Genomic DNA, 56567 nt, shown 5'->3' with positions numbered 1-56567 from the left:
CCGCTCCGCGCAGGCCCTGATGTCCGCCCCGGCACGCACCGTCCGCGCCGACGACTCCGTCGTCCGGGCCGCCCGCCTGATGTCCTCCTACGGCATCGAGCGGCTCCCCGTCGTGGACGAGGAAGCCCGCCTCGTCGGCATGCTCACCCGACGCGACGTCCTCCGGCTCTTCGCCCGCGCCGACGGGGAGATCCGCGACGAGGTGATCGACGAGATCGTCGTGCGGCTGATGTGGCTGACCCCGGAGAGCGTCGAGGTCTCCGTCCGTGACGGCGTGGTGACGCTGGCCGGCCGCCTGGACAGCAGCGGGCAGGTGGCCGCCGTGGTGTGGATGACCCGGCAGATCGACGGCGTCACCGCCGTCGTCAGCCGGCTCACCCACCGGTACGAGGGCGGGTACGCGGGACCCGAGGGGCCGGCGGACCCCGGCGGCCCGCGGCGCTGACCGCCGGCAGCCCGCGCGCGGTCACTGACGGTGGTGCCGGCCCGGTGCGTCGAGTTCCGCCCACTCCCGTTCCCACTGGGCGAACCGCCTGCGGTCCAAGAGGCTGACCGCTGCCCGGTCCGCGCCGAAGACCACCAGGCCGGCGCCGCACGCGGCCACGGTGCCGGTCGCGACGCCCATGGCGAGGGTGTCCGCCGCAGAGTTCGGATCCCGCACCAGAGCGCCGCTGCGGTCCAGCCACACCGGGGTCCGGTCGCCCACCCGCACGCCGGACGGCACGGCCGCCTCACCCGTGCGCACCCGGTCGTCCGGGGTCACCCACCGCACCGTCGCGTGCACCCGGCCACCGCCGGCGCTCCCGGTATCGAAACCGACCGTGCCGGGCGGCTGCCGGGTCACCACGGCGGTGACGCGGTGCCACTCGGCGCGCTGCTGCTGTGCCGCCTCGACGACCGCTTGGCCGGCCGCCACCCCCACGGTCGGCGCCCCCACGACCAGCAGCAGGCCGGTGACCAGCGTCAACCATGACTGCAGCACGTCCGTGCCCCGCCGCATGGGGCCGTGCCGCCACGGCGGGTGAGGCTTGTGCAGAGGCATCCCGCACCCCCTTCGGCTGCTGCTCCGAGCCTGCCATCCGGGGCCGCGGCGGAAGAGGGCCGAACGGTCCCGGACCGGGGGCCGGCCCGCCTCGGCGGTGCCGCGCCGGGACCGTTCGGCCCTGGCGCACCGCCCCGGGGGACGCCAGCATGGAGCAGGGAGCCGGTTCCACGGACGGAGGGCCTCATGGGCGAGACGGGCGCCTTCTCACCGCAGCGGCCGATCCGGGTGTTCCTGGTCGACGACCACGAGGTGGTGCGGCGCGGCGTGCAGGACCTGCTCGACGCGGAACCCGACATCGAGGTGGTGGGTGACGCCGGGACCGCGGGCCGTGCGTTGGCCCGGGGACCGGCGCTGCGGCCCGACGTGGCGGTGCTCGACGTCCGCCTGCCGGACGGCGACGGGATCTCCGTCTGCCGTGAGCTGCGCTCGCGGATGCCGGGGGTGGCCTGCCTGATCCTCACCTCGTTCGACGACGACGACGCGTTGCTCGACGCGATCATGTCCGGTGCCGCCGGATACGTCCTCAAGGAGATCAAGGGGGCGGACCTGGTCGCCGCGGTGCGCACCGTCGCGACGGGGCGCTCGATGCTCGACCCGGCGACCACCGCCCGGCTCATGCGCCGCCTGCGGGGCGACGAGGACGACGCCCAGCCGGAGGACGACGCCCTGTCCGGCCTGTCGGCACGGGAGCGGGAGATCCTCGGCCTGGTCGGCGAAGGACTGACGAACCGTCAAATCGGAGCGCGGCTCTACCTGTCGGAGAAGACCGTCAAGAACCACATCTCCCGCCTGCTGGCCAAGCTCGGCGTCGAGCGCCGCATCCAGGCAGCCGTCCTGGCCACGCGGCACGGCGCGGGGACCGGCACGTGAGGACCGGGCCACGGCGGGCGACGGCACCCCGAGAACCGTTGCCCGCCCCCCGGCGGGCGGCTCTCCCACCGACCGTCACGCGGGTAGCGGCACCGACCACACCAGGCGGGTGCCGCCGGTCGTCGGCGCCTCGACGGTCATCCCGCCGCCGGCGTTCTCGGCCCGCTTCGCGAGGTTCAGCAGGCCACTGCGCCGGCCGCCGTTCTCGGTGATGCCGACCCCGTCGTCCGCCACGGTCAGGGTGAGCCGGCCGGCACGGGCGATCAGGGACACGTCGGCCGAGCGGGCACGGGCGTGTCGGGCGACGTTGGTCAGGGCTTCCCCCAGCACCGCCAGCGCGTGCTCGGCGAGCCCGGCCGGCACGTCCGTGTCCAGCAGCCCCGCCATGTGCAGGGACGGCATGAACCCCAGTGCGCGCGACGCCTCCTCCAGCGTGGTGACCGTCCGGGCCCGGAGCCCCTGCCGCCCGCGGGCCACGTCGTGCGAGCGCAGTCCGAAGATGGTGGATCGGATGATCTTGATGGTCTCGTCCAGGTCGTCCACCGCACGCAGCAGGCGCTCGTGCGCCTCCGGGTGATCGACGAAGCGCACCGTGCTCTGCAACGTCATCCCGATGGCGAAGAGTCGTTGGATGGCCAGGTCGTGCAGGTCACGGGCGATCCGGTCGCGGTCCCTGAGCAGGGTCAACTGGTCGGCGGTGGAACGCTGTTCGGACAGTTCCATGGCGAGCGCGGCCTGACCGGCGAAGGTCAGCAGCGGGGCGGTCTCGGACTCCGTGAAGGGAGCGCGCCCGCGCAGCCGGGCGAGGATGAGGACGCCAAGGACCTTCTCACCGGCCGCCATGGGAACCGCCACGGCCGGCCCCAACCCCCACCAGCGGGGCGGCCCCGCCGTGATGCGGGGGTCGTGCTCCACGTCCGCGCTGATCAGCGGGCGTCCGGCGGACAGCGCCGCGCCCCCGAACGACCCCTGGCGAGGCAGCACCAGCCCGCGGTGGGCCTCGGCGTCCACGCCGGACGCCAACTCCATGCGCAGGCAGTCGCCCGCCGCGGGCAGTGCCAGGACCCCGAGGTCGGCGGCGAGGATGCGCACCGCGTGGTCGACGATCGTCGACAGCACGTCGTTGCCCTCCGCCCCCGGCAGCAACCCGGCCACGATCTCGTGGTTCGCCGCCAACCACTCCTGGCGGTAACGCGCCTGCTCGAACAGCCGGGCGTGTTCGACGGCCACACCCGCGGCCACCGCCAGCGTCGACAGCAGCGTCTCGTCACCCTCGGTGAACGGACCGCCACCGCGCTTCTCGGTCAGGTACAGATTGCCGAAGATGTCGTCCCCGACCCGGATCGGCACCCCCAGGAACGCGTGCATCGCCGGATGGTGCGGCGGGAAGCCGTAGGACGCGGGGTGCGCGCCCAACTCGTCCAGCCGTAGCGGCGCCGGGTGGCGGATCAGCTCGCCGAGGATCCCGTGGCCGGCCGGCAGGGGGCCGATGGCCTTGAACTGCTCGTCCGTCAGCCCGACCGGCAGGAACTGACTGAGGCCGCCGTCCGGGCCGATGACACCGAGGGCGCCGTACCGCGCGTCCGCGACGACGACGGCGGCCTCGACGATGTGGCGCAGCACCTGGGGCAACTCCAGCCCGGTGCCCACCGACAGCACGGCTTCGAGGAGCAGGTGCTGCGACGGTCCGCTCGCCCGCTCCACCGCGCGCAGCTGCTCCAACAGGTCGTCCGGCAACGCGTGCAGATGCGGACGCCCCCCGTCCGTCCGGCTGTAGCCCTCGCCCACGGCAGCCCTCCACAGCGGCCGGTGTCCGTGGCCCGGCCACACCACCCACGGTAGTGCCGGGGGCCCACGGACACCTCCCGTGCGATGGGCCCCGCCGCACGCCCTCGCCCCCACCGTCGAGAAAGGACGGGCCGCCGCGCGCGGGTCACCCCCTCGGAACGACCGCGACCGGGCAACGGGAATGGTGCAGGAGGGCCAGCACGACCGGTCCCAGAGGCATCGGCATGCGGTGCGTCCGGCGCCCGACGACCAGCAGCCCGGCGCGCGACGAGGCGCCCAGGAGCGCCGGCACGGCCCGGTCGCCGACCACCTCCTCGATCACCCGGACGTCCGGGTGCTTCCCGCACCACGGGGCGAGGCTCGCGGCGAGCACCTCCCGCTCGGCCGCCGTGGACGCGGCCTCGGCGTCGCCCGCGACCGCCGGGGCCCGGGCGCGTACGGCGTGCAGGTCGGCGCGGTGCACGGCGGCGGTCGTGAACGCGTAGGCGAGCACCGCGTCACCTTCCGTGCCCGTCTCCTGCACGCCGACGACGACTTCCGGGCCGGGCCCGACGGCCGACTCCTCCTCGCGGACGGTGACCACCGGACACTCCGCCCGCCCCAGAACGCGCAGGCTCACTGACCCCATCAGGAAGCCGGCGATGTCGTCGTGCCCGCGCGATCCGAGCACCAGCAGCGTGGACTCCCCACTGCGGTCCGCCAGCGCGTCCGCGGCTTCCTCCGCCACGTGCTCCACCTCCACCGCGATCCCCGGATGCAGTTCCCGGGCCACGGCCTCGGCCCGCCGGAGCACCTCGGCTCCGTACCGACGCCGGTCGGCGTCCTCAGGCACGAGGGAGACCGACCACGGCTGGGAGACCCAGGAGTGCAGGAGGCGGAGCGGCAGGTGGCGGACGGCCGCCTCCTCGGCGCCCCAGCGCACCGCGGGCTCACTGTTGCCGGTGCCGTCGAGCCCGACGAGGACCGAGCCGCCCATGTCACGCCCCCTCCCGAGCGGAGGTCCGCGCAGGGCCGCCGGCCACGGGGCGGCGGACGCGCCGGCCACGGGCATCGGCCCGCCCGGTGGTCACCGCGGCCGGCGAGCAGCCCGCGAGCCGCTCGCCCAGGTGTGCCTGCACCGCCCTCACCTCGCTCGTGCACGGGTGTCCAGTCCCGAACCTGCGCCACCGGACGCGTCAGGGGAAGGGGGCGAGTCGCCCGGCCAAAGGGTCGTTCGGCCCAAGGACCGAGGACCGACCGGAACTGTCCTGCGAAGCCTCCGGGGGCTTTCCCTGGAACGGACGGGGAGGACGGTCCGGAAGCGGAGGAGCGGAGCGGGGTCGCGCACCGCGCGATCAGGGTTCGCGAGGAGTGGACGGTCCTCCCGGTCGTGGACGCCGGCCGGCCCGCGCGGGCCGGCACGTTCCTGCCCCGTCCGCCGGCGGCCGGGCCAGGCGGCCCGCGGTGTTCCGGTGGCGCCGCCCGGCGGACGCGGTGGGTGACGAGGAGGACCGCCATGGGTACCACGCCGCTGCTCCAGGGACTTCCGCCCAACGGGCGGGAACGCCTGCTGGCCTTCGCCCACGAGGTGACCTTCCCGGAAGGCACCCGCCTCTTCGAGGAGGGTGGGACCGCCGACCAGTTCTGGATCATCCGTACCGGGTCGGTCAACCTCGACGTGCGGTTGGCGGGCCGGCGGCCGGCAGTCGTCGACGTGCTCGGCCCGGAGGACCTGCTGGGTTGGTCCTGGCTCGTCCCGCCGTACCGCTGGCGGATGGGCGCGGAGGCGTTCACCCTCGTCCGGGCCCACGAGTTCGACGCGACGGCGGTGCGCGCGCTGTGCGGAGCGGACCCGGTCCTGGGGCTGGCGGTGACCCGCCGGGTGCTCGACGTCGTCGCCCGCCGGTTGTCGGCCACCCGGCACCGGCTGGTCGACCTCGATGGCGCGGGAGCCAGGCGCCAACCCACCGCGCCCTGAACGGCGCCGGGAGGCCGGCGGCGCCGCGGCGCCGAAGCCCCGGCAGACCCGCAGGACCCGCCCGTCCGGCGCCCCGCACCGCGGGCCGGCTCACGCGTCCGCCGCCCGGGGTGCGCCACCGGTCGGCGGCGTCGGCGCCCCGGGAACCCTGATGCGTCGCCCGCTGAGGTGGTGGGGCCGGAGGGCGATCCACTGGTACCGCCCGCTGCCCACCCACGGCGCCGAGTACGCCTGCTCCTCGAACCTGCGGGACTCGTAGAAGCCGGTGACGACCTCGGCGGGCCCCACGGCCAGCACGCTCCACCCCTGACTGAACGCGTCGTCGATGTGGTCCACCTCCAGCGCCGCCTCGTGACCGGCCGCCGCCGCCGGGCCGGAGCCCGCCTGCGTGCGGTACGCGATCACGTCGTCCACGACGGTGTAGTTGACGGGGAAGACGGCGGGGGTGTCGTCGACCGTCACGGCCACCCGCCCGATGCCGTGCGTGGAGAGCAGCTCCCGGCATTCGGCGGGGCCGAGGGCCAACACCTCGGGATGCGCCCCGGCCTGGCCGAAACCGGTCGGGAGGTCGACCGTGCTGCCCGTCAGCTCGGCGACCGTGGTGTCGAGCGCCCCGGCGAGGCGCAGCAGGAACCCGATGCTCGGCTCGGCCGCGTGCTCCTCGACGTACGCGAGGTAGCCGGGGGACGCGGCGGCCCGGGCGGCGACCTCCGCACGGCTCAGCCCCAGCTGCTGCCGCCGCGCCGCGATGCGACGCCCCAGGTCACTGCGGCCCCGCCCCGGCTCGGTGCCGGACCCGCTCGCTCGGTCGGTCGTCATCGTGCACGCCTCCTCTCTGCCCGTGGCCGAAATCCCGTGGGTGCGGGGCGGCTACGCGTGCCGCACGATCGCCACGGGACAGGGCGCATGGTGGACGGCCGCGTGGACGACGTGGCCGATGCGCGGGACGACGTGGCCGAGGTGCCGACGGCCCACGACGAGCAACTGCGCTCCGGCCGCCCCGTGCAACAGGGCCGGCGCGGGACTCTCCATGACCACCTGCTCCTCGACCCGCACGTCCCGGAACTTCTCCCGCCACGGACGCAGCGCCTCGGACAGTTCCTCGCGGGCGAGCAGCTCCGCCCGTTCCACGGCGCCCCGCCCCACGGCACCGCCCAGGTCGTAGGCGAACGGCGGCGGGTTCCGGCCGTGCACGGCGCGCAGCGGCACGGCGCGCCGGGCGGCGGTCTCGAAGGCGAAGGCCAACAGCCCTTCGCACGGTGCGCGCAGGCTGACGCCGACCGCGATGCCGTTGGCGTCCTCCATCTGGGGACTGTCCTGCCGGGACCGCACCAGGACCACCGGGACCGCGACCCGCGACACCAGGTCCAGACCGGTTCCGCCCAGTGCGAAGCGCGCCACCGGCCCCAACCCCCGAGAGCCCAACGCCAGCAGATCCGCCTGCTCGGCGGCCTCGACCAGGGCCTCCAGCGGTGGTTCGCGCACCAGGGACACGTCCACGGGCAGGCCCGGCTGCGTCGACTCGACCGCCGCCCTGGCCTCCTCGACGATCCGGTCCGGCCAGTGCGGCACCTCCGGCGTCCACGGCGCGCCCCGCGGTTTCCCCGTCAGGGGCTGCCACGCGGTCAGCAGCCGCAACCGGGCTTGCCGCAGCCGCGCCTCGTGCGCCGCCCACCGGGCCGCCGCCAGCGCCTGCGGAGTGCCGTCCACACCGACGGCGATGACGTCCTTCATGCCGGCGACCGGCTTTCCCCCGCACGCTCCTCCGTCGCGGCCCCGGCCGCCCGGTCGCCGCCGGCCGGCGCCCGCCTCAGGTCCTCGGACACCGACACCACGCCGTCGACGCCCGTGCACATCCGCACCAGCACGGGCACCAGCAGCAGATCGCTCACCGTGCCGTGCAGCGCGACCTGACCGCGATTGACCTCGGCGGTCACCCCCGCCGCACCGAGGCGCGCCGTACGCCCGATCACTTCCCGGGCGATCTCCTCCCGGATCGCCTCGTCCTTGCGCAGGAAGACGCGCAGCAGGTCGCTCCGGCTGACGATGCCCAACAGCACGTCCGCCTCGTCGACCACGGGCAGGCGTTTGAGCTCCTGCACCTCCATCAGGCGGGCCGCCTCCACCACCGTCCAGTCCGGATGGGCGCACACCGCCGGAGCGGACATCAGCTCTCCGGCGGTGCACCCCTCCGCCCTGGCCTTCTGCCACGCCTCCAGATGGGGCAGCGGCGTCCTTCCGGACAGATCGGACCGGTCGGCCGCCTTCCGCAGCAGATCGGCCTCCGAAACGACGCCGGCCGGCCTGCCGAGGTTGTCGAGCACCGGCACGGCGCTCACCGCGTTGTCGGCGAGCGTCTGCGCTATCTCCTTGAAGGGGGTGTCGAGCTGCACGCTCACGACCTTCCGGGTCATCAGCTCACCCACCGTGCGGTGCTGCATCTCCCGCTCCTTCCGCCAGCGCGGCCAGCGGACCGGCCACACCCCCAGCGTGACCGGTCCGCTCGTCGCACCGGTATGAGCCACTCGGCCCCCGCAGGTGGCCGGCCGTCCCCGTCGGCCCGACCGGCCCGAGCCGGGGGCCCTATGGCCCCTGACCGTTCCGCGGCACCCCCGCCACGCTGGAGGCACCTGCCGATTCACCGCGCGCCGTGCCCGGGCGCCCGGTCCGATCCGCCCGGGAGGCCCCCGGTGCTCACCCACCCCACCCTCAAGGACACGGCCGTCAAGGCACTCGTGGCGGAAGCCACCACCGCGCCGTCGATGCACAACGCCCAGCCGTGGCACTTCGACTACGCGCGGGCCGCACACACCCTGCTGCTCTCCGCCGACCTGGATCGCGCCATGCCGCTGGCCGACCCCACCACGCGGGGACTCCACCTCGGCTGCGGGGCGGCCCTGCTGACCCTCCGGGCCGCCGCCGCGCACGCCGGCCACCGAACCGTCACCACGCTGCTGCCGGCACCCCACAGCCCCACGATCCTGGCCTCGGTGCGGCTCGACGTGCCGCACGAGCCGCTGGACGTGGGCCTCTCCGCCCTCCAGCCCGCCATCGCCGTCCGGCACACCAGCCGCTTCCCCTTCACCGAGCGGCGCATCCCGGACGTCCTGCGCGCCGCCCTCGTCGAGGCCGCGGCCCGCGAGGGGGCGCAGCTGGCCTTCTTGACTACACCGCACCGCGAGGCGGTACTCGACCTCGTCCTGCACGCCGAGGGCTACGACCGCATGGACGACGGCCGGGAAGTCGAACAACGCAGGTGGACCCGCGGCGCCTCCGCCGCCGACACCGCGGACGGCATCCCGGAAGACGCCTTCGGCCCGGCCAAACGCGGCGGCGCGGCCCCGATGCGGGACTTCGCCGGCCGGCGCACCGTCCCCGGACGCGCCTACGCCGAGTTCGAGCAGCGGCCGCAACTGGCCTCCCTCAGCACCACCCACGACGGTCCCGCGGACTGGCTCCGGGCGGGCCAGGCACTGCAACGCGTCCTCCTCCTCGCCACCCGCCAGGGACTCGTCAGCTCCTTCGCCACCCAGGCCCTCGAATGGCCCGACCTGCGCTGGCTGCTGCGCGACCCGCGCTCCGGCACCGGCTGCGTCCAGATGATCCTCCGCCTCGGCTACGGCCCCGACGGGCCGCGCACCCCGCGCCGTCCGGTAGACGAAGTCCTGACGATCACCCCTTGAGCGCCGCCCCTCGCGTGCGTGTGCCCGCGCGCGTCGGCACACCGCTCCGGGCCCCGCACGCGGTACCCGGCAACCGCGCACCGCCGCTGCCTTCACCGACCCGGCGGTGCGCGCTCCTCCCTCAACCGGCCGGCGCCGCCCGGCCGGTGGCCGCCGCATCGCCCCGCACGCGCTCCCGGCCCGGCCCGGCCCCGACGTGTTCCGGTCGATCCCCTATCGTCTGCGCGGACCGCAGGGCACCTGCTCGCGGACCCGGCCGCCACGGGCCGAGGCAGACAAGGAGCACCGACGTTGAGCAGGACACCCCCGCCCCCACCCGGGACACCCGGCGCGCTCCAGCGGCGCCTGGGGGTCATGGACGCCGTGACGATCGGCCTCGGGTCGATGATCGGCGCCGGGATCTTCGCCTCCCTCGCCCCGGCCGCCCGGGCAGCCGGCTCCGGCCTGCTCATCGGCCTCGCCTGCGCAGCCGTCGTCGCCTACTGCAACGCGAAGTCCTCCGCCGGGCTCGCCGCCCGTTACCCGGCTTCCGGCGGCACCTACGTCTACGCCCGCGAGCGGCTCGGCGAGTTCTGGGGATACCTGGCCGGATGGGCGTTCGTGGTGGGCAAGACCGCCTCCTGCGCAGCCATGGCCCTGACCGTCGGCGCCTACGTCTGGCCCGACCAGGCACACGCGGTCGCGGCCGCCGCAGTGGTGGCGCTGACCGCGGTCAACTACGTCGGCGTGCACAGGTCCGCCCTGCTCACCCGGGCGATCGTCACCGTGGTCCTGGCGGTCCTGGCAGCCGTGGTGGTCACCGCGCTCACCTCCGGTGCGATCCAGACCGCCCGGCTGGACGTCGGCCCGGACGCCACGGTCGTCGGCGTGCTCCAAGCCGCGGGGCTGCTGTTCTTCGCTTTCGCCGGCTATGCCCGCATCGCCACGCTCGGCGAGGAGGTCCGCGACCCCGCGCACACGATTCCGCGGGCGATCCCGGTCGCACTGGGCATCACGCTGGCCGTCTACGCCGTGGTCGCCGTCGCCGTGCTGCTCGTGCTGGGCCCCGACCGACTGGCCACGACCGCTGCGCCGTTGACCGAAGCCGTCCACGCGGCGGGAGCCGACGGACTCACGCCCGTCGTGCGGGTCGGCGCAGCCGTCGCCGCGCTGGGCTCGTTGCTCGCCCTGATCCTCGGCGTCTCCCGCACCACCCTCGCCATGGCCCGCGACCACCACCTGCCCCACCACCTCGCCGCGGTGCACCCGAAGTTCAAGTCGCCGCACCACGCCGAGATCGCCGTCGGCCTGGTGGTCGCCGCCGTGGCCGCGACCGCGGACCTCCGCGCCGCGATCGGCTTCTCCTCCTTCGGCGTCCTCGTCTACTACGCCCTCGCCAACGCCTCCGCCTGGACCCTCACCCCGGCCGAAGGCCGCCCCGCCAGGATCGTCCCCGCCGTCGGCCTGACCGGCTGCCTCGCCCTGGCCTTCGCCCTCCCTCCGACCTCCGTCGCCACCGGAGCCGCCGTCCTCGCCGTCGGAGCCGCGCTCTACGCCGTGCGCCGCAGGACCCCACGCGGGTGACCCACCGGACCGGCCCAGGGAAGCCGGGCGGGTCGGGCCGGGAAGTGCCGGGGGAGCGGCACCACGTGATGCCGCGTCAGCCACCCTCCGGTCCGCTGAGGCCGGGCCGGTCACGCCTGGGAGGATCTTCGACACGAGTTCACCATGAGGGGGTCCAGTGGAGATCGTCGAGCACGTGATCAGTGCGCACTGCGAGGGCGTGAGGGTGGAGCCCGTCGGGGGCAGCAGGGTGGGTGTGCTGGTGCTGGCCGGTTCGAGCGGCCGCATCGAAACCGACCGCTGCCGCCTGCTCGCGCGCACCGGAATGACTGCGCTGTCGATCCGATGGTTCGGCGGCGAAGGCCAACCCGCGGGAATCCGCGAGATTCCACTGGAGACCTTCAGCACCGCGATCGATCTGCTGCGGGCCGGGGGAGCGGAGAGAATCGGTGTGCTGGGGGTGTCCAAGGGCGCCGAAGCCGCCCTGCTCCTCGCCGTCCGCGATCCGCGTGTCGATGCGGTGGCCGCGTTGTCGCCCACCTCCGTCGCCTGGGCGAACGTCGGTCCCGGTACCGATGGGAAGACCTACCCCTACCGCTCGTCGTGGACGTGGAGGCAGGAGCCCGTCCCGTTCGTCCCCTACGACGACAGTTGGGTTCCCGAGGAAGCGGAAGGGGAGCCCACTGCCTACCGAACGCTCTACGAGCGCAGTAGGCAGACCTTTGACGAGGCGGCGAGGCAGGCCGTGATCCCGATCGAGCAGTCCGCCGCCGAGATTCTGCTCGTGGCGGGCGGTGACGATGAAATGTGGCCGTCGTTGCTGTTCGCGCAGGAGTTGGCGTCACGTCGTGCTTCGGTGGGCCGCACTGCCAAGGTCATCAGCACGGCCGACGCCGGGCATCGCCCGCGGTTGCCGGGGGAGGGGCCGGCCGCTTCGTCCCACCGGTTCCGCTACGGCGGTACCGCCGAGGCCGACGCCGACCTCGGTGCGCAGGCATGGCCTGACATCGTGAGCGTGCTCGCAGGACCTGTGGTCCTGGGGAGCTGATCAGGCTGGCCGGTGTCAGGCGACTGGTGGTGGCGAACAGATGCCGGACCCCGTGCGGTCGGGGATCGCCCGGTGGCGGTCCGCACGTGCAAGCGCACCTGCCCGTGCTGTGATCAGGGAAACGGGCCCTGGTGCGGGCGGTCGCGTGGTGCGCGCGGCACCGGCCCGGCCGGGCTCGGGACGGATCCCCGTCGCGGGCGCGCCCCGCCCCGCTCGTAGGATGGGGCGCGCTGACGCGTGCAACGGGTAGGGAGGCTGTCGGTGCTGGCTGCCGTTGCCGACTCGCCCGGCCGACTGGCGGACGTCCTGGCGATCCGCGACGTGGACGGGCCGGCGGCCCCCGGCGCGGGCGAGGTCGTGGTGCGCATGCTCGCGGCGACGGTCAACCCCTCCGACCAGGTCAGCGTCTCGGGTGCGTACGGGTCGCGGACGTCGTTCCCGATGGTCCCCGGGTTCGAGGGCGTCGGGGTGATCGAGGCGGTCGGGCCGGGGGTGCCAGGCAGGGCGCTGGGGCGGCGGGTGCTGCCGCTCGGATCGGCGGGGAACTGGCAGCGGTACAAGCGGCTCGGCCACTCCTGGTGCGTTCCGGTGCCGGACGACGTGCCCGACGAGGTCGCCTGCTTCGCCTACATCAACCCCCTCACCGCCACGCTGATGGTCGACCGGTTCTGCGGGCCGGGCGTGCGCGAGGTCGTGGTCACGGCGGCCGGGTCGGCCATCGGACGGCACCTCGCGGAACTCCTTACCGAACGCGGGATCACCCCGGTGGGGATCGTGCGGGGCACGCCGGGGCGGGGCGTGGCCGATGCGTCCCGGTGGCGGACCGTGGTCGCGACGAACGAGTCCGGTTGGCGCGACCGGCTGCGGGCGGCGGTCGGTCCGCGGGGCGCCGACGTCACCTTCGACTGCGTCGGTGGGGCCGTGGGCGGCGACGCGTTCGCGCTGACGGCGGGCGACGGCGTGTTCGTCCACTACGGCCTGCTGTCGGGGACACCGCTCCCGGCGGTGTGCTTCACCGGTGGCGGCGGTGCCCGCGTGGAGCTGTTCCGCCTGCGCGACACCGTCCAGAAGGACGGCGGGCGGCACCTGCCCGCACTGTTCGCGCCGGTCTTCGACGACCTGCGCCGCGGTCGCCTGCACACCGCGGTGGGGCCACGCATCGGCCTCAGCGAACTCGTCGATCACCTCAGGGGCCCGGCGACCGGCCGCCGGGCCGGGAAGATCCTCATCGATCCGCAGCGGTGAGGGCCGCACTTGTCCGTGCTCGCACGGGCGTGAGCCCTGGTCAGGAGCCCACGCTCGGAACCAGGCGGCTCCCCGTTCGGGTGCGGTCGCGTCCTCGGGGGAGCAGTCCCACTTATGCCTTGCGGGCGAGCAGTTGGACCTCCTGGAACTGCCGTCGGTCGGTGGGCTGAGGCTCGCGGACCATCCGGGCCACCTCGGTGAGCCCGGACGCGCGCAGCAGCGCGGCGAGGTGGTCCGGCGCCCACCGATAGGCCGGCGCGACGGCGTGATCGAACTCCTGCGTCGGGTGCGCCGCGTCGTCGGTGGCCGAAAAGCCGATCAGGAGGTGGCCGCCGGGCGCCAGTACCCGACCGAACTCCGCCACGATGGCGGGGAGTTCCGGCGGCGGGGTGTGGATGACGGACCAGCGGGAGAGGATGCCGGCCAGTTCGCCGTCGGCGACGTTCAGCGCGGTCATCGAGCCCACGTCGAAGCGCAGCTCCGGATGGGCGTCGCGGGCCAGTTCGATCATGGTGGGCGAGGCGTCGATGCCGAAGACCGCCAGCCCCAACTCCGCCAGGTGGGCGGTGACATGGCCGGGCCCGCACCCCAGGTCCGCGACCGGTCCGTCGCCGCTCGCGCCGACGACCTCGGCGAAGGCACCCAGGATCGCGCGGTCCAGGGGCCTGTCCCGCAGCTCGTCGCGGAACAGCTGCGCATAGGTGGGGGCGGCGGCGTCGTAGGCATCGCGGGTGGCGCTCAGGGCATCGTGTTCGACCATGCCCGCGACGATAGTTCGTGACGCCGGGACGAGCGGAGAGATTCACGCCCTCTGCTCACGCCGCCCGCCGGCCCTCGGGCTCACGTGACGAGGGGCTCGGTCCGCTCGTCACCGGTGAAGAAGTCGATCAGCTCCTGGGGCGTGGGTTGGTGGGGGGCTTTGGCGGCGGCCGCGGTGCTGCGGGGGAACAGCGCTCGCTCGTACGCGGTGAGGGCGGCCTCGACGTCGTCGGGGTGGGCGGCGAGTGCCTGGCCGAGTTCGGCGCCGTCCTGCATGGCGAGGTTGGCGCCTTCGCCGTCGGGCGGCGAGAGGTGGGCCGCGTCGCCGAGCAGGGTCACCCCGGGCACCCGGTCCCAGCGGTGCCCGATCGGCAGGGAGTGCAGGGGGCGCAGGACCGGTGCGTGCTCGCCGTCGGTGATCAGGGCGGTGAGTTCCGGTGCCCAGCCGTCGTACTCCACCGCGATCCGGGCGGCGGCCGCGGCGGCATCGGTGAAGTCGACGGTGGTGAACCAGTCCTGCGGCTTGGCGACGGTGACGTGGGCGTGGAGGGTCCCGCCCTTCTCCCGGTGCGCCACGAACCACTTCCCCGGCTCGTCCGGGTCGATGGCGACGAGCGTCCCGTCGCCGACCGCCTTCGCGGTGGCCGGGTGTCGGGTGTCGGCGTCGGGCAGCTGCGTCTCGACGAACGACCGGCCGATGTAGGCGGGGGTGGCGTCGGAGAGCAGCGGTCGGACGCGTGACCACGCGCCGTCCGCGCCGACCAACAGGCCCGTGACCGTGGTGCTGCCGTCGGCGAAGACCACCTCGTGGCGGCCCTCGGCGAGGGTGCGGACGCCGGTGGCCTTGTGGTCCCAACGGACGGTGCCGGCGGGGAGCGCGTCGAGCAGCAGTTGCCGCAGCTCACCGCGTTGCACCTCGGGGCTTGTGCCCGTGCCGTCGTCGGCCTTGTCGAACAGGACGGTCCCGTTGCGGTCGACGAGCCGTGTCGCTTGGCGGCCCTCCAGGACGATGCTGCGGAACTCGTTCGTCAAACCGGCTGCTTTGAGGGCGGGTTGGCCGTTGCGTGCGTGGATGTCGAGCATCCCGCCCTGCGGGCGCGCCGTCGCGGAGGGCTCCGCCTCGTAGACCGTGACCGGGACGCCGTGGACGTGCAGGACGCGGGCCAGTACGAGGCCGCCGAGGCCGGCGCCGATGATCGTGACAGGAGTGTGCATGGGTCTCCCCGGGTGTCGCGCACCTGCCGGGTGGGCCCCGGCAGGTGCCTTGCGGAACTGCGGTGTGGTGGATCGTCCGCCGGCGCGCGAGGCGGCTCAGACGACGATGATGCGGCGCCCGCGCGTGTGGCCGGCCTGACTGTCGCGGTGCGCCGACGCGGCCTCGGCGAGCGGGTACGTCGTGTCGACCGGGAGGTGGAGCTTCCCCCGTGAGATGAGGTCGACGGCCGTGGCGAGGGCGTCGGGCACGCTGCCGGCCACGCCGGAGTAACGGACGCCGAACGCCGGCGCGCCGAGGTCGGCGATGGAGATGACCCGGTCCGGATCGCCGGTCAGTTGGACGAGTTCGCGCAGGACGCCGGAGCCGGCCAGGTCGAGAGCCGCGTCGACGTGACCGAGCTGGCGCACCCGCTCCACCCAGCCCTCGCCGTAGGTGGTGGCGAGGGCGCCCAGGCTGCGCAGGTAGTCCTGGTTCGCGCTGGCGGCCGTGCCGATCGTGCTGATGCCGCGGTCGCGGGCGATCTGCAGCACCGTCGAGCCGACTCCGCCGGACGCGCCGCTGACCAGCAGTGTCTGTCCGGGGCGCACGCCGACCTCGCGGATGATGCGCAGCGCGGTCTCCACCACGGAGGGGTACCCGGCCGCCTCTTCGAACGACAGCCCCGCGGGCATGCGGGCCCAGGCCGACAGCACGGCGAACTCGGCGTAGGTGTCGGAACCCTCGCCGAACACGTGGTCGCCGACCCGGACGCCCTCGACGCCCGCACCGACCTCGTCCACCACCCCGGACGCGTCCTGCCCGACCCCGGCGGGCAAGGCGAGCGGACGGGCCGTCAGTTTCTGGCCTTCGCGCAGGCGCCAGTCGATGGCGTTCACGCCCGCCGCCCGCACGGCGATGCGCACCTGACCGGGGCCCGCATGGGGCTCCTCGGCGGCTATGAGTTGCAGGACGTCCGGACCGCCGAATTCGGCGAAGCTCACTCTCTTCATGCCGACGACCGTAACACTAACGGTTAGGGTTTCGAAACGGTTATTGCTTTGTATTTGGTAGCGTGAGGGCATGACCGTGCCGCCCGGACGCCGCGAACGCAAGAAGGCCGCGACCCGCCAGAAGATCGCCGAATCCGCCCTGCGGCTCTTCCTGGAACGCGGGTACGACGCGGTGGGCATCCGCGACGTGGCCGCCGAGGCCGACGTCGCCGTGACCACGCTCTTCTCCCACTTCGGCTCGAAAGAGGCCCTGGTCTTCGAGCAGGACACGGACTTCGAGCAACGCCTCACCCAGGCAGTCACCGCCCGCGCTCCGCACGAGCCACTCCTGCCTGCGCTGCGCGGCGAGATCCAGGCCCTGGTACGGCACTGCACGGCGGACGGCGCCGCCCCGATCTGGCGCATGATCGAGGCGTCACCCGCCCTGCGGGAGTACGACGAGCTGATGCGGCTGCGCCACGCCGAGTCGCTGGCCACGGCCATCGCCGCCGATCCCGACCTCTCGCTGACCCCGACGGCCTGCCGGACGATCGCGAGGTTCGTGATCGACGCCTATTCGCTGGCCCGTGAGGCGGCCGACCCGGACGCCGCGGTGGACGAGATCTTCCGGATGATCGAGGCGGCCTGGGACGTCGCCTGCGCTCCCTGAGGCACGCGAGGGACCGTCCCACCAGGCAGGTGGGGCCAGGGGTGACCAGGCGGGGGAGTGGGCTTCAGCATGCACCGCGGGTCGGTCACGCCTGCGGGGTGATGGTGTGTTCGGTCCAGATGGTCTTGCCGTGAGCGGTGTACCGGGTGCCCCAGTGTGCGGCGAGTTGGGCGACGAGGAAGAGGCCGCGGCCCCCCTCGTCGTTCGCGGTGGCCCGGCGCACGTGGGGTGCGGTGCTGCTCGCGTCGGAGACCTCGCAGGTCAGGTCGCGGTCGTAGAGCAAACGCACGGTGATGGGTGGGGCGCCGTAGCGGACGGCGTTGGTGATCAGTTCGCTGAGGATCAGCTCGGCGGTGAAGGCGGCGTCCCCGAGGTCCCACTGCGTCATCCAGCGCACGCAGGCGGCCCGGACGGGCGCCACGGCGGCGGGGTCGGGGGCGACGTCCCACCGCGCGATGCGGTCGGGCGCGAGGCACCTCGTGGTGGCCACCATCAGGGCGATGTCGTCCTGCGGGTGCTCGGGCAGCAGGGCTTCGCAGACGTCCGCGCAGGTCTGCTCGCTGGTGCGGCCCGGCCGGGCCAGCGCGTGCTGCAGTCGGTCCAGACCGTCGTTGACGTCGAGGTTGCGGCGCTCCACCAGGCCGTCGGTGTAGAGGACAAGCTTGCTGCCCGGTTGCAGCGTGCGGGTGTGGGTTTCGAAGGGCGCGGTGCCCCATCCCAGGGGGAGGTTGGCCGGCACGTCCAGGATCTCCACGGTGCCGTCGGGATGGACCAGGACGGGCGGCACGTGCCCGGCCCGGGCCACTTCGCACGTGCCCGTGCTGGAGTCGTAGACGGCGTACAGCAGCGTGGCGCCGGTGACGGGTTCCGCCTCGGCACCCGGGGCGGGGTCCTGGTCGATGCGGACGACGAGTTCGTCCAGGTGCGCCAGCAGTTCCTCGGGCGACTGGTCCAGGGCGCTGAAGTTGTGGATCGCGGTGCGCAGGCGGCCCATGGTGGCGGTGGCGTGCAGGCCGTGTCCGACGACGTCGCCGACCACGAGGGCGACGCGGGCGCCCGGCAGCGGGATGACGTCGAACCAGTCACCGCCCACGCCTGCCTGGGCGGGCAGGTAGCGGTAGGCGGCCTCGACGGCGTTCTGCGCCGGCAGCCGGCCGGGCAGCAGGCTGCGCTGCAGCGATACGGCCAGTGCGTGCTCGCGCGTGTAGCGGCGGGCGTTGTCGACGCAGACCGCGGCCCGGGCGACCAGTTCCTCGGCCGGGTCCATATCCTCGCCGCTGAACGCCTGCGGTCCGCGCCGCCAGAAGTTCGCCGTGCCCAACACCGTGCCCCGCGCCCGCAGCGGAACGGAGATCATGGAGTGGAACCCGGCCCGCAGGACGCGCTCCGCAAACGCGGGGATACCGCGCCGCCAGTCCGTCGAGGCGGCCAGGTCCGGCACGAGGATCGCCCGGTGGTACGCCAACCCGCGTCCCTGGGGAGTCGCCGGATCCACCGTCACCTCCCCTCCGACCTCGTGCAGGGCTTGGCCCGGGGCGACCCCGGCGACGGCCACCCGGCGCATCGTCGTCGGGGTGCCCGGGGCCGGCTCCTCGCCGCTGACGACGGCGTCGAGCAGATCCACGGTCACCACGTCGGCGAACCGGCCGACCGCCACCTGGGCCAGTTCCTCGGCCGTGCGCACCACGTCCAGCGTCGTACCGATACGCACGGCGGCGTCGTAGATCAGCTCCAACCGCTGCGCCGCCGTCGCGGCCCGGCCGGCGAGGGCCTGCAACTCCGTGGTGTCGCGCAACGTCGTCACACTGCCCGTGGGGCCGTCCTGGTGGCCGGTGGGGCGATGGTTGATCGCCACGAGCCGGTCGCCGGCCATGTGCACCTCGTCGGTGGCCACCCGGTCCGAGGACAGCAGCTCTCTGGTGGACTGCGGGAGGCGCAGTTCGTCGAGGTGACGGCCCTCGACGTCGTCGGGCAGGGCCAACAGGCGCCGCGCCTCGTCGTTGGCCAGCGTCAGCCGCCGCTCGCCGTCGAAGACGAGCACGCCCTCGCGCACGGAATGCAGGACCGCGTCGTGGTGTTCGTACATGCGGGTCACCTCGCGCGGACCCAGACCGCGGGTCTGCAGGCTCAACCGTCTGCTCACCCACACCCCGCCCACCGTCGCCAGGGCCAGCGCGCCGACGGCCCCCGCAGCCATGATCGGCAGGACCCGGTCCAGAGCGGCCGAGAGCGTCGTGACCTGCACCCCGGTGGTGACGATCCCCACCACCTTCCCCGACCGGTCCTGCACGGGCACCACCGCCCGCACCGCGTCCGAGGGGGCACCCTTGAAGCGTTCGGTGTACGACTGGCCGGCCAGTGCGCGACGGAAGTCCCCCGAGGCCCGCTTGCCGATCAGGTTCGGCCTGGGATCGGTGTAGCGGATCCCGTCCGTACCGAGCACGGTGACGAAGTCGACGCCGCAGGCCGGTCCGATGCGCTGGGTCACGGGCTGCAGGACGGCGGTCGGGTCGGCCGTCTGCAGCGCTGCCGCGGTGTCGGCGGAGCCCGCGACGGCCACGGCGCACGCGAGCGACCTCCCGCGGGCGGCCTCCACCCCGGCGGTGCGCGTCTGCCACACCAGAACCACCGTGGCGGACACCACCAGCAGCACGACGATCAGCCATTGCAGGAGGAACACCTGGCCGGCGACGCTGTGCGCGCTCACCGGACGCCAGCGCGAACGCGGCCCCCGTCCGGACCTGCCCCCCACTGTCATCGTGGACCGTCCATCTCGACTCACCGCGTCGATCTATCCATGGCACACGTCACTTCCACCTGCTCCTCACCCTGGCCAACGGCCTGCGGTCACGCACGCTGAGCGCGGCCATCGGCCGGTTCCCGCCCGCGAACCCGCCGCGCGAGCCCGTCGACAGCCTGGGAGACGGGCGCCGGGCCCACTGCCGCCGGGTGACGCAGGCGGCAGTGCCGCCGGTGCCGAGGGCGAACGGCCGCACTAAGATCTCGGTCATCATCGGCGGGACCCCGGTCCGGACCCTCGCCCCGACGGCCTCGTCCGGACACCTCGCGAGGTGCCTGTGGGGCCAGTCCGCGGGCGCTCGTGGCGGGCGGCGTGATGGGCCCGAGTCCCGTGCGATGAGCGGCCGTTCGGGGGCCGAGGACGGGCCTGAGCACCGTCCTCGTGGATGAGGGGGAAGCGTGGCGACACCACGGAACAGGCGCGGACGCAGCGGCACTGCCATGCGGAGGGCTCGCCTCACGAGATCGAGGGAGCTGCCCGCCGCACCGCAAGGCACGGTGGAACGTGACGGCACGTCCCTCCGGGACAGGAAACTGTGGATCGGCGCCTTCGTGACGGTCGTGACCGGACTGGTGGCCCTCCTCGTCCAGGGCGGCTGGGACTGGCTGCGAGGGGAAATGTCGGACCCCCCGGAGCTGACGGCCTACGCCGCCGACGTGAACGGGTGTACCCCGAAGTACTTCAACGCCCGCTTGGACGAGTTGCGCGCGCATCCGGAAACGGTCGATCGCAGTGGCGTATGGATTCCGACCGCCGATCTCTGGCCCTCGGTCAACGTCACCGTGCAGGCCCCAACGAGCCAGGCGATCGTCCTCACGGGTGCGAAGGTCTCCGTGCTGTCTGCCCGTCCGCTGCCCGCACGCGGGTCGGTCGTCGATGCCGAGTGCGGTGGCGGGATGGACGAGCGGGCCTTCGACGTCGACTTGAGGACCGACCCGGTGTCCGTGCGGCCGAGCGAGGTGCGCACCGGTCAGGGAGGGGTCATCAAGAGCCGGGACTTCCCGTTCAAGGTGTCGTCCGGCGATCCGGAGCAGTTCGTCTTCAACGTGAAGAACGTCGCACGGGACGTGCGATTCGCGATCACCTTCTCCTGGGTCTCCGACGGCCAACCGGGAAGCACCCGGCTCGACAACGGCGGCCGGGGCTTCCACGTGATGGGCCTGCCGAAGAACCTGCCGCGCTACAGCCGAGTCGACGTCTTCAAGGGCAAGTGACCGCCGCGGAGTTCCTCACCCAACGCCCCGTGACCCCGGCGAGGTCACGAAGCGTTAGGGCGTGTCCGACGGGTCAGGGCCGGAAGCCAGAGGCGCCGGGGATACCCGAAGAGGAGGGGCGGTAGTGCATGGCGAGGCCGGCGTGCTGGTCCGGACGGGCGGCCCGGTGCGCGTCGGGGTGATCGAGACGGGCACGGCGTCCGCGCAGCAGAAAGGCCGTGATCCTGGCTAAGAGGCTGGGGCGAGCAGTCATCGTGTTACCTCCAATGGTCGTATGTCGAGGGTACCGAGCGCCGGTCGATCTCGCGTCGATGGAGAGAGGATCGAGGTGTTGCGGGGCAGGTCTCCTCCATCCCGAGCGGGCAGAGCCGGACTGCCGGAGCGGTTCCCTCGGCGGGCCGCCGCTGTGGCCGCGTGACGAGCCGTGGCCCGAGTGCTCCGTGCCCGACGAGAACGGCCCCGCCGACGCCCCGGCCACGGCCATGGTGTCGGTGGCTCAGGTGTGGCATTCCTCAAGTGCGGTGTGCTGGCCGGCAACAGCGACGGGTGTCGCCGTCGAGGGCGCCGGGGCGACCGCGCCGAGGTACTGGCGCAGTGGCAACAGCGCCTCCTCCGGCACGCGGTGGAACACGGCGGCAGCCGCTCCCGGTGAGCCCCTTGTGTGGCGCCGTGAAGGTCAGCCCTTCCTCGCCGGCGGCTTGATCAGGTAGAGCCGGCGGGCCAGGTCCAGCGCGGTGAACAGCACCTGGTTCCCGTTCCAGCGGTATGGACGCCGCTGTTGCCACGCCTGGCCATTGCCGGTCGGGTCGGTGGCGCGTGCCTGTAGGACGACGCCGGACCGCTGGTCCCAGGACCTGATCTCGTCCGCGTGGTTGTGCACGGTCCAGGAGGTCGTGCCACGGATCGCCTGGGCGATCTGCGCGGGAATCGCCTGGAACCGCGCCCCTTCGGCCAGGGCAACGGCTAGCGTCTGGACACTGTCCTCCATCGTGTGGGTGCTCGTGTTGGGGTCGTGATGGTAGATCTCGGACACCGCTTCCCGCAGGCGTCTCCGGCTGACGGTGACGTCCTCAAGGCCCCGGTATTGGATGCCCCAGCCGAAGCGTGCCCTGCGGATGTTCCGGAACAGGTTGCCCGGGATCATGTCCCGCGTGCGGCCGTCGCTCCCCTGCTCGGTGAACGTGTAGAGGACGCGGCTGGTCCCGGCCTCGTTCTGCACCAAGAACCCGAGCAGATAGGTGTCGGACCGGCGGAAGACTCCGCGGACCATGTGGCCCCCGATGAACTCGTTCTCGGCGAACCGTCCGAGGTCGATCTCCTGCATGGCCTCGGGGTCGGGGTTCCGGATCAGGTGGCCGGCACCGGGACGTCGGACGCTCTCCGCCCCGAGCATCGCGTTGCGGATGTTTGCGACCGTGCGGGTGTAGAGGGTGGCGCAATCCTCGTCCTCCGTCTGCTCCCTCGGCTGCGCCTGCTCCCGCAGCTTGGCCTGGACGCTCTGGTCCTGCCCGTGCCGGGCCGGTGCACCGTAGGTGACCGCCTCACCCGCGCCCAGCGTGCCCGCGAGGACCGAAACCAGCACGGCCGCGCTGACCAATCGCCGCCGAACCGGCCCGTGAGCCCACCGTTCGGCCCGATCGACCCTTCGCGTCATCTCTTCCGTGTCTCCCATGTCAGGCCCAGAACTCGAACTCGGCTTGGAGCTTGCCCTTGGTGACCCGGCCTCCGTCGCTGTAGTAGAGGGCCCTGTACTCCGCGCCCTTCGTCAGCTTCGCGTCGATCACGGTCGAGCCGTACGCGCCGCAGTTGGCGTTGCCGCAAGCCCAGTCCCACGTGACGCGCTTGCCGTTGCTGTCCAGGATCTCGATCCAGTCCCAGCCGTTGTACGGATCCCGCCCCGAGGGCGCCACCCACGTGACACTGACCCCTGTGACGTGGGACTGGTACCAAGAGCCCCTGAACTGCGCCGGCGACACCTCGCTGATCAGGTAGTCAGTGTTGATCTTGCCGGGTTCCGTCCCGGGATCCCCGGGGCCCCCGTTCCGGTGCATCGGCGGCTGCCAGTGCTCGCGTGCCGAGTCGGCCGCCGGAGCCGCCTGCACAGCGGCCTTCGTCGGCTCCCCCGAACCCTGCGACGCCGCGGAAGCCGTCCCCAGCGCCACCACGGACACGCTCACGAGCACCCCGGCCATGACCGCGGTCCGTCGCCGGGGCGTGTTCGCCCCGGCGGGTGAGGAAGAGACCTTGCCTTTGCCTCGCGTGCGGAACAACATGCGTACTTCACCTCGCCGTTGATCGGAGATCGATGCGCCAGAAACGCTAGGGAGCCGCGTTGAACGTCCCCTTGGCGATCGACCAACGCGAGCGTTGACGCATGCGAGGCATGAGGCTGGGGAGCCTTCGGCGCGCCTTTCCCCGGACGTCCTCAGAGCGAGTTGGCGCCCAGCCACTGGTGGAGGGCGAGCGCGGTGGTACGGGCGTGTCCCTCCAGCATGGTGAAGTGGTCTCCGGGCACGGTGAACTCGGCGTGCGGCAGGCTCCAGTGTGGGGCGGGTTCGGCGCCGGGCAGGAGGTCGCGGGCCCGTGCGTACAGGGTGGGGCAGGCGAGCGGCGTGGGTTTCCAGTCACTGAAGAGGTCGAAGTAACCGGCCATGGCGGTGAGCCGGTCGGGGCTGGCAGAGGCGAATTCCGCCGCCCGGCGCAGCATGTCCGACGTCATCGTGGAGAGCGCCTCGCCCCGGTCGCCGTGGCCGGGGGGATAGGTGTCCAACAGGACGACGGCCGCGGGGGCGGCTCCCTCGGACTCCAGCCGCTCGGCGACGGCATGGGCCACCCAGCCGCCGGCCGATCGCCCCACCAGTACGAGGGGGCCTTCGGCCGCAGCCGCGCGGACGGCGATGGCCTGGGCGGTGACGAGAGCGTCCAGTGAGGCGGGCAGCGCCTCCTGGGGTTCGAACCCCGGGTGCCGCACCGCGGAAACCGGCCGCAGTCCGCGCAGCCCGGCCCCGAGGCGTGCGTACTCCTGCGGGCCGGACACCGCGCTGAGCGCGGGGCAGCAGACCAGGCCGGCCCCCGTGCCGCCCGCCGCGAGCACGACGGGTTGGTGCGTCGCCCCGGGGGCCCCGGCCCGGTCGAAGACCGGGCGCAGACGGGCGGCGACGGTGAGGAGCACCATGGCGTCCCAACTCCGTTCCCGGGCGCACGCGGCGCGGAAGAGCGCGCCCAGGTAGTCCGGAGCGTCTGCGGCGTGCGGTGCGTCGGGGGCCGGCACCGGGGCGACCGGTGGAGCGTCCCCCTCCGGGGCGTTCTTCGGGCCGCTCTTCGGACTGCGCTCCGGACCGCTCCGCGGCTCGTCGTTCGCCGGTCGGCCCGGCGCGCCCACGGATGGTGTCGCGGCGGTGTACCGCCGCGTCAGCTCGGTGGCGAGCGCGCGCGGCGTCGGGAAGTCGAAGAGCAGCGTGGACGGCAGTGCCAGACCCGTCCACGTCGCGAGCTCGTTGCGCAGTTCGACCGCGGCCAGGGAGTCCAGGCCCAGGTCCGCGAGCAGGGCGTCCTCGTCGATCTCGCTCGTGTCCTCCGCATGGCCCAGGACGCGGGCCGCCACGGTCCGGACCTTGATGAGCAGCCCCGCGCCCCGCTCGCCGGGGGAAGCGGCCGCGGGTGCCCGGCCGCGTCGCTCACCGCCCCCGTCGGCCGCGGGGGTGCGGAGTCGGTTCGCCGGCGGTTCGTCGGAGGGCAGAGCGGCCGGGGCGAGACGGGCCGCCACCACCACGGGTTCGTCACCGGCGACGGCGGCGTCGAACAGGGCCAGGCCCTCTTCCGGTCCGAGCGGGACGAAGCCGGAACGGGCCATCCGTTGCCGGTCCGCGTCGCCGAGGTGCGCCATCATGCCGGCGTCCTGGTGCCAGGGCCCCCAGGCGATGGACGTGCCGGGCAGCCCGAGCCGACCGCGGTGGCGTGCCAAGGCGTCCAGTACGCAGTTGGCCGCGGCGTAGTTGGCCTGGCCGGCGGAGCCGAAGACGCCCGCCACCGAGGAGAACAGCGCGAACACGGCCACGTCGTGACCGCTGGTCAGTTCGTGCAGCGCGAGGGCGGCGTCCGCCTTGGGGCGCAGCACCCGCCGCAGTCGGTCGAGGGTGAGCGCGGTGACGACGCCGTCGTCCAGCACCCCCGCGGTGTGCACGACACCGGTCAGCGGGTGGGCCGCCGGTACCGCGTCGAGCAGGGCGGCGAGCGCGGTCCGGTCCGCGACGTCACAGGCGTGCACGGTCACCTGGGCGCCCGCCTCGCGCAGCTCCGCGACGAGTTCCCGGGCCCCGGGAGCGGCCGGCCCGCGGCGGCCGGCGAGCAGCAGATGGCGGATGCCGTGGGCGGTGACCAGGTGCCGCGCCACCACCATGCCCAGGGAACCGGTGCCGCCGGTGACCAGGACCGTGCCCTGCGAGTCGAGCGGCCGTCGCTTCCGCGGTTGCGGTGCGGCCTCGGGCAGCGGCACGAGCTTCGGCACGTACGCCGTTCCCCGGCGTACGGCCGCCTCCGGTACCGAGGCGGCCAGCAGGGCGGGCACCGCACCCCAGGAGTCGGGGTGTTCGTCCACGTCGATCAGGGCAAAGCGGCCCGGGTTCTCGCGCAGGGCCGAGCGGACCAGTCCCCACACCGGTGCGTGGGACGGGACGGACGGCGGCTCGCCGGGACGGCCGGCATCCCCGCGACCGGCCGCCCCGTCAGCGGGGAATCCGTCGTCGGCAGCAGTGGCGGCACCGGACGTCACGAGGACGAGCCGGGAGCGGGGCGAGCGCGGTTCGGCGAGCCACTCCTGCACCAGCCCAAGTGCCCAGTCCGCCGCCCGCAGCACCCCGGCGGACTGGTCCTGCGCGTCGCCGGTCGCGTCGGGCGGTGGGCACGGCGCCACGACGACGTCCGCGGACGCGTCGCACGCCGCCGGGCCGCGGTACACCGGGATGTCGGAACCCGGGGGAGCGAGGGCGTCCACCAGCGGTGTGCCGGCCGTGGCCAGCACCCCCCAGCGGGGGATCGCCGCGGGCGCGTGTGGCTCGGTCAGCGGCACCCAGTCCGTCCGGTGGAGCGCACCGGCGGCCGCCGCGCGGAGAGCGCCGGTGACCGCGTCCGCCGCCGTCGAGGCGGTACCCGGCAGGGGCCGGAGTGTCAGCGAACGGACCGTCGCCACCGGTGCGCCCGTCTCGTCGGTCAGCTCCACCCCGGTCTGCCCGTCGGGCCCGCGGGCCACCCGCACCCGCAAGCGCCGTACGCCACTGGTGTGCACGCGCACGTCGCCGAAGGCGAACGGCAGGGACAGCCCGCCGGCCGTCGGATCGGCCGCCCCGGAACCGTTCGTGACGAGGCCGTCCAGGGCCAGGGTGTGCAGCGCCGCGTCGAGCAGCGCGGGATGCAGGAGGAACTCCGGTCCGTCCGGCTCCGGGCGCGGCGCTCGGGCCGCTTCGGGCAGTGCGACGTCGGCGTACAGCTCCCCGCCGTGCCGCCAGGCGGCGCGCATGCCGCGGAAGGCGGGACCGTAACGCAGCCCGTCGGCGGCCAGTTGCTCGTACGGACCGCCCTCCGGAGCGTCGGCGGGCAGGGGCACCGCCGCCTCCGGCGGCCAAGGTGCGTGCGGCCGGGGCACGTCGCCGGCCGCTTCTTCGTCCGTGGGCGGCGGCGCCGGCGAAACAGTGCCGACGGCGTTCCGGAGCCATGGCTCCTCGTCCGCCGCGGTGTGCGGCCGGGAGTGGAAGTACACGGCCCGCCGCCCCGCGTCGTCCGCCCCCGCCACCTTCACCTGCAACGCGACGGCGCCTTCCGGGGGCAGGGCCAGCGGTGCGGTCAGGACGAGTTCGTCCAGTACCGGGGCGCCCGCCAACGCGCCGACGCACAGGGCCATTTCGAGGAAAGCGGTCGCCGGCAGCAGGATCTCGCCGGCCACCACGTGGTCGGCGAGCCACGGCTGCTCGGGCACCGAGAGCAGCCCGCTCAGCAGCAGCCCGGCGTCGTCGGCAGTGCGGGTGCACGGCCCCAGGAACGGGTGGGCGGGCTCGGCCGGCAGGGACGCGGGCGGTTGCTCCGGGGCGGCGTCCAGCCAGTACCGGCGGCGCTGGAAGGCGTACGTGGGCAGGGCGACCCGCCGCCCGCCGCGGCCGGCGAAGACGGCCCGCCAGTCGACGGGCACGCCGTGGGTGTGCAGCGCGGCCAGCGCGTCGAGCAGGGCGTCGGGCTCGGGCCGCGTCCCGCGCAGGGTCGGCAGGACCAGTGGCGCCGGGCCCCCTCCACCGCCCGCCCCGTCCCCGTCCCCGTCCCCGTTCCGGTCCGCACCCGGGTCGGCCGGGGACGGGCCGAACGCGGCGAGACAGTCCCGTACCAGGCCGGTGAGCACGCCGTCCGGCCCCAACTCGACGTAGTGCGCGGTGCCTAGACCGGCCAGGTGCGTCACCGTGTCGGCGAAACGGACCGGGCGGCGGACGTGGTCCACCCAGAACTCCGGGGTGCACAGCTCCGCTTCAGTGGCCGCCCGGCCCGCCACGGCGGTGAGCAGCGGCAGCCGCGGCGCGGCGAAGGACAGCCGCCGAACCACGTCCGCGAAGTCGGCCAGCACGGGTTCCATCCGGGCGGAGTGGAAGGCATGGCCGACCCGCAGCGGTGTCACCGATCGGCCTCGCCGCCGGAAGTACGCGACGGTCTCCCGCACCGCGGCCTCGTCGCCGGAGACGACCACCGAGGCGGGCCCGTTGACCGCGGCGATCTCCACCGCACCCCCCGTTCCGGCGAGATGCGCGGCCACCTCGTCCGCACCGGCGGCCACCGCCGCCATCGCGCCGCCCGTAGGCAGCGCGTCCATCAGCCGGCCCCGGGCCGCCACGAGCGTGCACGCGTCCGCCAGGGACAACACGCCGGCGACATGGGCGGCCGTCACCTCGCCCACCGAGTGCCCGGCCACCGCACCGGGGCGCACCCCCCAGGACTCGAACTGCCGGAACAGGGCCGTCTCCAGGGCGAAGAGCGCCGGCTGCGCGAACCGTGTCGTCGCCAGCAGCCCGCCCGCCTCCGTACCGGGCCCGGCGAACATGACCTCCCGCAGGGGCACCGGCAGCAGCGGGTCGAGCAGGGCCGCGCACTCGTCCAGCGAACGGGCGAAGACCGGATGCAGCTCCCGCGCCGCGTACAGCTCACGGCCCATGCCGGCGCGCTGACTGCCCTGACCGGTGAACAGCACGGCCGACGGGCCGTGGTGACGGGACGTCCCCGTGTGCACTCCGGGTCGGCCGTCGTCGTCCCCCTCCGCCACGGCCCTTAGCGCGCCCAGCAGTTCGGCACGGCCGCGGGCCACCACCACGGCCCGGTGCTCGAAGGCCGCACGCGTGGTGGCGAGCGAGTGCCCGAGGTCCACCAGGGGCGCATCGGGGGCGGCGACCACGTGGTCGTGCAGTCGCCGCGCCTGGGCCCGCAGTCCCGGCACGCTCCTGGCCGACACCAAGAAGGCCACCGCGGCCCGCCCGGGACGCGGCGCACCCGCCGGCACCGCCCCGGGCTCGACCCGGCCGCTCGCGGCCCCGCCGTCCACCGCGCCGGGCGGTGCGGCCTCCCCGTCGCCCGGCGGCTCTTCGAGCACCACATGGGCGTTGGTGCCGCTGATACCGAAGGAGGACACGCCCACCCGGCGCCGGCGGTCCGTCGCGGGCCACTCCACCGCCCGCGTCAGCAGCGCGATCCGCCCCGGCGACCAGTCGACGCGGGGGGTCGGCTCGTCGGCGTGCAGCGTGCGCGGCAGCACGCCGTGCCGCATCGCCTGCACCATTTTGATCACGCCGGCCACTCCGGCGGCGGCCTGGGCGTGACCGATGTTGGACTTCACCGAGCCCAGCCGGAGGGGGCGTTGCCGCTCCTGGCGGCCGTAGGTCGCGAAGAACGCCTCCGCCTCGATGACGTCCCCGAGCCGGGTTCCGGTGCCGTGCGCCTCCACCGCGTCGACGTCCCCGGGCGCCAGCCCCGCGTCCGCGAGCGCCTGCCGGATCACCCGCTGCTGCGCCGGTCCGTGCGGTGCGGTCAGCCCGTTGCTCGCCCCGTCCTGGTTCACCGCCGAGCCGCGCACCACGGCCAGCACCGGAAGGCCGGCGCGGCGCGCCTCGGACAGCCGGCTCAGCAGCAGCATGCCGGCGCCCTCGGCCCACCCCGTGCCGTCGGCGGACGCACCGAACGCCTTGCACCGGCCGTCCGGTGCCAACGCCCGCTGGCGACTGAACTCCACGAACGACGAGGGCCCCGACATCACCGTGGCGCCGCCGGCCAACGCGAAGGCGCACTCGCCCCGCCGCAGCGCCTGCGCCGCCAGGTGCAGGGCGACCAGCGAGGAGGAACACGCCGTGTCCACGGTGAGGGCCGGGCCTTCGAGGCCGAAGGCGTAGGCGATGCGCCCCGAGGCGACGCTCCCGGCGTTGCCGAGGCCGAGGTACCCCTCGACGTGCTCCGGCGTCCGCGTCAGGCGGCGGGCGTAGTCGCTGTACATCAGTCCGACGTACACCCCGGTCGCCGAGCCGCGCAGGGTGGCGGGGACGAGCCCCGCGTGCTCGAAGGTCTCCCACGCCACTTCGAGCAGCAGCCGGTGCTGCGGGTCCATGGCCAGCGCCTCGCGGGGCGAGACGCCGAAGAAGCCGGGGTCGAAGCGGTCCACGCCGGAGAGGAACCCGCCCTCGCGCACGTACGTCCGGCCGGCCCGCCCGGGGTCCGGGTCGTACAGCGCCCGGGTGTCCCAACCCCGGTCGGTGGGGAACGGGCCGATGGCGTCCCTCCCGTCGGCCACCAGCCGCCACAGTTCCTCGGGAGACGTCACGTCCCCGGGATACCGGCACGCCATCCCCACGATCACCACCGGATCGTCGTCCGACCGGGCCGCGCTCCGGTCCACGGGCCGGGCGGCGGCCGGCGCGGCGGCGTGCCGTTCCCCGAGGTGCGCGGCGAGCGCGGCGGCGGTGGGGAAGTCGAAGGCGACGGCCTCGGAGAGCCGCAGTCCGGTCACCGCCGACAACCGCTCCCGCAGCACCGTCGCCGTCAGGGAGTCCATGCCCAGGTCGCGCAGTGCGGTCCCCGGCTCCACCGCCCGGGGCCGACAGCCGAGCACCGCCGCCGCCTCGCTCCGCACCAGGGCCAGCAGGTCCTCCGACGGCCTTGCGGCGTCCTCTTCGCCCAGCGCCCGCGCGGGCAGGTCGGCGAGTTCGCGCCGCAGGACCTTCCCGGCGGCGGTACGGGGGATGTCCGCCACCTCGAACAACTCGACCGGCACCTTGACGGCGGACAGTTCCGCGCGGCAGGCGGCGAGGACGCGCCCCCTGTCCAGCGCGCCGTCGCCGGGCCCGGCGACCAGATAGCCGACCGGCACCTCCCCGAAGAGGGGGTGCGGGCGTCCCGCCACGGCGGCGTCCGCGACCCCCGGGAGCCGCCGCAACACCGCCTCCACTTCGGAGGGGTGGACGTTCACCCCGCCCCGGATGATCAGGTCACTCGCCCGGCCGGTGATCACCAGTTCACCGGAGGCGTCGATCCTGACCAGGTCACCCGTGCGGAACCAGCCGTCGCGCAGCACCTCGGCGGTGGCCTCCGGCCTGCCGTGGTAACCGGCCATGATCCCGGGCCCGTTGACCCACAACTCGCCCTCGCCGGCGTCCCGGCCGTCGGGGCCCCCGCCGACCCGGACCCGGGTGCCGGGCAGTACCCGGCCGCACGCCCCGGAGGCCGTCGCCTCGCCCGCAGCCGCCATGGTGACCGGGCCCGCCTCCGTGCTGCCGTAGTGCTCAAGGTAGGGGACCCGGCAGACCGCCTCGAAGGACTCGCGGAACCCGGGCCCCGCCGCGGCACCCGCGCTGATGCAACCCCGCAGCGCGGGGGCGCCGAGTCCGACGCCGACCCCGCCGTCCTCCTCGCCCCGGACCGCGTCGAGCAGCGCCGCATACGTCGTCGGGACCCCGCCGAGCAAGGTGAACGAGGCGTCCCCGCGGCGCAGTTCACCGAGTACGCCCGCCACCGAGAACCGGGGCAGCAGCACCGCGCTCGCCCCCACCGCGGTCACCCCGAGGAAGCACACCACCTGGCTCATCGCGTGATGGAGGGGCAACGGCCACAGCACGCGGTCCCGTTCGGACAGGCCCAGGACACCGACGAGACCCGTCGCGACCGGCGACAGGCGGTTGCGCTGGGTGGACAGGACGCCCTTGGGCACGCCGGAGGAGCCCGAGGTGTAGAGGAGCCAGGCCACTTCGTCCAGTCCGAGATCGTCCCGGGCCGGCGTCCGCGGCTCCGTGCCCGCCAACTCCTCGTACCGCAGGACACCGCCCGCGACCGTCGCGCACCGGCCCCCGACCGTGCCGGCCCCGCCCGCCGGCTCCGCGACGCCCTCGCACGCAGGCCCACTCCCCGCCCCGTCCTCGTCGTCGCCGCCTTCGGCCACCACCACGGTCAGCCCGGGCCGCGACGACAGCGTTCGCCGCCGCGTCAGACCGGCGTCGTCGGTCAGGAGCACCCGTGCCCCGCTGTCGTCCAGCAAGCGGGTCAGCTCCTCCGCCGAACTCCCGGGGTCCAGCGGCACGCCCACGCCGCTCGCCCGGGTGACGGCGAGCAGGCCCTCTACCGCCTCGACGCGGTTGCCGAGCAGCACGGCCACCCGGTCACCGCGCGCCACACCGAGTCCGGCCAGGTGACCGGCCAGCCGTGCGGTTCGCCGGGCCAGCTCCCGGTACGTCACACGCCTGAACGGGTCCTGGAAGCAGACCTTGTCCCCGAGCCGCCGGGCGTGCTCCTCGAGCAGTTCCGGCAGCGGTGTGACGATGTCGGCGTGCGTGCCCACTGCTTAACCTCCTTGAGAAGAGCTGTTGTTGAGGACGACGGCGTGATCCCCGCGGTTGCCGTCCGAAGGGCGGAGGCGGTCCGGCAGCGGCAGCGGCGGCCGGCTCCACGGCGGCACCGGCAGGCCGACGCCAGCTCCGTCCACCGGCCTTGCCCGCAACCGGACTCACCCGACCGCTCCGTCCCCCTCCCCGCGCCGGCGGCCGGGCGGGTCCGCGAGGGCGTCCCGTACGAGTTCGAGGGGGTGGCGCGCGGCGTGGTGCGTGGTGTGGGCGATCTGCTGGCGGCAGGAGACGCCGGTGGCCGCGACGGCGGTGGTCGGGGGCTCGGCGGCGAGCGCCGGGACGAGGCGGTCGCGGGCGATGCGCAGCGACAGGTCGTAGTGCTCGGCCTCGAAGCCGAAGGAGCCGGCCATTCCGCAGCAGCCGGCGTCCAGTTCGGTGACCTGGGCGCCGGGTATGCGGCGCAGCAGGGCCACCGTGGCGGCGGTGCCGACCTCCGCCTTCTGGTGGCAGTGCCCGTGGTAGACGATGCGCCGACCGGCGTAGGGGTTGTCGGGGCGCAGGTGGAGCCGCCCGGCGTCGATGGCCTCGGTGAGCAGTTCCTCGGTCTGCCGGACGCGTGCGGCGACCTGGCGGACCTCCGGGGCATCGGGATGCAGGCGAAGGTGCTCGTCGCGCAGGGTGAGGAGGCAGGAGGGCTCGCATCCGGTGATCGGGCCGTCGGTGGCGGCCAGTCGGCGGGTGAGGGCGAGCGAGGCCGTCGCGGCGCGGTCGAGCAGGCCCTTGGAGTAGGCGGCCCGGCCGCAGCAGCCGCGGCTCTCCAACCGGACCGCCCAGCCGGCGCGTTCGAGGAGTTCGACGGCGGCCCGGCCGACCGCCGGCTCGGTGTAGGTGGTGAAGGAGTCGGCGAGGAAGGTGACGGTTCCCAACGGTGCCGGCCGGCCGGGCGCGATGCGGTGCCGGTACCAGCGGACGAGGTTGCCGCGGAGGGGGAGGGGGAGCGGGCGGCCGGCGGCGAGGCCGAGCCGCCGCGCCAGCAAACGGCCGGCGCCGGGAATGTGTTGGAGCAGGGCGGGGAGGGGGGCGGTGGCGGAGCCGAGGCGGTTGAGCGTCCGGACGGCGCCGAAGAGGCGGCTGCGCAGCGGGACGCCGTGCAGGTCGTGGCGGTGCGAGAGGGCCTCGGCCTTGAGGGCGGCCAGATCGACGCCGAGCGGGCACTCGCTCCGGCACGCCTTGCACATCAGGCACAGGTCGAGGACCTCGTGCAGGCGGTCGTCCCCGAGCGCGGCCCTGGGGTCGGGCGCGGACAGCGCTTTGACGAGGGCGCCGGCGCGTCCCCGGGTGGCGTGCTGCTCCTCACGGGTCGCCATGTAGGTCGGGCACATGGTGCCGTGCGCGTCCTTGCGGCACAGGCCGATGTTCATGCACCGGTCGGCGGCGCCGCGCATTCCACCGGTGTCGGCGAAGTCCAGGCGGGTGCGCAGTCCGGGGGCGGGGGGCAGGGCGGGGTCGCGCAGGTGGTCGGTCATCGGCCCGGCGTCGACGATCTTGCCGGGGTTGAGGCGGGCGTCGGGGTCGAAGAGGCGTTTCACCGCGCGCATCGCGTCGTAGAGCTCGTCGCCGAACAGTCGGCGGTTGAACTCGCTGCGGGCCAGCCCGTCGCCGTGTTCGCTGGAGTTGGCTCCGCCGTACTCCGCGGCGAGGTCGCGGACCTTCTCGGCGACGGCGCGCAGGGCGGCGACCCGTGCGGGGTCGGTGAGGTCGACGAACGGGCGGATGTGCAGGCAGCCGACGGAGGCGTGGCCGTAGAAGCCGGCGGTCATGTCGTGCCGGTCGAGGATCTCCTTGAATCGGCGGGTGTAGGCGGGCAGGTGGGCCGGGTCGACGGCGGTGTCCTCGACGAAGGCCAGGGGGCGGTGGGTGCCCGAACCGGCGGCCATCAGCAGACCGAGCGAGGACTTGCGGACTTTGAGCAGGGCGGCCTGCTCGCCGGGTGCCTCGGCGAGCAGGGTGTGGTAGCCGTGGCCGTGACGCCGCCACCGTCCCGCCAAGTCGGCCAGTCTCCCGCGGAGTTCGTCCTCGTCGTCGCCGGTGAGGCTGACGAAGAGCAGGGCCTCGGGGGTGCCGTGCAGGAGCGCGCCGAGCGAGGCGTATTCGATCTTGCGGCGGGCGAGGTCGAGGATGGTGCGGTCCATCAGCTCCACGGCCGCGGGATCGCAGGCGAGGGCGTCGCCGGTGGCCTCGACGGCGGCGGCGACGGAGGCGAAGTGGCCGACGGCGAAGACGGTGCGGGCGGGCTGGGGGACGAGGCGGACCTCGGCCGCGGTGACGAGGGCGAGGGTGCCCTCGGAGCCGACCAGGAAACGGGCCGGGTCGAAGGGGCGTCCGGCGGCGGCGTCGGCGGCGACGCGGTCGAGGCGGTAGCCGCCGGCCCGGCGCCAGTGGGCCGGGTAGCCGGTGGCGATGGCGTCGGCGTGTGCCGCGGCGAGGGCGGGCAGTTCGCGGTGGATGCGGCCGTCCAGGGTGGCGCGGGCGGCGCGCCGGGCGCGTTCGGGTTCGGTCACGGGGGCGAGGCGCGCGGTCGTGCCGTCGGAGAGGACCACCTCCAGCGCCAGGACGTGGTCGATCGTCATGCCGTGCCGCAGCGAGCCGCTGCCCGCGGAGTTGTTGCCGAGCATGCCGCCGAGGGTGGCCCGGTTGCTCGTGGAGGTGTCCGGCCCGAAGACGAGGCCGTGCGCGGCGGCGGCGCGGTTGAGTTGGTCCTGGACGACGCCGGGTTGGACCCGGGCGGCGCGGGCGGTGGGGTCGAGGTCGGTGATCCGGTCGAGGTGGCGGGAGAAGTCGAGGACCAGGCCGGCGCCGACGGTCTGCCCGGCGAGGCTGGTGCCGGCACCGCGGGCGGTCACGGTGGTGTCGTGTGCGGCGGCGGCGCGCACGGCCGCGGCGACGTCCTCGGCGTGCCGCGGGAAGGCGACGCCGAGCGGGGTGATGGCGTACATGCTGGCGTCGCGGGAGTACAGGTGGCGGGTGTAGTCGTCGAAGGCGACCTCCCCGTCGAGGTCGCGTACGAGGCGTCGCCGCAGCGGCTCGCCGGCGGCGCTCATGCCGACACCCCGTTCCGGTCGGCCTCGCGCGTGCGAGGCCCGCACCGTTCGACGGAGGATTCGCCCTTCTTGTCCAAGCCGTCCAAGCCGTCCATGTGGTTCATGCGGTGCTCAATGCGTCGAGCGCGGCGGTGAGTCCCGCCGGGTCGGCCGGGAAGCCGTGGGCGGACAGGCCCATCTGGACGCCGGCCAGCGCCCCGGCGAGTTGCAGGTCGCTCAGCTGCCCCAGGTGGCCGATGCGGAACACCCGCCCGGCGAGCCGCCCGAGGCCGTTGCCGAGGGACATGTCGTAACGGTCCAGGACGGTGGCGCGGAGCGCGTCGGCGTCCTGGCCGTCCGGCATCAGCACGGCGGTCAGGGTGGACGAGTGCGCGCGCGGGTCGGCGCAGAGCACGGTCAGGCCCCAGCCGCGGACGGCGGCGCGGGTCGCGGCGGCGTGCCGCGCGTGCCGGGCGAAGACCTGCGGCAGGCCCTCGGCCGCCAGCAGGTCGAGGGCGACGTCGAGGCCGTAGAGCAGGTTGGTGGCCGGGGTATAGGGGAAGCGGCCGTGTTCGACGGTGTCGAGCAGGGGGTCCCAGTCCCAGTAGGCGCGGGGCAGGCGGGCGGTGCGGTGGGCTTCGAGGGCGCGCGGACCGATGGCGTTGAGACCGAGTCCGGGTGGGAGCATCAGGCCCTTCTGGGAGCCGGCGACGGTGACGTCGACGCCCCACTCGTCGTGCCGGTAGTCGGTGGAGCCGAGCGAGGAGACGGTGTCGACCAGGAACAACGCCGGATGTGACGCCTCATCAAGTGCACTGCGCAGCAGGCAAACAGGGCTGGTGACGCCGGTGGAGGTCTCGTTGTGGACGACGCAGACGGCCTTGACGCGGTGTTGCGGGTCGTGGGCGAGCCGGGCGGCGAGGGCGGCCGGGTCGGCGCCGTGGCGCCAGTCGCCGGGGACGAGTTCGACGTCGAGGCCGAGACGTTCGGCCAGCTCCTGCCAGAGCACCGCGAAGTGGCCGGTCTCGAAGAACAGCACCCGGTCGCCGGGGCTGAGGGTGTTGACCAGGGCGGCCTCCCAGGCTCCGGTGCCCGAGCTGGGGTAGAGGGCGATCGGTCCGGTCGTGCCGAAGACCGGTCCCAGGCGGGTCAGCACGCGCCGGGCCAACTCGGCGAAGGCGGGCCCCCGGTGGTCGATGGTGGGCGCGGCGAGCGCGCGCAGCACCGGGTCGGGGACGTTGGTGGGGCCCGGGATCTGGAGGAAGTGGCGGCCGGTGGTGTGGAACGAACCGGCTTGCTGTTGGGGGGAGTTCACGTGAGCGGTCCCTTCCCTGGAGGGTTGTGCCGTGTGGTGGCACGCTGTACCGTCTCAAGGCACGAGGAGCGTAGGACCGTTCCCCGGAGGGAGTCAACGGTGCAGAACGTGCGGAACGCGCTGCGCGTGTTGGAGGAGGTCGCCGAGCGCCAGCCGATCGGCGTCGCCGACCTGGCGCGCGCGATGGACCTGCCGAAGAGCTCGGTGCAGCGCACGCTCGGGACGCTGCACGAGGCGGGTTGGATACGTCCCGCCGAAGGCCGCCCGACCCGCTGGCAGGTGACCGCCAAGGCGCTGCACGTGGGCCGCCGCGCCACCGGCGAGTTGGGGCTGCGGGACGCCGCGGTGCCGGTGATGGAGGAACTGCGGGCGCGTACCGACGAGACGGTCCACCTGGCGGTGCCGGAGGGCGAACGGGTCGTGCTCGTCGAACGGTTGGAGACCAGTCAGCCGGTGCGGATCATCCTCCCGCTGGGGCAGGTCCTGCCGGTGCACGCGTCGGCGAACGGCAAGGCGGTGCTGGCGGCCCGGTCGGACGCGGAGGTGGCGGAGCAACTGGCCGGCGGGCTGGCCCGGTTCACGGAGACGACGGCGACGGACCCGGCGGCGCTGCGTGCGGAGGTCGACGAGATCAGGGCGCGTGGTTGGGCGGTGAACCGCGGTGAGTGGCGGTCGGACGTGTCCGCGGTGGCGGCGGCGGTGTTGGGGGAATCCGGACGCCCGGTGGCGAGCCTCAGTGTGAACGTGCCGACCGCTCGACTGACGGACCCGATGCGGGACCGGTTCGGGGCGCTGGTCGCCGAGGCGGCGGGACGACTGAGCGAGGCGCTGGGCGGACGCCCGGGGCGCTCGGCTTCGAGAAGGCCGTGACGCGGGGCCTCTTGACGGCCGCAGCACACGCACCCATGCTCTCCGGCTGACGGAAAATAATATCCGAATCGCGGAATTCCGTCATGCCGTTCGTGCGTCCGCGGACGGATCGAGCACTCCGAGTCCCGGCCCGCTCGGCCGGAGAGAGCGAGTCTCGCCGTGTACCGTCAAGTCACCGACCCATTAGGCCACTTGGGGCTCACCGCGCTGCTGGCCGCCACCCCACTCCTGGTCCTCCTGATACTGCTGGGCGTGGTGCGCATGGCCTCCCACCGGGCCGCCCTGTGGAGCCTGGCCAGTGCCGTCGTCATCGCCCTCGCCGCCTACCGGATGCCGCTCGGCCAGATCGCGGCCGGCGCCGCGGAGGGAGCGGCGTTCGGCCTCTTCCCGATCGTCTGGATCATCCTCAACGCGGTGTGGATCAACAAGCTCCAGCGCGCCTCCGGCCACTTCGACCTCATCGGCCGGACCTTCACCTCGCTCTCCCCGGACCCCCGCGTACAGGCCCTCGTCGTCGCCTTCTGTTTCGGAGCCATGATCGAGTCACTGTCGGGGTTCGGCACCCCCATCGCCATCACCTCGATCATCCTGCTGGGCCTCGGACTGACACCGCTCCGCGCCGCCGCCGTGGCCGCCTTCGCCAACACGGCGCCGGCCGCCTTCGGTTCGGTCGGCAACCCCATCCAGGCACTCGCCAAGGCCACCGGCTTCTCCGAACACGACCTCGGCGCCATGGTCGGCCGCCAGTCAGCGGTGATCGCCGTACTGGTCCCCTTCTTCCTCCTGCTGATCCTGGACGGGCGCCGCGGGCTGCGCGAGGTCTGGCCGGCGGCACTGGTGGCCGGCGTGGCCTTCGGAGTCGGCCAGTACGTGTGCGCGAACTTCTTCACCTACCAACTGACCGACGTCACGGCCGGACTCGTCTCGGTGCTGGCCCTCGTGGTCCTCCTGCGCTTCTGGCGCCCGGCCGGGACCCACCCCGCAGCCGACTCCGACCCACGACCGGGGACGGCCCCGCGCCTCCCGCTCCTCCAGGCGTTCGCCCCGTACGCGCTGCTCATCGTGGCGTTCGCGCTGGTGTCGGTGGACGGCCCGGTGGCCCGCTTCGTCGCGGCGCGCGGCACCTCGTTCCCCTGGCCGGGACTCGACGTCCGCACCGCCGACGGCACGCTTCCCAAGGCGGCGGTCTACGACCTCAACTGGCTCGGAACGGGCGGCACGGTGCTGCTGACCGTCGGCGTGCTGACGGTCCTGATCCTGCGGGTCCGGCCCGGCCGCGCGCTGCGCGCCTACGGTGAGGCGTGCGTCCAGATCCGCTGGGCCGCGCTGTCCATCGGCTGCGTCCTGGCCCTGTCCTACGTCATGAACCTCTCCGGCATGGCCGTCTCCCTGGGCGCCTGGCTGGCCGGGACGGGCGGTGCGTTCGCGCTGCTGTCGGGGTTCCTGGGCTGGTTCGGGGTGGCGTTGACCGGTTCGGACACCTCGTCCAACGCCCTGTTCGGCGCGATGCAGGTCGCCGCGGCCCACCGGGTCGGCATGGACGGCCTGCTGGCCGCGGCGACGAACAGCACCGGCGGCGTACAGGGCAAGGCCGAGGCCATGCAGAACCTCGCGATCGCCTCAAGCGCGGTGGGGCTGACGGGCCGGGAGGGCGAGATCCTGCGGAAGGTGATCGGCTGGAGCCTGTGCGTCCTGGCGGCGCTCTGCCTGGTGGCCTGGGCGCAGACGACACCGTTGCTGGACTGGATGGTGGTGGGCCGGTGACCGCACGCATCGCCGGGAGCGCTTCGACCCTCGGTAGCCTTTCTCCTCATGACGCGTGCTTGGATCTTGCCGGTGCTGTTGGTGCTCTGCGGCTCGGTCATTGCGACCGGGCAGTTCCTCAGCGGGGCTCCCGTCGCGGCCGCAGCAGTGCTGTTGCTGTTCGCGCTGCTCGCAGCGGTGAACTCGCCGCTGGCCTTTCCCAGGTCGACCGGTGCCTCGGAAGCACAGCGCCGTAGCGCGGCCGATGGCCGGCCGATCGTCTACTGGCGTCCGGGCTGCACGTACTGTCTGCGCCTGCGCCTCCGCCTGGGCCGCCACGCCCGCCAGCTGCATTGGGTCAACATCTGGCGTGATCCGGCGGCAGCGGCAACGGTGCGGGCGGCCAACGACGGCAACGAGACCGTGCCGACCGTCGTCGTGGCCGGCCGGCCGCACACCAACCCCGATCCGGCGTGGGTGCGTGAACAGCTTTCCCGCCCCGCGTGATCAAGAGCGGTGCCCCCGGCCAACGGGCCCTCCTCGCCGCCCACATGTCCCGCAGGTCTCGCAGGCAGGGACGTTGGCAAGTCCGGCCCCGACCGCCGAGGCCCGAGCCGGATGGCGACCGGGGCGCCAGTCAGCAGGTCAGCCGGTGGGTGTGCCGACCTGATCGCGTTCGAGCGTGGCGCGCAGGGTCGACAGGGCCCGCGCGGCCGCCGTCAGGGCGGGGGCCTCCAGGGCGCCTCCGAGTAGTTCGGCCAGGCCGCCCGTGACGGTCCGTTCCGACTCCTCGACGAGCCGCGCGCCGTCGTCGGTCAGGGCCAGCAGGGAGGACCTGCGGTCCGCCGGGTTCGGCTGCCGGGCGGCCCACCCCTGCTTCTCCAGGCGGTCGATGCCCTTGCTGGTGGCCCCGACGCCGATGGCGAATTCGGCGGCGAGGTCCGCCACCCGGCACCCGGGGTGGTCGCGCAGGTAGCTCAGGAACTCGTACTGCGAGGTGACGATCCCGTGCCGCTCGCGGAGACGGTCGTTGAGGGCGTTGTACAGGCGCGTCTCGCACCGGACCAGGTCGGCGAAGAGTCCGGAGAAGTCAGCTGCGGCGCGCTCTCCGCTCGATGTATATTCCACGGCATATAGTGTACAGGAATCTACTTCTGGCAGGAGTCTGTCCATGAGCAGGGAACAGCGCATCCGAGTCGACGAGATCCTGCGGCAGCCGGGCCCCGAGGGACCCCGGTCGGTCGAGGAAATCCGGGCCGGCTTCCGGCAGTTGATGGCCCAGATGATCGTGCCGCACAGCAGCATCCGCACCGCGCCGACGACGCTCGGCGACCGGCCCGCGCTGCGCGTCGAGCCGACGGGGGCGTCGGGCCGAGGGGCGGCCGCCGGCCCCGACGCCGGCACGATCCTGTACTTCCACGGCGGCGGCTGGGTCTTCGGCTCGCCCGAGACCGCCCTCTCGCTGACCGGGAACCTCGTCGCCAGGACCGGCCTCGGGGCGTACTCGCTGGACTACCGGCTCGCCCCCGAACACCCCTTCCCGGCCGCGATCGAGGACGGCCTGAGCGCCTACCGGGCCCTCCTCGACCGCGGAGAGGATCCCTCGGCCATCGTCGTCGCGGGCGACTCCGCCGGCGGCGGCCTCGCCGTCACCACCTGCCTCGCCGCCCGGGACGCGGGCCTTCCGCTGCCCGCCGCCCTCCTCGCCTTCTCCCCGGGCACCGACGCCACCCGGACCGGCGCAAGCATGGACACCAAGGAAGACATCGACCCGATCTTCACCCGCGCGGCCCTCGAACACACCGGAGCCATGCACCTCGCCGGCGCCGACCCGCGCCAGCCCCTGCTGAGCCCGGCCGTCCACGCCGACTTGACCGGCCTTCCCCCGATGCTGATCCAAGTCGGCGCCAACGAGATGCTGCTGGACGACTCCACCCGCCTGGCTGCACGGGCGAGCGCGGCGGGCGTGGACGTCATCCTCGACGTCACCGCCGACGTGCCGCACGTGTTCCAGTCGTTCGCCGGCGTCCTCGACGAGGCGGACGAGGCGTTGGACCGTGCCGCCCTCTTCCTGCGTCAGCGGATCAAGGGCGGAGGCGGCCCGCGGACGTCGGTCGCGTAGGGGTGCCGGTCGACGGGTGTTCGGGGCGGGTCGTTGCCGGGCCGCGAGGGGACGGAGGAGGGGATCGTCCTTCTGCCTGGCCTGGGGCGGCCTGGCCTGGCCTGGCCCGGGCCGCTTGCTGCGCCGTCCGTCGGCCACTCACCCCCGATGGGAACGCCTGATGGGTGAGGGGAGCCAAGAAGCCAACTTCCTGGTCGACCACGGCGGTGGGGGAGAGATCCCTCCGTCGAGGCCGAGGTCGAGGCCGAGGTCGTGCCGGGCGGGCGGCGACGTGCACAAGCGGAAGGACTCCTACGAGTAGTGCGGATGATCTTTCACTGAGTACGGTGAAGCATCAGATGGCGGGCGGCTGTTCGTAAGTCGCCCTCGTGGTTCCGCGCTCGCCCGTTGACGCTCGCCCTGCACGAAAACACCTCTGCGGCCGGGAAGGCGTCCCGCGGGAGGACGTCTCGTGCCCCTGCCGCGGCCGTGAGGGGGTGCGCGGCGCCGGGCGGGCAAGCGTGCACCGCAGACGCCGTAGAGGCCAGAAAGTGAGCAGACAGATGCAACCGACGTTCGTACTGGTTCACGGATCCTTCGCGAACTCCTTCTCCTTCGCACCACTCCAAGCCGAACTCGGCCTCCTCGGCCACCGCTCCGTCGCCGTTGACCTGCCAGGCCACGGGTTCGCCGCGACGTTCCCGCGCGCCTACCAGGCACCGCAGGACCTCGAAGGGCTCGCCACCACGCCGGGGGCGATCAAGGGCGTCACGCTCGCCGACACCGCCGCGCACCTCATCGGGACGTTGGAGCGGGCCAAGCGGAACGGGCCCGTCATCCTCGTCGCCCACAGCCGTGGCGGCATGACTGCCACCGTCGCGGCCAACCAGCGGCCCGACCTGATCGACCGCATCGTCTACGTCTCCGCCTGGTGCCCCGTCGACCTTGAAGTCAGCGCCTACTATGCCGAGCCCGAGATGGCCACGGTCGACTCCACAGGCATCGCGTCGGCGATGGTCGGCAATCCCGCCGAGCTCGGGCTGTTGCGCGCCAACTTCCGCACCGCCGACCCCGGCGTACTCGCGGCCTTCAAGGCGGCCTTCCTCGCCGACGGGACGGACGAGGAGTTCATGGTCTTCCTCAACACCTTCCAGCCCGACGAGAGCCTCGACGTCGGCACGCCCGACGACCGGGCGCAGGCCGACACCTGGGGCCGGATTCCCAAGACGTACGTCCGGCTCACCGAGGACACCAGCGTGACGCTCGCCATGCAGGACCGGATGATCCGCGAGGGCGACGCGCTGACGCCGGAGAACCCCTACGACGTCCGTACGCTCACGAGCAGCCACCTGAGGTGGCTGGTCGACCCGGTTCCGGCGGCCCGGCTCCTGGGCGAACTCGCCGAACTCTAGCCTCCGCCTGCCGGATCACGATCGGATGCAGGTGACGAGAGCGGCGGCGGTGACGACGCCGAGGTGGACGTCCCTGCCGGCTCTCTCCAACGTGTTGCGGTCCTCGTACCGTACCGTCCCTTGCCGAAGCCCGAAGCCCGAAGCCCGAAGCCCGAAGCCCGAAGCCCGAAGCCCGAAGCCCGAAGCCCGAAGCCCGAAGCCCGAAGCCCGAAGCCCGAAGCCCGAAGCCCGAAGCCCGAAGCCCGAAGCCCGAAGGCCGTCCGCCGTGCGAACCGCGGTGCAGACGGGCGGCCTTCTGGTCCGTGTTGGGCCCTGCCGGACGAGTGCGCACTGCGTCGTCGCGCGCTGTCGCCGCGGCGCCCGTGCCGACTTCCCCGAGGTACATGCGGCTGCCGAGCGCGCGTCACCCGTGTTGCCTGAGGCAGCTTCTCATCTACGCGGTGGGGAGGGCCTGGGGAAGCGCCTTGGAGAACATCTCGTACGCATCCAACAGACTTTGCCGCTGTTCAAGCCAACGCTGGTGCAAGGCCGAGTCGATGTCGGCAACGTGCGAAGGGCTGCGCCGGAGAGCGTCCACGGCCTTGAGGGCCGTTTCGAGTCGTCGGAGGGCCGCACCCGAGATCTCCTCAAGCTCCGTCACCTGACACACCACCACGTTGTCGAAATGCCCCCTCAGCACCTCCCCCTCCGCTCTCCGCAGCTTGTCGCGCACCTCGGTCAACGCCCGTCTGTTGCGAAGGGCGTACATCAACTCATCGAGCGCATCGACGGCCTCCCCGAGCTTCACCTGGAAGGCGAGGCAGCTCTGCCGGCGCCATTCGTCATGCTGGAGACGCCTCTCCTCCGTCTTCCCCTGCTTGTCCAACTCGCCTTGCTGAAGCAGCTGAACACGTGCCCCGCGCGCTGCCAGCCCTGCCCCCGCAGCAGCACCTGCCGCACTCGCGAATCCCGCCAAGCCAGCGGCCCAGACCGCGGCGACCCCCTGATCCATGCACAGGATTTTGCCGTGTCGGTTGCGCGAACGGAAGCGAGTCGCGACCGACGGCCCACACCCTCCCCGCGCAGATCAGGATGAGCCTGCACTGAGAGGCGGCCAGTCAGTTGGCGGTCGAGGTGCCGATGCCGTGCAGCAGCGTCCCGACGACGCGGGTGGCGAGGGCGTCCAGGGCGGCGTCGGTGTCCGGGGCCTGGGAGGCGGCCTCGTGGATCAGGGCGTAGTAGACGCGCCGCGCCCAGTCGAGATCGGTGTCGGGCGGGAGCACGCCGGCGTCGCGCAGGCGGACGAACAGCTGCGCGCACCGAGCGAGTACGTCGGTGTGGACGCGGGCGACCTCGGGGGCATCGGTGGGCAGGGCGCCCATGGCGAAGCCCCATCCGGTCTTCACGCGGAGCACGTTCGCGGTGACCTGGTAGAGCGCGACGGCGGGCGGGGCGGTCTGTGGCCGGGCGGCCTCGACGGCTTCGTGGAACCGCTGCGTCGCCCATGCGGCCAGCGCCGTGATCAACGCCTCCCGGGACGCGAACCGCCGGTGCACGGTGGTCCGCGCGACGCCTGCGGCCTCGGCGATCTGCTCCATGGTGGCCGCCGGGTTGGCGGACAGCACCCGCTCGGCGGCTTCGAGGATCGCGCGCACGGTCCGTTCGGTGTCGGCGCGCAGCGGTTTCGGGGAGGCGGGCAGAGCCATGGGCGGGTCCTTCCAGGAGAACGGCAACCCCAAGGGTACGTCAGAGAGGCAACTCAACCATTACTTGCAACATTGATGATGCATGTTCTAACTTATCTGCATCACCAAAGACGCGATCGGCGATGGAGGAGCACCATGGATCTGCAGTTGAACGGCAAGACCGCTCTGGTTACGGGCGCCAGCCGGGGTATCGGGCTGGCCGTCGTCCATGCCCTGGCAGCCGAAGGTGTGCGCGTGGTCGCCGCCGCCCGCACTCCCACCCCGGAACTGGCGGCGGCCGGCGCGATACCGGTGGCGGCCGACCTGTCCGACCCCGCCGCGTCCGCACGCCTGGTCACCGAGGCCGTCGCCGAACTGGGCGGCCTCGACATCCTGGTCAACAACGTCGGCGGCGGAGACGGTGGCCTCAACGGCGGCTTCCTCGACCTGACCGACGCCCAGTGGGAGCAGGTGGTGGACCTGAACTTCTTCGCCACCGTCCGCGTCACCCGCGCCGCCCTGCCCGCCCTGGCGGCCGCCCGCGGTGCGATCGTCAACGTGTCGTCGATCGGGGCCCGCGTCCCGCACGGCGGCCCCGTCGCCTACACCACCGCCAAGGCGGCCCTCACCGCGTTCGGCAAGGCCCTGGCCGAGGAGTTCGGCCCGCAGGGGGTGCGAGTGAACACCGTCTCCCCGGGGCCGGTCCGCACTGACATGTGGGAGAGCCCGACCGGCTACGGCGCCGAACTCGCCACCGCCATGAACATCCCCCACGCCGACCTCCTGGCCGGACTGCCGGCCGCGATGGGCATGCTCATCAACCGCCTCGTCGAACCCGACGAGGTCGCCTCCCTCGTCGCCTACCTGGCCTCTCCCCGAGCCGCCGCCACCACCGGCACCGACCACCTCATCGACGGCGGAGCCGTCAAAACCGCCTAGGAACCGCCCTGTTCGCCCTGGCTTGTCGCGCAGGAACGAGGGCCGGGCTCAGACGGTGCGCGGGCTCGTGGAGTACACCGTCTCCTGGCCCTCAAGGCGTCGACGGCTTGCATCGCCGCCACGAACGCCAGCCCCGAGCACTTCCTTGCGGCTGGGATGGCACGTTCCGCTGGGGCGCCCTCACCGAGCGGCGCCACTCCGCGGGTTGGTGTATTTGGTGCCGTGGGCCTTGGGTGTTCTGCCGCGTCTGCCCGTCGGCTCGGCCGTGGGTGCGCGTCGTCCCGAATGAGGCTCCTGGCGGGCCTGCTGACGGCAAGACAGGTGTGGTGACCCCGGCCCACCCCCGTGGGGGCCGGGGTGATGCTGATCCTCTGTGGACGAGGGGGGTTCTGTCAATTAATTGGTGATCGACCTGGCCAACCCCTCGCCTTTTGAGCGACTTGCCCCCTTTGCGAGGGATGCTATTTCCAATTAATTGGAGACGCGGCTGCCGAGGCGCGTCTCGGCTCGCCTAGGATCCAGACCGTGTCGATACGAAAGCGGGAGTAGGAGTGCAACCACCCGAGCAAGGGGGCGCGGCCGAACGGTTTGCTCAGCGGTTCAACCGCCTGAACGAGTCGATCTACCCCGCGACGCAGGCGAGGCCGTACACCGAACAGGAAATCGCAGACCAGATCCAGATGTCGGTCAGTCAGGTCAACAACCTGCGCAACGGCAGATCCGTGCCGCGCGGCGACCGGGCCATGCGGCTCGCCGCCCTCTACGGGGTTCGGCTCGACTACTTCTTCCTCCCGGACGACGCCGAGTACGTCAGGGAAGTGGAGCAGCATCTCCTCGCCATCGACGTGGAACGTCGCGGACTCCCTCAGATGCGAGCCAACCGGACGGCTGGCTCCGGCGGTGGCGCCGCCAGTGGCGCAGAGAGCCCGCTCGACGACGAGGTTCGGCACATCGCCGAAGGGTTGGCCGAACTGCCCAGTGAATTCCGCGACGTGGTCGGTACGCTCGTCGACACGCTGCGCGAGCGCATGGGCCTGCAACCCCGCGGCAGGAGATCACGGTGAATCGGCCCGAAGTTGTGACGACGTGGCAGATACCAGAGGGTTGGGCTGGCGACATGGGAATCCGGGCCGAGCGACAGCGAGTGAGGAAGATCCTTCGCGATCTCGGACTACCCGCTCACCCCACCCTGCAGGAACTCTGCTCCGCCTACGAGCAGCGAACGGGGCGCACACTGCACCTCATCGAACGCGAGGTCCGTCCCGGCGAACCCTCGGGTGAGTACGAACAGTATCTGGGCGAGGACCGCATCTACTACCCAAAGGGCACAAGCCTGGCGCATCAGGCCCTGGTGAAGTGCCATGAACTCGCCCATCTCCTCCTGCACCATGCGCCCCGTCACAACGCCATCGATCCGGACGTCGTCCGGCGGGTCCTCGGGCGCTCCCACTACGCGGATCCGGCCGAACACGAAGCCGAGACGGTCGGCACGCTCCTCTACTTGGAGCTGAACCTCGAACCGGAGGACGGGGCGGCGGCGCACATCGCGCCCGCGCTGATCCACCGGGAAGGGCGTCATGCCTAGCAAGGAGACCGCCTACGACCTCGCGTACACGGTCGTGGGCCTGAGCCTCTACCTCCTGGCCCTCTACAAGGGGCGCGCCTGGCTCAGCGAACGGATCCCGAGCCTGCTCCTCATGACGGGGGCCGCACTGTCCGCCGGTAGCGGCTTCCTGGTGGCGGCGCCGCACAACTACCGGCTGATCGACCAGCTCGCGGGGATCTCGAACCTCGCCACGTACGTCGTCTACAGCGCTATCACCGTGTGCTGCGCCTTCTACCTCTTGATCGTGATGCTCTGGAGGGGCGCATCCGCCAACGGGGGCAGCTCCGCCACCTCTGAAGTCCGTAGGCAGGCGGAAAACGATCGCCTCCGCCGCGCCGCTCGTTGGGTTGCGCCCCTCTACGCCGTCATCCTCTTGCTGATGACGGTCCTCTTCTTCACCGTAGAGCTACCGACCGGCGAAAGACCGCTGGACTTCGACACCACCTACGCCAAGCAACCCACCATCACGGCATTCCTGATGATCTATCAGGCGGGTTACGGGCTCGGTATCTGGTCGATGGCCTATTTCGCCTGGCGGCACTCCCGCCGGATGGCGGACCGGCTGCTCCGCACCAGTCTCACCTGCACGGCGATCGGCTGTGTCTTCGTCGCCATGTACGGCGTCTTGAAGATCATCGCCATTGTCGGCGTCAACGCCGGACTCCCCTCAATGGAGCCCATCAGCAACACCCTTGCCCCCGCGGCTGCTTCGGTGGGCGGCGACATCGTCCTGTACGGATGGGTGTACAGCGCCCTGAAGGCGCGCCGCCACCGCAACCAGGAGTTCCACGCCCTGGAGATACTCTGGAGGACGGTGACGCGCATCGACCCCGGCCTCATCCTGAAGAACCGGGTGCCGCGCTCGGAGTGGGGTCAGCAGGTCATGGCGGTCCGACGGGCCGGAGAAATCCGTGACGGTCAACTGTCCTTGCGCCCATGGGTCTCTCCCGACGTGGTGGACACGGCCAGGCGCATCGCGGAAGACGAGGACCTCCGGCCGTCACAACGCGAAGCGCTGGCGGCTGCCGCGGCGCTCCGTGCGGCGCTGCGTGCCAGGGAGGAGGGGACCATCCCCTCTCCGGCATGCGACCATCTCCCGGGCATAGAGGTTCCCCCGCACGCCGAGCGGCAACACCTCATCATGGTCGGGAAATACCTCCACAGCGCACTTGTCGACAAGGTCCTGGCCGCCTCCCCATGACGCGCACAAGACGGAATGACGAGATGCATCCAATGAGCGAAAAAGCCGGGTGACCTTCAGTGCCATGGACAATTGAGGAAGAGCAGAAAGCCCAAGCGGTCTACCGGGAAATGGCGCTCACGCACTTCCCCGGCGATGTGAAGCTCGGACTGAACCTCGGCTTCTACCGCACCTTCGCCGTCCCCTCCATCGCCCGCGTGCTGGTCGGCACGGGAAAGCTGACCAAGCAGCCGCGCGTTCGGGCGAAGGCCACCGGCGAGCTCATGTACACCCTCATCGAGCACGGACTGGACACCGGCGAGGGGGAAGCGGCAGTACAAAAACTGATCCGGCTTCACTCGGGTCTTGCCGTCTCCAACGAGGACTTCGTCTACGTACTGGCAGCCTTCTGCATCACGCCCGTCCGCTGGATCGACACCCACGGATGGCGTCGAACGAACCAGGCCGAGAAGAGAGCGACCCACACGTTCTACTCACTCCTGGCCGAACGAATGGGCATCACGGACGTCCCCGACTCCTTCGAGGAATTCACCGCATGGATGGACGCATTCGAAGTCAGGACGTTCCGCAGCACCGCAGAAGGGCACAGCCTCGTCACGGCAACCCGGTCCCTGCTGTCCGATCGCATGCCCCGACTCCTCTCACCGCTGGCCAGCGGCATCTTCACGTGCCTTCTCGGAGAGCGACTCCGCAAGACCTTCGAACTGCCGCGCCCCCGCCTGCTCATGAGAAGTCTGGTTTCCACCGCACTGTGGGGTCGACGCCTCCGCACGCGCCGCGCCCACACCCGCGGTCTTTCGTCTCCTCACCCACACGGCGATCCCTCGGAAGGACCCGTGGGCACAAGGGACAGCTAGCCGAGAGGCCCTGACGGCGCGTCAGCCAGGCACCTCAAACCACCTTGTGGGGGAGCGAGGCCCGGTTCGGTCACCGGGTGGTCCGTGCCCGTCCGGCACCGTGTCAGGTACCCGTCATCGGACCGGGGCCGACTTCTGACACCGCCGCCGACGATCGCCCCGTGATCCGAGGTGCCGAACGGGAACAGTCGGCCCGGGCGGGACTGTTGCATCCACCGAGGGACCGGCGCCGCACGGGCGGGGGACACGGAGACCACAAGATCATTCTCCCCCCACGGAGAGGACCGGGCCCCGGGATCGCGGCACGCCCGCCGCGCATTCGGACTGAGACGTATTTCTGCAGGAGGACTGTTACATGACGGACCGGCCCTTGACGCTCATGGCGGTGCACGCCCACCCCGACGACGAAGCCACCGGAACCGGAGGAGTCCTCGCGCGGTACGCGGCGGAGGGCATCCGCACGGTGCTCGTGACGTGTACCGACGGCGGTTGCGGTGACGGACCCGGGGGTGTCAAGCCGGGCGATCCCGGGCACGACCCGGCTGCCGTCGCCTCGATGCGCCGTCAAGAACTCCAGGCGAGCTGTGACGTCTTGAAGGTCAGCGATCTGGAGATGCTGGACTACGCCGACTCGGGAATGACGGGCTGGCCGAGCAACGACGCCCCCGGATCCTTCTGGCGGACCCCCGTGGAGGAAGGCGCCGGCCGACTCGCGGAACTCATGCGGCACTACCGACCCGATGTGGTCGTCACCTACGACGAGAACGGCTTCTACGGTCACCCCGACCACATCCAGGCACACCGCATCACGATGGCGGCGTTGAAGATGACCGAACTGACGCCGAAGGTGTACTGGACGACGATGCCCCGCTCGGGGATGCAACGGTTCGGGGAGATCATCCGCGAGTTCCACCCGGACATGCCGGAGCCGGACCCCGCCGAGGCCGCCGCGATGGCCAACATCGGTCTCCCCGACGAGGAGATCACCACGTGGGTGGACACTACCGCGTTCAGCGGCCAGAAGTTCGACTCGCTGGCCGCGCACGCCAGTCAGGGAGAGAACATCTTCTTCCTCAAGATGGGCAAGGAGAGGTTCGGTGAGTTGATGGGCATGGAGACCTTCGTCCGCGTCCAGGACGCCACCGGCACGGCCGTACCCGAGAACGACCTCTTCGCCGGACTGCGCTGATCCGCTCGCCCGACCGGGGCCCGGGGAAGCCCATCGACCGCAGGGCGCGATCGAGCATGCGCACACACCCGGGGGCTTGTCCACGCGGGTTGCGCTCCGGCAACCCGCGACCGGGCCGGTAGGTCCTCGCCGGCAGCGCGGACAGGGGTGTGGCAGGCCGGCCCTGTGGTCCCTGAGCGTCGTCAGCTCCCGGCGGGTTCGTCGCGCTGCTCGTACGTCCACATCGCCAGTTGCGTGCGCGAGGTGAACCCGAGCTTGCCCAGGATGCGTTCGACGTGGTTCTCCGCGGTGCGCTGCGCGATCGTCAGGCGCGCCGCGATGTCCTTGTTGGTCAGGCCCTCGGCGACCAGCTCCGCGACCTGGCTCGCGCGCCGCGTCAACCCCGGCACCACCCCGGCCGCGCCGTCCAGTACGTAGGCCATCGCCTCGTCCACGGTGGCGCGCGCCCCGCGGCGGAACTCCCGGTCGAAGGCCGGGAGTTCCGGACAACGCCTCCCGCGCCGCGGCCTCGAAGCGCAGATGCTGCGCGCGCATGAACGGCACCGAGCCCAGCCGCCCGCCCGGCGACTCCCACAACAGGTGCAGCACGCCCAGGAGCCGGGCCGCGCGCCGCGGGGCGCCCCGGGTGCTCCAGGCGATGACCTCCACACACATGGCCAGGCCCCACCAGTCCTGGAACGGGCGCAGCCGGGCGACGGCCGCCCTGGCGTGTGCGATCCCGTCGGCCGGCGCACCCGCCCGCCGGGCCAGCAGGACGCGAACAGCTCGGCGGCGCTCGCGAAGTCCTCGCGCCACACGGCGAGGATCCCCTGGTGCTGCCACACCCAGGCCGACTCCCGCCGGTGGCCGCCCCGCCTGGCCGCCGCCTCGCACCCGGCAAGCGCGCGCTGCACATCTGCGTCCGGGTCGCCCTGCAGGATGCCCAGGTACGTCTCGGTGACGAGGGCGTGCACGCGGACGGCGGGATCCGGGCCGGCCGCGTCGTCGCCGTCGTCCTTCGGATCGTCGGCGGCGAGCAACTGCGACAGTCAGGGGTGGCCCTCGGACAGCAGACCCGCGGTGATCCAGTAGTGCCGGGGCGACACGGCCAGGGCCAGACCGCCGAGCCCATCGAGTTCCCCGTGCTCCCGCTCGCATCCCGATGAGAAGCAACCCAGGCACCCAACTTGGCGACACCGCGACTGCGGGCCGACCCGCGTGACCCTGGGTTGTTGACAGCGCATCGGTCAGCGCATCGGTCAGCTCACCGAGCAGTTCACCGAGCAGTTCACCGAGCAGACCGGGGACTTGGAGAGCTGCCTGGCCCGGCTCGTGGAACGCCACGTCACGCCCCGCAGCAGCTCGCCGTGGTCGGCATCGGGCCGGACGTGGCAAGTCGGCGACCGGGTCAGAGGGTGAGGACGAGCTTGCCCTGGAGGTGACCGGCGTCGAGCAGCCGGTGCGCGTCGGCGACGCGCTCGAACGGGAACGTCTCCTGCACGTGGACCCGGAGCCTGCCCTGTTCGACGAGTTCGACGAGACCTCGCAGGCCGACCGGATCGGGATCGACCGCGATGCCGCTGAAGCGCATGCCGGCCGCCTCGTAGGTGGCGGCGAGCTCCGCAGCATCCTCGACGACCGCCGTCACTAGGTGACCCCCTGGGCGGAGCACGTTGAGCGACCGCTTGGCAGTGTCGCCGCCGATCGTGTCGAGGACGACGTCGATGTCGCGGACCGCCTGGGTGAAGTCGACCGTCGTGTAGTCGATCACCTCGTCGGCGCCGAAGCCCTCGACGAACTTCCGCTTGCTGCCGCTGGCGGTCGCGATCACGTGCGCGCCGAGCGCTTTCGCGATCTGGATCGCCACGTGCCCGACCCCGCCGCCACCGCCGTGGACCAGTACGCGGTCGCCCTCGCTCACGCCGCCGAGGTCGACGAGGCCCTGCCACGCCGTCAGCCCGACGATCGGCAGCGCGGATGCCTCGACGTGCGAGAGCGACGCCGGCTTGCGTGCCAGGTGCAACGCCGGCGCCGATACGACCTCGGCGTACGCGTTCGCCGCCCGCGGGAACAGCGGCATCCCGAACACCTCGTCGCCGGGCCTGAACCGCCACGTCTGGGGTGCGTGATCGACCACGCCGCTGATGTCCCAGCCGAGGACGAACGGCGGCCGGCCGATCAGCGGGAACTCGCCGGCGCGCAGGAGCGCTTCCAGCGGGTTCAGCCCGATCGCCTTGACGCGGACGAGAACCTCGGTCGGCAGGGGCCGGGGCTCGGGCGCGTCCACGAGGGTGAGCACCTCGGGACCGCCGAGCGTCTGCTGGGTGATGACGCGCATGACTCTCCTGGCTTTCGAAGGGGAAGGAGGTAGGAGACCCAGGCTAGGTGTCCGATGGGAACCGGCAGGTACCTTGGGTGCCATGAGCGGTTCTGGTCCCGGTGATTCCTTGCTCGCCGACTGTCCGGCGCGTCTGGCGGTCGAGCTGATCGCCGACAAGTGGACGGTGGTCGTGCTCTCCGGCCTCAGCAAGGGCCCGGTGCGCCATGGCGAGTTGGTCGAACTGATCGGCGGCATCTCCCGCAAGGTGCTCACCCAGACGCTCCGACGGCTCCAGGCGCACGGACTCATCCGCCGCCAGGCATACGCCGAGGCGCCGCCCCGCGTCGAGTACGAACTCACTCCGCTCGGGACGACGCTGATCGAGCCGATCCACGTGCTGACCGAGTGGGCGAGGGCGAACGGCGACGCCGTGCTCGATGCGCTCGACGCCCATTCCGAGCCCATGGCCGAAGGACACTGCTCTTCCTAGAAACAGTCCCGGACCCGGCCCCGGACCCGTACTCGATGCCGCGCAACCCTTCGGGTTCCTTGCCGCGTTCGCGTGCGCGCCGGACGTCCCTCACGTTCATGGTTCGGTTGCGGGGCGCGCTCAGCCGGTTGCCTGTCAGCTGGGTTCGCCGTGCCGCACCCACCGTCGGCCCGGTGGCGGGGCCGGGAGGTGAAGTCGCCGCTCGCCGCCGCCGGCCGGTGTCACGGCCCGGTTGTCGTCAGCCCTGGCCAGGCAGAACCTGGTGGTGGCGTGGCAGGAGGTCGGTTCCGGGCCACCCGCGCCGCAGGCAGGCGACACGGTCTGCTCGATACGGCTCGGCAGGACCCGCCCCTACCACCGACCCAGTTCGTGCCAGTTCAGCCGCTGGCGGATCGGCAACGTCGTCGACCGTTACGTGTACGTCATGCAGACCGACTCCCGCAGGGTCGGTGCGAGCGGCCAGGACACCTGGGACGGTGGCCGGACCAACCCGGCCACAACCGTCCATCACGGTGTGCAACAGTGATCGGCCAAGCCTCGCAGTCCGGCTGCGAAGATGTCGGTCCGGAAGTTGTTCGCGAGTTCGTCGGCGTGGGCCTGGTCGCAGTCGAAGTTCACCGACCAACCGACGAACGTCTCATCGGTGGCGGTGAGAGGCAGAACCCGCATGGTGGCCCGGTAGCGCTGCACCGGGTAGGGGGAGCTGACGATGCCGTAAGTCAGGGACCGTGCGTGGTCGTCCAGTGCCAGGAGGGACTCCACCACGATCTCCCCGTCGGCCATGGACAGCGTGCGAACGCAACCGACGCGGTCGGGTGCTTGTCCGTCCGACAGGACACAGTCGGCGACGGCCGGTTGCCAGGCGGCCAGGCCACCGAAGTCGCGGACCACGCGCCACACCGTGGTGACCCGGGCCGGGATGAGGGCGCTGGCGAATGCTTCGGGCATGAAGGAACTCCGGTTTTCGAGGTCGAGGAAGCCGTCACGGCTGCCGTGACGGCTTCCTCGACCTGCCCCGGAGAGGACGGGCAGAGGCCGCATCGTCGTGCGGTCGGCAGCGCGGTGACTGGTGACGGCGTCGAAGCTACGGGCACGGCCGCTGGCGTGGGAGGGTGTGCTGCGGCCAGCCGAGGAGGCGTGCCCGGCCGTGGAGGGGTGCAGCGCACCCACGCCCCGGCGTCCGTCCGCGATTAGCGTGGCTGCCATGGAAAGCGTGAACGAACTCGGCGACTACCTGCGAGCCCGCCGTGCGGCGGTCGTGCCAGCGGACGTCGGCCTGCCCGACGACGGGTCGCGGCGGGTGCCCGGGCTGCGACGTGACGAAGTGGCGCTGCTGGCCGGGATGAGCACGGACTACTACATCCGGCTGGAGCAGGGCCGCGAGCGGCGCCCGTCCGAGCAGGTGCTGCGGGCGATCGCCGGGGCGCTGCGGCTGAACGACGCGGCGACCACCCACCTCTTCCGGTTGGGCCTGTCCGTCTTCGAGACGGCGGCTGCCACGACGAGCGTCGCTCCGGAATTGCTGCGGCTGATGGACAGCATGCGTGAAGTGCCGGCCTTCGTGGTCGGGGCGGCACAGGACGTACTGGCGGCCAACACGATGGCGCGGGAGCTGTACGCAGGATTCGCCCGCTACGACAACCTGCTGCGAATGATCTTCCTCGATCCCTTCGCGCGCGAGTTCTACGCCGACTGGGACCGCGCGGCGCGGATCGCGGTGGGCAACCTGCGGGCGTCCTCCTCGCGGTTCCCGCGGGACGAGCGGATCGAGCGGGTCGTCGGCGAACTGAGCGTGCGCAGCCCCGCGTTCACGGGCCTGTGGGCGCACTACGAGGTCCGTCCCCGCACGCACGAGGACAAGCACTTCCGGCACCCACGGGTGGGTGAGATACGTCTGCACTTCGAGGCACTCGCCGTCACCAGCGCCCCCGGACAGCACCTGTCCGTTTACAGCGCGGAACCCGGCAGCACCAGCGCCGACGCCCTGATCCTGCTCGGCCGACTGTCCGAGCAGGAAGCGTCCCTGACGGACCAGCACACCCCCGAAGAAGAAGGAGGACCCCGATCATGATTGCGTCGCTCTCCGACGCCGCCGGCACCTTCGAGATCGCCGGCAAGAAGGTCGCCCGACTCGGCTTCGGCGCCATGCGCCTGACCGGACTCGGCGTGTGGGGCGAGCCCGACGACCGTCGGGAGTGCGTGCGTGTGGTGCGCCGCGCCGTCGAACTCGGCGTGCAGCTGATCGACACCGCGGACTCCTACGGCCCGTACGTGAGCGAGGAGATCATCCGGGAGGCGATCCATCCCTACCGCGACGACGTGCTGATCGCGACCAAGGCCGGGCTGACCCGCAACGGGCCCGACGTGATCAGAACCGACGAGGGACTGGTGCGCCTCGGTCCGGCGGCGTGGCCGCCGGTGGGCCGCCCGGAGTACCTGCGCCAGCAGGCCCTGATGAGTCTGCGCCGGCTCGGCGTGGAGCACATCGACCTGTTCCAGTTGCACCGCATCGATCCGCAGGTCCCGTTGGAGGACCAGGTCGGCGAGCTGAAGAGGCTCCAGGACGAGGGCAAGATCGTCGCGATCGGACTGTCCCAGGTCACTGTCGACCAGATCCAGCAGGCCCGCACCATCGCGGAAATCGCCACCGTGCAGAACCGCTACAACCTCACCGACCGCAGCTCCGCCGACGTCCTGGAGTACTGCACCCGCCACGGCATCGGCTTCATTCCCTGGGCGCCGGTGGCCGCGGGCGAGCTGGCCCGCCCCGGCGGCCCGGTCGACCGGATCGCGGCCGCCCACCACGCCGGCCCGTCGCAGGTGGCGCTGGCCTGGTTGCTGGCCCGCTCCGGCGTCGTCCTGCCCATCCCCGGAACCTCCAAGGTCGCGCACCTGGAGGAGAACCTGGCGGCGGCGTCCCTGAGGCTGAGCGCCGCGGAGGCCGACGAACTGACTGCGGCGGTGTGACAGCCGCCCCAGGAGGCAGCGCCCCTGCTCCGTCCTGCTGCTCCTTCGCACCGTGAGCCGGCCCTTCTCCCATCTCCTTCCCCCCCTGTCCCCACCGAAGAAAAGACGCTTGCCATGCTGCTGCCCTCCGACGAAGCGGGCCGAGGCCGTCCCGTCGTCCTGCTGCACGCCCGTCCCACCGACCGCACCATGTGGGGCGCCCACCTTCCCCTGCTCGCCGACGCGGGCCTGCGGGCCATCGCGCTGGACCTGCCCGGCCACGGCGACGCGCTCGTGCCCGCCGACCGTGAGGTGGCCCCCTGGACGGACGTACTCGACACCCTCGACCACCTCGGGGCCGACCGTTTCGTCCTGGCCGGGAACTCCCTCGGTGCCCTGGTGGCACTCCAGGCCGCCATCACGGCGCCGGAGCGGATCGAGGGCCTGGTACTCGTCGGGTATCGGCCCCACGACCAGCCGGCCTCTCCCCGTCTGCAAGCCGCCTGGGACGCCGAAAGGACGGCGCTCGCCGCCGGCGACCTGGACGCAGCCGTGACAGCCGGCGTCGAAGCGTGGACCTCGGCCGGCGCGACCGACGCCGTACGCGCGCACGCGGCCCGCATGCTCCGCGGCCAGCTCACCGAACAACTCGCCCACGGCGAGCCGTCCCTGGCGGCGGACCCGCTCGGCGAGGGAACGGCGGTGCTGCGCACGCTGACCGTGCCCGCCTTGGTCGGTGTCGGTGAGCACGACATGCCCGACTTCTTCGAGGGCGGCCAAGCACTGGCCCGGGACCTCGACGCAGGCGAAGCCGTGGTCATCCCCGCCGCGGGGCACCTCGCGCCACTGGAACAGCCCTCCACGTTCTGCACCCTGCTACTGGACTTCGTCCGCCATCTTCCGGAGCAGGAGCGCTGAACCGTGCACTCCGAGGCGCAGCCCCCTCTGCAAGAGGATCAGGCGGCCCCACCAGCACTGGGCCAGGCGCCGCTCGGCAGGCCAGGAGGCTCGATGTGGTCACGGCGCCGGCTGCGCGGGGCCACCCCCGAGCGGGGGTGGCCGCTCTCAAGGGGCGGCATCATCGTCGTCCGGGCTCGACGGGGCCGGGCTTCAGGGCCTGGACGAGCACGCTGAACGCCGCCTGCTGGCCGAGGAGATGTCCGGCGTGACCGATCGCCCCGGTCCCTACTGGCCGTCGCCCTC

General features: G+C 72.8%; 49 protein-coding genes (2 of these 49 running past the window's edge). 26 read left to right on the top strand and 23 right to left on the bottom strand.

The features are described 5' to 3' along the window. A protein-coding gene (locus ACLJT4_RS21240) for a CBS domain-containing protein (protein ID WP_411124084.1) crosses the window boundary here: on the top strand, nt 1-445 show its 3' portion. It extends 203 nt beyond the left edge of the window; 445 of the gene's 648 nt are visible here — the last part of the coding sequence; its start codon lies off the left edge, out of view; it ends in the stop codon at nt 443-445. 21 nt (nt 446-466) lie between these two features. Here the strand turns inward: ACLJT4_RS21240 and ACLJT4_RS21235 are convergent, their stop codons facing one another. Next, entirely contained in the window at nt 467-1042 is a 576-nt protein-coding gene (locus tag ACLJT4_RS21235) for a hypothetical protein (RefSeq protein ID WP_411124082.1), read from the bottom strand. A 186-nt stretch (nt 1043-1228) separates the two neighbouring features. Here ACLJT4_RS21235 and ACLJT4_RS21230 point away from each other — a divergent pair, with 186 nt between their 5' ends. Then, nucleotides 1229-1915 carry a response regulator gene (locus tag ACLJT4_RS21230; RefSeq protein WP_411124080.1) on the top strand — a complete coding sequence of 229 codons (687 nt, stop codon included), beginning with the start codon at nt 1229-1231 and terminating at the stop codon, nt 1913-1915. Between the two features lie 75 nt (nt 1916-1990). On the opposite strand, the gene ACLJT4_RS21225 is transcribed toward ACLJT4_RS21230, so the two are convergent. Beyond that, nucleotides 1991-3703, bottom strand: coding sequence for a GAF domain-containing protein (locus ACLJT4_RS21225; protein ID WP_411124078.1), 1713 nt, complete (start codon nt 3701-3703; stop codon nt 1991-1993). A 145-nt stretch (nt 3704-3848) separates the two neighbouring features. Further along, nucleotides 3849-4679 carry a universal stress protein gene (locus ACLJT4_RS21220; RefSeq protein ID WP_411124076.1) on the bottom strand — a complete coding sequence of 277 codons (831 nt, stop codon included), beginning with the start codon at nt 4677-4679 and terminating at the stop codon, nt 3849-3851. Nucleotides 4680-5198: 519 nt separating this feature from the next. Between ACLJT4_RS21220 and ACLJT4_RS21215 the strand changes: the two genes are divergently transcribed. Then, on the top strand, nt 5199-5660 hold the full coding sequence (locus ACLJT4_RS21215; protein ID WP_411124074.1) for a cyclic nucleotide-binding domain-containing protein: 462 nt from the start codon (nt 5199-5201) through the stop codon (nt 5658-5660). Nucleotides 5661-5750: 90 nt separating this feature from the next. Here ACLJT4_RS21215 and ACLJT4_RS21210 read toward each other — a convergent pair whose 3' ends face one another. Genes ACLJT4_RS21210 through ACLJT4_RS21200 form a run of 3 tightly spaced genes read right to left on the bottom strand, consistent with a single transcriptional unit; the run spans nt 5751 to nt 8101 of the window. Beyond that, nucleotides 5751-6479 carry a helix-turn-helix domain-containing protein gene (locus ACLJT4_RS21210; protein ID WP_411124072.1) on the bottom strand — a complete coding sequence of 243 codons (729 nt, stop codon included), beginning with the start codon at nt 6477-6479 and terminating at the stop codon, nt 5751-5753. Between the two features lie 51 nt (nt 6480-6530). Next, nucleotides 6531-7394, bottom strand: coding sequence for a universal stress protein (locus ACLJT4_RS21205; RefSeq protein WP_411124070.1), 864 nt, complete (start codon nt 7392-7394; stop codon nt 6531-6533). Continuing rightward, nucleotides 7391-8101, bottom strand: coding sequence for a CBS domain-containing protein (locus ACLJT4_RS21200; RefSeq protein WP_411124068.1), 711 nt, complete (start codon nt 8099-8101; stop codon nt 7391-7393). The genes ACLJT4_RS21205 and ACLJT4_RS21200 overlap by 4 nt, the downstream gene beginning before the upstream one ends. A 249-nt stretch (nt 8102-8350) precedes the next feature. On the opposite strand from ACLJT4_RS21200, the gene ACLJT4_RS21195 reads away from it, so the two are divergent. The 4 genes from ACLJT4_RS21195 (at nt 8351) to ACLJT4_RS21180 (ending at nt 13178) form a co-directional block, all read left to right on the top strand. Further along, entirely contained in the window at nt 8351-9343 is a 993-nt protein-coding gene (locus ACLJT4_RS21195) for an Acg family FMN-binding oxidoreductase (protein ID WP_411124066.1), read from the top strand. A gap of 291 nt (nt 9344-9634) precedes the next feature. Further along, nucleotides 9635-10906 (top strand): APC family permease, encoded by a 1272-nt coding sequence (locus ACLJT4_RS21190; RefSeq protein ID WP_411124064.1) that lies wholly within the window; start codon nt 9635-9637, stop codon nt 10904-10906. A gap of 157 nt (nt 10907-11063) precedes the next feature. Further along, nucleotides 11064-11933, top strand: a complete 870-nt coding sequence (locus tag ACLJT4_RS21185) for an acyl-CoA thioester hydrolase/BAAT C-terminal domain-containing protein (protein WP_411124062.1) — start codon at nt 11064-11066, stop codon at nt 11931-11933. A gap of 261 nt (nt 11934-12194) precedes the next feature. Next, a complete protein-coding gene (locus ACLJT4_RS21180; protein ID WP_411124060.1) occupies nt 12195-13178 on the top strand; it encodes a zinc-dependent alcohol dehydrogenase family protein in 984 nt (327 codons plus the stop codon). Between the two features lie 112 nt (nt 13179-13290). Here ACLJT4_RS21180 and ACLJT4_RS21175 read toward each other — a convergent pair whose 3' ends face one another. From ACLJT4_RS21175 to ACLJT4_RS21165, 3 genes are all read right to left on the bottom strand, one after another. Continuing rightward, nucleotides 13291-13938, bottom strand: a complete 648-nt coding sequence (locus ACLJT4_RS21175; RefSeq protein ID WP_411124058.1) for a class I SAM-dependent DNA methyltransferase — start codon at nt 13936-13938, stop codon at nt 13291-13293. 80 nt (nt 13939-14018) lie between these two features. After that, nucleotides 14019-15152 carry an FAD-dependent oxidoreductase gene (locus ACLJT4_RS21170; RefSeq protein ID WP_411124056.1) on the bottom strand — a complete coding sequence of 378 codons (1134 nt, stop codon included), beginning with the start codon at nt 15150-15152 and terminating at the stop codon, nt 14019-14021. A gap of 96 nt (nt 15153-15248) precedes the next feature. Further along, entirely contained in the window at nt 15249-16142 is an 894-nt protein-coding gene (locus tag ACLJT4_RS21165; protein ID WP_411124054.1) for an NADP-dependent oxidoreductase, read from the bottom strand. A gap of 70 nt (nt 16143-16212) precedes the next feature. Between ACLJT4_RS21165 and ACLJT4_RS21160 the strand changes: the two genes are divergently transcribed. Then, complete coding sequence (locus ACLJT4_RS21160; RefSeq protein WP_411124052.1) at nt 16213-16791, top strand: TetR/AcrR family transcriptional regulator; 579 nt, start codon at nt 16213-16215, stop codon at nt 16789-16791. 85 nt (nt 16792-16876) lie between these two features. Here ACLJT4_RS21160 and ACLJT4_RS21155 read toward each other — a convergent pair whose 3' ends face one another. Beyond that, entirely contained in the window at nt 16877-19549 is a 2673-nt protein-coding gene (locus tag ACLJT4_RS21155) for a SpoIIE family protein phosphatase (RefSeq protein ID WP_411124050.1), read from the bottom strand. Between the two features lie 539 nt (nt 19550-20088). Here ACLJT4_RS21155 and ACLJT4_RS21150 point away from each other — a divergent pair. Then, nucleotides 20089-20805 (top strand): hypothetical protein, encoded by a 717-nt coding sequence (locus ACLJT4_RS21150; protein WP_411124048.1) that lies wholly within the window; start codon nt 20089-20091, stop codon nt 20803-20805. A gap of 496 nt (nt 20806-21301) precedes the next feature. On the opposite strand, the gene ACLJT4_RS21145 is transcribed toward ACLJT4_RS21150, so the two are convergent. The 6 genes from ACLJT4_RS21145 to ACLJT4_RS21120 form a co-directional block, all read right to left on the bottom strand. Beyond that, complete coding sequence (locus tag ACLJT4_RS21145) at nt 21302-21436, bottom strand: hypothetical protein (RefSeq protein ID WP_411124046.1); 135 nt, start codon at nt 21434-21436, stop codon at nt 21302-21304. Nucleotides 21437-21481: 45 nt separating this feature from the next. Continuing rightward, nucleotides 21482-22387, bottom strand: a complete 906-nt coding sequence (locus tag ACLJT4_RS21140; RefSeq protein WP_411124044.1) for a ribosome-inactivating family protein — start codon at nt 22385-22387, stop codon at nt 21482-21484. A 91-nt stretch (nt 22388-22478) separates the two neighbouring features. Then, nucleotides 22479-23078: a hypothetical protein gene (locus ACLJT4_RS21135; protein ID WP_411124042.1), complete on the bottom strand. Its 600-nt coding sequence runs from the start codon at nt 23076-23078 to the stop codon at nt 22479-22481. A gap of 152 nt (nt 23079-23230) precedes the next feature. Further along, entirely contained in the window at nt 23231-31648 is an 8418-nt protein-coding gene (locus ACLJT4_RS21130; protein ID WP_411124040.1) for a type I polyketide synthase, read from the bottom strand. 165 nt (nt 31649-31813) lie between these two features. Then, nucleotides 31814-34753 (bottom strand): FAD-binding and (Fe-S)-binding domain-containing protein, encoded by a 2940-nt coding sequence (locus ACLJT4_RS21125; RefSeq protein ID WP_411124038.1) that lies wholly within the window; start codon nt 34751-34753, stop codon nt 31814-31816. A gap of 100 nt (nt 34754-34853) precedes the next feature. Further along, nucleotides 34854-36047: a pyridoxal-phosphate-dependent aminotransferase family protein gene (locus ACLJT4_RS21120; protein ID WP_411124036.1), complete on the bottom strand. Its 1194-nt coding sequence runs from the start codon at nt 36045-36047 to the stop codon at nt 34854-34856. A 99-nt stretch (nt 36048-36146) separates the two neighbouring features. Between ACLJT4_RS21120 and ACLJT4_RS21115 the strand changes: the two genes are divergently transcribed. The 3 genes from ACLJT4_RS21115 to ACLJT4_RS21105 all read left to right on the top strand — a co-directional run bounded on the left by ACLJT4_RS21115 (nt 36147) and on the right by ACLJT4_RS21105 (nt 39167). Then, entirely contained in the window at nt 36147-36917 is a 771-nt protein-coding gene (locus tag ACLJT4_RS21115; protein WP_411124034.1) for an IclR family transcriptional regulator, read from the top strand. Between the two features lie 192 nt (nt 36918-37109). Further along, complete coding sequence (locus ACLJT4_RS21110) at nt 37110-38681, top strand: L-lactate permease (protein WP_411124032.1); 1572 nt, start codon at nt 37110-37112, stop codon at nt 38679-38681. A 48-nt stretch (nt 38682-38729) separates the two neighbouring features. Next, a complete protein-coding gene (locus ACLJT4_RS21105; protein ID WP_411124030.1) occupies nt 38730-39167 on the top strand; it encodes a glutaredoxin domain-containing protein in 438 nt (145 codons plus the stop codon). A gap of 138 nt (nt 39168-39305) precedes the next feature. Here the strand turns inward: ACLJT4_RS21105 and ACLJT4_RS21100 are convergent, their stop codons facing one another. Then, on the bottom strand, nt 39306-39788 hold the full coding sequence (locus ACLJT4_RS21100) for a MarR family winged helix-turn-helix transcriptional regulator (RefSeq protein ID WP_411124028.1): 483 nt from the start codon (nt 39786-39788) through the stop codon (nt 39306-39308). A gap of 43 nt (nt 39789-39831) precedes the next feature. Between ACLJT4_RS21100 and ACLJT4_RS21095 the strand changes: the two genes are divergently transcribed. Together ACLJT4_RS21095 and ACLJT4_RS21090 are read left to right on the top strand one after the other, a co-directional pair. Next, the gene (locus ACLJT4_RS21095) at nt 39832-40782 is read left to right on the top strand and encodes an alpha/beta hydrolase (protein ID WP_411124026.1); all 951 of its coding nucleotides are present in this window, start codon (nt 39832-39834) and stop codon (nt 40780-40782) included. A 530-nt stretch (nt 40783-41312) separates the two neighbouring features. Then, nucleotides 41313-42173: an alpha/beta fold hydrolase gene (locus ACLJT4_RS21090; RefSeq protein ID WP_411124024.1), complete on the top strand. Its 861-nt coding sequence runs from the start codon at nt 41313-41315 to the stop codon at nt 42171-42173. 433 nt (nt 42174-42606) lie between these two features. Here ACLJT4_RS21090 and ACLJT4_RS21085 read toward each other — a convergent pair whose 3' ends face one another. Continuing rightward, on the bottom strand, nt 42607-43164 hold the full coding sequence (locus ACLJT4_RS21085) for a hypothetical protein (protein ID WP_411124022.1): 558 nt from the start codon (nt 43162-43164) through the stop codon (nt 42607-42609). 106 nt (nt 43165-43270) lie between these two features. Beyond that, entirely contained in the window at nt 43271-43858 is a 588-nt protein-coding gene (locus tag ACLJT4_RS21080; RefSeq protein WP_411124020.1) for a TetR/AcrR family transcriptional regulator, read from the bottom strand. 135 nt (nt 43859-43993) lie between these two features. Here ACLJT4_RS21080 and ACLJT4_RS21075 point away from each other — a divergent pair, with 135 nt between their 5' ends. The 6 genes from ACLJT4_RS21075 to ACLJT4_RS21050 all read left to right on the top strand — a co-directional run bounded on the left by ACLJT4_RS21075 (nt 43994) and on the right by ACLJT4_RS21050 (nt 49629). Continuing rightward, complete coding sequence (locus ACLJT4_RS21075) at nt 43994-44776, top strand: oxidoreductase (protein ID WP_411124018.1); 783 nt, start codon at nt 43994-43996, stop codon at nt 44774-44776. A gap of 551 nt (nt 44777-45327) precedes the next feature. Next, nucleotides 45328-45840, top strand: a complete 513-nt coding sequence (locus tag ACLJT4_RS21070; protein ID WP_016574913.1) for a helix-turn-helix domain-containing protein — start codon at nt 45328-45330, stop codon at nt 45838-45840. 80 nt (nt 45841-45920) lie between these two features. Then, a complete protein-coding gene (locus tag ACLJT4_RS21065) occupies nt 45921-46361 on the top strand; it encodes a hypothetical protein (RefSeq protein WP_051661500.1) in 441 nt (146 codons plus the stop codon). Then, entirely contained in the window at nt 46354-47583 is a 1230-nt protein-coding gene (locus ACLJT4_RS21060) for an MAB_1171c family putative transporter (protein ID WP_411124015.1), read from the top strand. The genes ACLJT4_RS21065 and ACLJT4_RS21060 overlap by 8 nt, the downstream gene beginning before the upstream one ends. Nucleotides 47584-47642: 59 nt before the next feature. Next, nucleotides 47643-48440: an oxygenase MpaB family protein gene (locus ACLJT4_RS21055; protein ID WP_411124013.1), complete on the top strand. Its 798-nt coding sequence runs from the start codon at nt 47643-47645 to the stop codon at nt 48438-48440. A gap of 355 nt (nt 48441-48795) precedes the next feature. Then, complete coding sequence (locus ACLJT4_RS21050; protein WP_411124011.1) at nt 48796-49629, top strand: PIG-L family deacetylase; 834 nt, start codon at nt 48796-48798, stop codon at nt 49627-49629. 182 nt (nt 49630-49811) lie between these two features. Here ACLJT4_RS21050 and ACLJT4_RS21045 read toward each other — a convergent pair whose 3' ends face one another. Then, on the bottom strand, nt 49812-50051 hold the full coding sequence (locus ACLJT4_RS21045; protein ID WP_411124009.1) for a response regulator transcription factor: 240 nt from the start codon (nt 50049-50051) through the stop codon (nt 49812-49814). 390 nt (nt 50052-50441) lie between these two features. Between ACLJT4_RS21045 and ACLJT4_RS21040 the strand changes: the two genes are divergently transcribed. Beyond that, a complete protein-coding gene (locus ACLJT4_RS21040) occupies nt 50442-50774 on the top strand; it encodes a hypothetical protein (protein ID WP_411124007.1) in 333 nt (110 codons plus the stop codon). 242 nt (nt 50775-51016) lie between these two features. Here ACLJT4_RS21040 and ACLJT4_RS21035 read toward each other — a convergent pair whose 3' ends face one another. Beyond that, entirely contained in the window at nt 51017-51946 is a 930-nt protein-coding gene (locus ACLJT4_RS21035; RefSeq protein ID WP_411124005.1) for an NADP-dependent oxidoreductase, read from the bottom strand. Between the two features lie 82 nt (nt 51947-52028). Between ACLJT4_RS21035 and ACLJT4_RS21030 the strand changes: the two genes are divergently transcribed. After that, nucleotides 52029-52418 carry a winged helix-turn-helix transcriptional regulator gene (locus ACLJT4_RS21030; protein WP_411124003.1) on the top strand — a complete coding sequence of 130 codons (390 nt, stop codon included), beginning with the start codon at nt 52029-52031 and terminating at the stop codon, nt 52416-52418. Between the two features lie 232 nt (nt 52419-52650). Next, nucleotides 52651-52944 (top strand): hypothetical protein, encoded by a 294-nt coding sequence (locus ACLJT4_RS21025; RefSeq protein WP_411124001.1) that lies wholly within the window; start codon nt 52651-52653, stop codon nt 52942-52944. Here the strand turns inward: ACLJT4_RS21025 and ACLJT4_RS21020 are convergent. Beyond that, nucleotides 52926-53366, bottom strand: coding sequence for an SRPBCC family protein (locus ACLJT4_RS21020; RefSeq protein ID WP_411123999.1), 441 nt, complete (start codon nt 53364-53366; stop codon nt 52926-52928). The genes ACLJT4_RS21025 and ACLJT4_RS21020 overlap by 19 nt on opposite strands. 256 nt (nt 53367-53622) lie before the next feature. Between ACLJT4_RS21020 and ACLJT4_RS21015 the strand changes: the two genes are divergently transcribed. The 3 genes from ACLJT4_RS21015 (at nt 53623) to ACLJT4_RS21005 (ending at nt 56282) form a co-directional block, all read left to right on the top strand. Then, nucleotides 53623-54489: a helix-turn-helix transcriptional regulator gene (locus tag ACLJT4_RS21015; protein ID WP_411123997.1), complete on the top strand. Its 867-nt coding sequence runs from the start codon at nt 53623-53625 to the stop codon at nt 54487-54489. After that, complete coding sequence (locus tag ACLJT4_RS21010) at nt 54486-55385, top strand: aldo/keto reductase (RefSeq protein WP_411123995.1); 900 nt, start codon at nt 54486-54488, stop codon at nt 55383-55385. The genes ACLJT4_RS21015 and ACLJT4_RS21010 overlap by 4 nt, the downstream gene beginning before the upstream one ends. Nucleotides 55386-55499: 114 nt before the next feature. Then, on the top strand, nt 55500-56282 hold the full coding sequence (locus ACLJT4_RS21005; protein ID WP_411123993.1) for an alpha/beta fold hydrolase: 783 nt from the start codon (nt 55500-55502) through the stop codon (nt 56280-56282). A gap of 267 nt (nt 56283-56549) precedes the next feature. Here ACLJT4_RS21005 and ACLJT4_RS21000 read toward each other — a convergent pair whose 3' ends face one another. Further along, nucleotides 56550-56567, bottom strand: partial view of a hypothetical protein gene (locus ACLJT4_RS21000; protein WP_411123991.1) — the end only. It continues 123 nt past the right edge of the window; the window shows 18 of its 141 coding nt (coding positions 124-141); its start codon lies beyond the right edge, outside the window; its stop codon occupies nt 56550-56552.

The organism is Streptomyces sp. x-19, from assembly GCF_046549115.1.
In the GTDB taxonomy this organism is placed as follows: domain Bacteria; phylum Actinomycetota; class Actinomycetes; order Streptomycetales; family Streptomycetaceae; genus Streptomyces; species Streptomyces albulus_C.
The sequence above is the reverse complement of the archived record's forward strand: the minus strand, read 5'-3'. Positions and strand labels throughout refer to the sequence as shown.

Excerpts from the sequence above, each read along its gene's own strand:
- ACLJT4_RS21235 (WP_411124082.1), bottom strand. The coding sequence starts at position 1,042 with ATGCCTCTGCACAAGCCTCACCCGCCGTGGCGGCACGGCCCCATGCGG.
- ACLJT4_RS21230 (WP_411124080.1), top strand. The coding sequence starts at position 1,229 with ATGGGCGAGACGGGCGCCTTCTCACCGCAGCGGCCGATCCGGGTGTTC.
- ACLJT4_RS21220 (WP_411124076.1), bottom strand. The coding sequence starts at position 4,679 with ATGGGCGGCTCGGTCCTCGTCGGGCTCGACGGCACCGGCAACAGTGAG.
- ACLJT4_RS21215 (WP_411124074.1), top strand. The coding sequence starts at position 5,199 with ATGGGTACCACGCCGCTGCTCCAGGGACTTCCGCCCAACGGGCGGGAA.
- ACLJT4_RS21210 (WP_411124072.1), bottom strand. The coding sequence starts at position 6,479 with ATGACGACCGACCGAGCGAGCGGGTCCGGCACCGAGCCGGGGCGGGGC.
- ACLJT4_RS21205 (WP_411124070.1), bottom strand. The coding sequence starts at position 7,394 with ATGAAGGACGTCATCGCCGTCGGTGTGGACGGCACTCCGCAGGCGCTG.
- ACLJT4_RS21200 (WP_411124068.1), bottom strand. The coding sequence starts at position 8,101 with ATGCAGCACCGCACGGTGGGTGAGCTGATGACCCGGAAGGTCGTGAGC.
- ACLJT4_RS21175 (WP_411124058.1), bottom strand. The coding sequence starts at position 13,938 with ATGGTCGAACACGATGCCCTGAGCGCCACCCGCGATGCCTACGACGCC.
- ACLJT4_RS21170 (WP_411124056.1), bottom strand. The coding sequence starts at position 15,152 with ATGCACACTCCTGTCACGATCATCGGCGCCGGCCTCGGCGGCCTCGTA.
- ACLJT4_RS21165 (WP_411124054.1), bottom strand. The coding sequence starts at position 16,142 with ATGAAGAGAGTGAGCTTCGCCGAATTCGGCGGTCCGGACGTCCTGCAA.
- ACLJT4_RS21160 (WP_411124052.1), top strand. The coding sequence starts at position 16,213 with ATGACCGTGCCGCCCGGACGCCGCGAACGCAAGAAGGCCGCGACCCGC.
- ACLJT4_RS21155 (WP_411124050.1), bottom strand. The coding sequence starts at position 19,549 with ATGACAGTGGGGGGCAGGTCCGGACGGGGGCCGCGTTCGCGCTGGCGT.
- ACLJT4_RS21135 (WP_411124042.1), bottom strand. The coding sequence starts at position 23,078 with ATGTTGTTCCGCACGCGAGGCAAAGGCAAGGTCTCTTCCTCACCCGCC.
- ACLJT4_RS21125 (WP_411124038.1), bottom strand. The coding sequence starts at position 34,753 with ATGAGCGCCGCCGGCGAGCCGCTGCGGCGACGCCTCGTACGCGACCTC.
- ACLJT4_RS21105 (WP_411124030.1), top strand. The coding sequence starts at position 38,730 with ATGACGCGTGCTTGGATCTTGCCGGTGCTGTTGGTGCTCTGCGGCTCG.
- ACLJT4_RS21095 (WP_411124026.1), top strand. The coding sequence starts at position 39,832 with ATGAGCAGGGAACAGCGCATCCGAGTCGACGAGATCCTGCGGCAGCCG.
- ACLJT4_RS21085 (WP_411124022.1), bottom strand. The coding sequence starts at position 43,164 with ATGGATCAGGGGGTCGCCGCGGTCTGGGCCGCTGGCTTGGCGGGATTC.
- ACLJT4_RS21080 (WP_411124020.1), bottom strand. The coding sequence starts at position 43,858 with ATGGCTCTGCCCGCCTCCCCGAAACCGCTGCGCGCCGACACCGAACGG.
- ACLJT4_RS21075 (WP_411124018.1), top strand. The coding sequence starts at position 43,994 with ATGGATCTGCAGTTGAACGGCAAGACCGCTCTGGTTACGGGCGCCAGC.
- ACLJT4_RS21060 (WP_411124015.1), top strand. The coding sequence starts at position 46,354 with ATGCCTAGCAAGGAGACCGCCTACGACCTCGCGTACACGGTCGTGGGC.
- ACLJT4_RS21050 (WP_411124011.1), top strand. The coding sequence starts at position 48,796 with ATGACGGACCGGCCCTTGACGCTCATGGCGGTGCACGCCCACCCCGAC.
- ACLJT4_RS21045 (WP_411124009.1), bottom strand. The coding sequence starts at position 50,051 with ATGGCCTACGTACTGGACGGCGCGGCCGGGGTGGTGCCGGGGTTGACG.
- ACLJT4_RS21035 (WP_411124005.1), bottom strand. The coding sequence starts at position 51,946 with ATGCGCGTCATCACCCAGCAGACGCTCGGCGGTCCCGAGGTGCTCACC.
- ACLJT4_RS21030 (WP_411124003.1), top strand. The coding sequence starts at position 52,029 with ATGAGCGGTTCTGGTCCCGGTGATTCCTTGCTCGCCGACTGTCCGGCG.
- ACLJT4_RS21020 (WP_411123999.1), bottom strand. The coding sequence starts at position 53,366 with ATGCCCGAAGCATTCGCCAGCGCCCTCATCCCGGCCCGGGTCACCACG.
- ACLJT4_RS21015 (WP_411123997.1), top strand. The coding sequence starts at position 53,623 with ATGGAAAGCGTGAACGAACTCGGCGACTACCTGCGAGCCCGCCGTGCG.
- ACLJT4_RS21010 (WP_411123995.1), top strand. The coding sequence starts at position 54,486 with ATGATTGCGTCGCTCTCCGACGCCGCCGGCACCTTCGAGATCGCCGGC.
- ACLJT4_RS21005 (WP_411123993.1), top strand. The coding sequence starts at position 55,500 with ATGCTGCTGCCCTCCGACGAAGCGGGCCGAGGCCGTCCCGTCGTCCTG.